Source organism: Curtobacterium aurantiacum, assembly GCF_018598555.1.
Lineage (GTDB): Bacteria > Actinomycetota > Actinomycetes > Actinomycetales > Microbacteriaceae > Curtobacterium > Curtobacterium aurantiacum.
The window spans coordinates 114,784-172,454 of record NZ_JAHEWN010000005.1 but is presented as its reverse complement, the minus strand read 5'-3'; the positions used below and the strand labels follow the sequence as shown (position 1 = coordinate 172,454).

The window sequence follows — 57,671 nt, the reverse complement described above, 5'->3', positions numbered from 1 at the left end:
AACGCGGCCCGACACGATGGCGCTCGACGGCACCGACGACGGGGTGACCACCTGGGTGGGCCTCATCGCGTTCCGGTTCGAGGACACCCGGTTCCCGCCGTTCTCGACCGGGAGCATCGGTGACTTCGTCGAGCTGAACGTCCGCGTCTACACGGTCGACGAACAGGGGCAGCGCGGGGTCGTGTTCCTGTCGCTCGACGCCGGCAAGCTCCTGCCGACCATCGGCGCACGCGTCGCGACCGGCCTGCCGTACCGGTGGGCGGTCGCGGAGTCGCGCAGCGCTGACGGTCGCGTCGGGTACGCGATGCGTCGGCACGGCACCCACCTGCGGTCGATGCTCGACGTGCGTGTGGGCGAGGTGCTCGACGAGCCGGGGCCGCTCGAGACGTTCCTGACGGCGCGGTGGGGCATGCACGTGCACCGGGCCGGGCGGACGCGGTTCTGGCCGAACGAGCACGAGTCGTGGCCGTTGCACCGGGCCTCGGTGGTGTCGCTGCGGGACGACCTGCTCGGGGCTGCCGGGCTGCCCTTCGGGCTGACCGAGCTCGAGCCGGACTCGGTGCTCTACTCGCCGGGGGTCACGACGCGGTTCGGTCGGGGGCGCTGAGGCCCGGCTGCTGCCGCATCGGGGGACAGCGGCTGAGTGGTGCACGGCCGACCGCAGGTACAAGGGAGCCATGACTCGAGTGGCAGTGGTGACCGGTGGATCCGCAGGACTGGGACGGGCGACCGTCCGGGAGCTCGCCGCACGGGGGTGGGACGTGGCCGTCCTGGCCCGCGGGCAGGAGGGCGTCGACGCCGCCGTCGCCGAGGTCGAGGCCGCCGGGCGTCGCGGGCTGGCCCTGGTCGCCGACGTCTCCGACCGCGACGCCGTCGAGGCCGCAGCCGACCGGGTCGAGCAGGAGCTCGGACCGATCGACCTGTGGGTGAACGGCGTGATGGTCGGGGTGTTCGGGAAGTTCCTCGACACCGCCCCGGAGGACTTCGAGCGGGCGCTGCACGTGACCTACCTCGGCTTCGTGAACGGCACCCGGTCGGCGCTGTCGCGGATGGTCCCCCGCGGCCGCGGCCACGTGATCCAGGTCGGCTCCGCGCTCGGGTTCCGCGGGATCCCCCTGCAGGCCGCGTACTGCGGCGCGAAGCACGCGATCGTCGGGTTCACCGAGTCCGTCGTCTCCGAGCTGCGCGAACAGGGCAGCAAGGTGAAGGTGTCCCGCGTGGACATGCCGGCGCTCAACACGATCCAGTTCCAGTGGGTGAAGTCGAAGCTGCCGCACCACCCGCAGCCGGTCGCCCCGATCTACCAGCCCGAGGTCGGTGCCCGCGCCATCGCCGCCGTGGCGGAACGACCGCGCAGCCGCACCTGGGTGGGCGAGTCGACGGTCTACACGATCCTCGGCAACCGGATCAGCGGACGCTTCGCCGACTGGTACGCCGCCAAGACCCTGGTCGACGGGCAGCAGGCACCCGACAAGGACGGCCTCGAGATGCGCGACAACCTGTACGAGCCGGTGCCGGGCGACCACGGTGCGCACGGTGTCTTCGACGAGTCCGCACACGCCTGGTCGCCGCAGACGTGGTGGGTGGAGCACCGCCGTGTCGGCAACGGCATCATCGGGGCCGTGCTCGGTGTCGCCGGGGCCGTCGCACTCGTCGCGGGACGCCGACGATGAGCCGCCGGTCGTCGACCGTGAGCGGGACAGCCGTCGTCGAGCTGGCCCGGGCCGGGCTCGGCCTGTGGCACCTGAGCCGTGCGGCCCGAGGGTCTGACCAGGCCATCCTGCACGGCGTGCTCGGGGTCCGGCAGGTCGCACAGGCGGTGCTCGTCGCGCGGGCTGGCTCCGGCAACGCGCACACCCTGAGCGCCGTCGTGGACACCCTGCACGGTGCGACGATGGTGCCGCTGGCCGTCGCCGATCCCCGTCGCCGTCGGTTCGCGTTCGACCAGCTCTGGATCGCCGCGGTGCTCGCGATCGCCGAGGCAGCGGTCGTCGGTCGCGGAGGACGCCGCTGAGTCCTGTCGGGGGTGCTCGGTAGCGTCCCCGGCATGAGCACGATCTACTCCGTCGCGTCCTCGCTGGACGGCTTCGTCGCAGCGCCCGACGACGACCTCGACTGGCTGCTGCAGTTCGGGTTCGAGCCGTTCCAGGAGCACCACGACCGGTTCTTCGCCGGCGTCGGCGCGATCGCGATGGGGTCGACGACGTACGAGTGGTTGCTCGAACACGACGACACGTGGGCGTACCCGGACCGGGCGACCTGGGTGTTCACGACCCGCGACCTGCCGGTGCCCGACGGAGCCGACGTGCGGTTCGTGTCCGGCGCGGTCGGCGACCACCAGGCCGACCTCGAGCGTGTCGCCGACGGCCGTGACGTCTGGGTCGTCGGCGGCGGACTGCTCGCGGCGCAGTACCAGCAGGCGGGCATCCTCGACGAGCTGCGCGTCACCGTGATGCCGGTCGCGCTCGGTGCCGGAGCACCCCTGCTGCCGGTCGCCGCACCGACCCCGGTGTTCGAGCTCGTGGGCACCACGCCGTTCGACGGCGGAGCGGTCGAGCTCCACTACCGTTCCGCAGCAACCGCGGCGTAGCGTCCGGAGCATGAGCGACAACGAGCAGACCGAGCCCGTCATGGACGGTGCCACCGATGCCACGAACCACGAGAAGCTGCAGGGCCTGATCGAGCAGGTCGACCACGACCACGCGGGTGAAGGTGCCGGCGCGATGGCGGACCACCTCCGGGACCGCATGGACGAGACCGGCGTCGAGGACGAAGAGGGCGGGGACGGCGAGGACTGATCCTCGGGTCACTTCGTGTGCAGAAGAGGTCGGGTCCCCACACGGGACCCGACCTCTTCTGCTCACGACCCGGAACGCACGCAGCGCAACGCGCGAAGCGGAAGTGCCTAGACCCGCAGCTCGGAGAAGTCGCTGTCGACGTCGCCGAACCGGTGCGCGGTGATCGACACCGACTGCTCGCGCAGGTACGGCAGCATCTCGATCACTCCGGCCTCGACCACGGGGGCGTCGTGGATCGCGACGTCGATGCTCGCACCCAGGGCTTCTTCGAGGGCGAGGGGGTCGCCGCCGAGCAACCGGATGCGTGCACCGGGACCACCGAACGCCGTGTGCGCCGGGCGGTCCTGCCCCTGTGACAACACGGCCTCGAGCGCGTCGACGGGCTGTTCGTCCTGGCCACTGGACCAGTCCGCCTGGAACACGGCCCCCGACGATGCGCGGGCGTGGAAGTCCTGGTCGGACTCCACCAGGTGGTCGACGACGTCGAGCGGGGACCGGTTCGACGCCAGCAGCTGCGTGAGCGGACCAGGCAGCGGTCGAGCCGTGCTGAGCAGGATGTGCGCACGTGCCGAGGTCGCTGCGACGAGCGTCCGGACGAGGTCCACGGTCGAGGCGTCCTCGGCCTGGCGGACGATGACGGACTGGGGGCGGTGCCGCAGCACGTTCCGCTGCACCACGAGCCCGGACAGGTCCTGCGACCGGAACAGGGTCTCTCGTGCGCGGACGTCGCTCAGGGCCCCCGCGCGGACGCGGTCGAACTCCTCGAACGACAGCCCGCTGCGTGCCGCCTCGATGACGGCGGTCACGCGCGGAGGCAGGCCGTGCAGCTGGATGCTCCGGTGCACCGTGCGGGGCGTGGGCAGCCAGCGGCCGAGCGCGGCGACGTACATCGGGCCGCCGGCCTTGGTGCCGGTGCCGACCGAGGAGCCCTTCCAGCCGCCGAACGGCTGGCGTCCCACGACGGCACCGGTGATGCCGCGGTTGACGGACAGGTTGCCGGCACGGACCCGGGCGAGCCACTCGGACACCTCGTCCACGTCGAGCGAGTGGATGCCCGCCGTCAGCCCGAAGTCGGTGCCGTTCTGGATCGCGATCGCCTGCTCGAGGGTCTCGGCGCGCATGATGCCGAGCACCGGGCCGAAGAACTCGGTCTGGTGGAAGTCGCTGCCGGGGCGGACGCCGTCGCGGATGCCCGGCGACCAGAGCCGGCCGGAGTCGTCGACCGCCTCGGGCTGCACGAGCCAGGACTCCCCCGGCCCGAGCTCGGTCAGGCCCCGGCGCAGCTTGCCCTGCGGTTCGGCGATGAGCGGGCCGACCTGCGCCGTGGGGTCGTCGGGCCACGCGACCCGGAGTGTGCGGGTGGCGTCGACGAGCTGCCGCTGGAACCGCTCGCTCTCGCCGACCGACCCGACCAGGATCACGAGGGACGCCGCCGAGCACTGCTGTCCCGCGTGCCCGAACGCGGACTGCACGATGTCCTGCACCGCCAGGTCGAGGTCGGCGCTCGGCGTGACGACGATCGCGTTCTTGCCGCTCGTCTCGGCGGTGAGCGGCAGGCCGGCGCGCCACCAGCGGAACGAGCGGGCGGTGTCGGACGAGCCGGTGAGGATGATGCGGTCGACGGTGGGGTGGCCGATGAGGTCGCGGCCGAGTTCGTCCTCGGCCAGGTCGACGAGCTGCAGCAGCGAGTGCGGCACCCCGGCGTCCCAGAGCACGTCGGCGAGCACCGCACCGGAGCGCTTGGCCTCGGGCGCGGGCTTCAGCACGACACCGCTGCCCGCAGCCAGTGCCGCCAGCACACCCCCGGCGGGGATCGCGACGGGGAAGTTCCACGGCGGCACGACGACGGTCAGCCGCGGCGGCACGTACTGCGCGCCCTCGATGTCGCCCAGGCGACGGGCGCTCTCGGCGTAGTAGTGGGCGGCGTCGACGGCCCCGGTGACCTCGGTGTCGGCCTCGGCGAAGGTCTTGCCGGTCTCGGCAGCCATCACCTCGATCAGGTCGGCCCGGCGGGTCTCGAGTTCGTGTCCGATGAGGTCGAGGAGTTCGGCGCGGTCGGACGGGTCCTGCCGCCCCCAGTTCACACCGGCCTGGGCCGTGCGGGCCATGATCCGTTCGAGCTTCGAGCGGTCGGCGACCTTCGCGCCGCGGATCGTCTGCGCACCCAGCTGCGAGCGCGGCACCCGGCGAAGGACGTCGAGCGCCCACGCACGGTTGGCGGCGACGGACGGGTCGGTGTCCGGGGCGTTGCGGAACGCGTCCCGCAGGACGGGTTCGCCGAGCGCACGGTGGCGGTCCTGCGTGCGGTGGCTCGCGGGGACGGGCTCGTCGAGCGCCGCGACGGACGCCAGGTACCGGGCGTGCTCCCGCTCGAACACGCTGGCGTCGTGGTCGATGTCGGACGCGGCGGCGATGAAGTTCTCGGGGCTCGCGCTCTCCTGCAGGCGACGGGCGAGGTACGCGATGGCGGAGTCGAACTCGTCCGGCTGCACGACGGGCGTGTAGAGCAGGATCTGCCCGACGTCGGCACGGACGGCCTGCGCGTGCGTCGACGCCATGCCGAGCAGCATCTCGACGTCGACGGCGTCGGTGACCCCGCGGCGCTGCGCGAGCACCCACGCGGTGGCGAGGTCGAACAGGTTGTGCCCGGCGACCCCGATGCGCACGGCGTCGGTGCGCTCCGGCGTCAGCGCGGCGTCGAGCATCCGCAGGTAGGCCGTGTCGGTCTCGCGCTTGCTGCCCCAGGTGGCGAGGGGCCACCCGTGCAGGATCGCGTCGACGTGCTCCATGGCGAGGTTCGCGCCCTTGACGAGCCGCACCGTGATCGGGGCTCCGCCGCGCGCCCGGCGTTCCTGCGCCCACTCGGTCAGCGCGTCGAGTGCTCCCGCGGCGTCGGGCAGGTAGGCCTGCAGCACGATGCCGGCCGGCAGGTCGGCGAACTCGTCACGGTCGAGCAGCGCCCGGAACACGGCGAGGGTGACGTCGAGGTCGCGGTACTCCTCGATGTCGAGGTTGATGAACTTGGCGGGTCGGCCGGAGGCCATCGGCGCCGCGGCGGAGCGGTACAGCGGGACGAGTCGGTCGACGACGCGCTCGACCGTCTGGTCGAAGGCCCACGCCGACGTCTGTGGCACGACCGAGCTGACCTTGATCGACACGTGGTCGACGTCGTCGCGGGCGAGCAGGTCCATGGTGCCCTGCAGGCGGCGGTCGCTCTCGGCAGTGCCGAGGACGGCTTCGCCGAGCAGGTTGACGTTGAGCCGGGTGCCCGGCCCGCGCACCTTGGCGAGGGCCGGCCCGAGCTTGCTGGTGCTCGCGTCGATCACCAGGTGCCCCGTCATCCGGCGCAGGATCCGGCGCGCGGTGGGGATCACGGCCCACGGCGCCATGGTGGCGAAGCCGCCACCGAGGGTCACCGCCCCGCGGAGGTACCAGGCGAGGAAGTCGGGGACGTCGCGGCTCAGCTGTTCGAGGTTGCGCGCGGCGACGCGCGGGTCTTCGGGGCGGATGACCTTGTCCACGAAACCACGGGTGAAGCCGAGGCCCTGCTCGTCGCGCAGGACCTCGGCCAGACGAGCCGCACCCGGGTCGGGCTTCACCCCGGCGGAGGCCGCCAGCCACCGGCGCACGAGCGCGACGGCGTCGTCGGTGGTGTCCTGGAGGCGAGCACTCGGCATCCTCCGATCGTATGCCGGACGTCCGACGCGACCTCGGAGCGCGCCGTACGTCGGCCAGGAGTCATCCGAGCGGATGAAAGCGCTGCCGCCGCGGACCGACCGTCCGCCCGGTGGATACGCTGGTCGGCATGTCGACGGAGGGCAACGGTGGCCACGACTGGGCCACCTGGGACGCGTACCACGACGTCTGGCGACGCCTGGACCGGGCGCTCGACCAGGCCGTGCAGGCCGGAGCCGGGATCTCCATCCCCGAGTTCGAGATCCTGATCGGCCTGCACCGTGACCCGGACCACCGTCTGCGCGTCCGGGACATCGCCGCCGGCATCGGCTGGGAGAAGTCGCGCGTCAGCCACCAGGTCACGCGCATGGTCTCCCGTGGCCTGGTCGAGCGGGCGGACTGCCCGAGCGACGGCCGCGGCAGCTGGGTGGTGATGACCACGGACGGTCGTCGCGCGGTGCTCGCCGGCATCCGAGCGCACACCGGTGCGCTGGAGGACCTGTTCTGGAGGCCCGTGGGGACCGACGCCGAGACGCTGCGGTCCGTCAGCGCGCGCGTCCAGGACGCGATCGGCCCGGACGACGCGGACGAGGCCGACGCCGGCTAGTGCACGGTGCCGGCGAGCGTTCGACGAGCGTCAGAGCTCGACGACGGCGAGCGCGCCGCGCTCACCGCGCAGCCGGACCTGCACGCTCTTGATCTCGTCACGCGGGATGTCGGTCGAGGCCGACAGTCCGCGCGCGTCGGCACCGGCAGCCGTCCACGACCCCACGGTCTGGGCCGAACCGTCGGTCCGGACGACCACGAGGTCGTAGAGGATCGAGCCGTCGGCGGACCACTCCTTGCCGCCGTACGAGCACCCCCAGTCGAAACGGGTGCCCCACTGCTCGCCACTGATGGCGAGCTCGACGTCGAGTCCCTGCACGCCGGTCATGTCGAACCGGTCAGCGGTGGCCGCTGCTGTCGGAGCGGCACCGGCCTGCACCGTGGTGCGCTCCCCCGCTGCCCCGACCGCGAGCCCGCCGAGGACGGCGGCGACCACCGCGAGCCCCGCGGTGGCAGCGACCCACACCCGGCGACGGCGGCGGCGGTGTCGGACGCGGTGGGCGACGGAGGCGAGGTCGCTCTCGGAACCGGTGTCGGGCCTCCCGTCCGGTTCTGCGATCTCGATCGCCTGGTCGGCCGGCAGCTTGCCGAGCAGACCCGGCAGACCGACCAGCTCGGCGACTGCGGCCGCACAGCGGTCGCACGTCTCGAGGTGCCGCTCGTACTCGAGTCGTTCGTCGGCCGGGAGCGACCCCAGGACGTACGCCGCATCCCACTCCGCGTACTTGTCGTCGCTCATCGGGTCACTCCTCGTTCCTGCAGGGCGAGCCGGAGGGCTCGCAGCCCGTAGTGCAGCCGCGACTTGGCGGTGCCCTCCGGGATGTCGTGTCGTCGTGCGATCTCCGGCACCGTGTGCCCGAGCCAGTACGCGTCCACCACCACGCGGCGGTGGTCCGGGGTCAGCGACGCGAGTGCGTCAGCGACCACGATCCGGTCCAGCACGGCGTCCGTGCTGTCCGACTCGATCCGCTCCACCTGGTGTTCGGTGCTGCGCTCGCGGCGGTTGCGTGCCGACCGTGCCTCGTCGACGACCAGGTTGCGCGCCACCGTGAACAGCCACGCCCGCGCGCTGTCGGGTGCCCGTTCGAGCACGGCCGGACGCTGCCAGGCGCGGACCATCGCCTCCTGCACGACGTCCTCGACCGTCGAGCCGTCCCGCGTGAGGTGCCGGACGTACCGCGTGAGCGCGTCGCCGTGCTCGCGGTACAACGTCGCGAGCAACTCGTCCGCGGAACGACTCGTCACGGTCACTTCCCGAGGTCGAGGGAGAACTCGACGGAGCCCTTCCCGTCCACGGTGACGAAGCCGAGCGAGGGGGCCTTCACGCCGTAGTCGGCGAAGGTGATCGGCACGGTGCCGGCGACCTGGACGGTCCCGCCCTTGCCGACCGCGACCTGGGCGTCGGCCGTGACCGGCTTCTCGACGCCGTGCAGGTCCATCGTGCCGGTGAGGGTGACGTCCTGCGTGGAACCGTCGAGCGCCTTCGTGACGTCGATGGGCTTCGTGAGCTCGAACGTCGCCGTCGGGTACTTGTCGGTCTGCAGCGCGGTGGAGCGGAAGTACTCGTCGCGGGCGGCTTCGGGCGTGGTGATCTTGCCGACCTGGACGGTGACGGTCGCCTTGGTGAGGGAGCCGCCGTCGACGACGGCGGTGCCCTTGACGTCCTTCGTGCGACCGACCACGTTCACATCATTCCCCTGCAGGACCTCGTGCACCCGGTACCCGGCGTACGAGGTGCCCTTGCTGGTCCAGGTGCCGTCGGCGTCCTTCGCGTCGAGGGTGCCGGACGAGGACGCCGACAGCGAGGGTGCTGCGGCGGCCTGGCCGTTGACGGTGTTCGCGTAGATGACCGGGCCGGCGATGACGGCTGCTGCCGCCACGACGACGACGCCGGCGGAGATCCCGATGATGACCTTGGTTCGTTTGCGGAGTGCCATACCCTCAACGACGAGACGGCAGGGCGGATCGTTCAAACCGGTTTTCTGCGAGGTCCGACTACGGGTTGTGCATCTGGCATTTCACCGGCATATTTGAGCACCATGAACGCTCGATTCGCCACTGTCCTGGCAGCCGTCCTCACGGCTGGCTCATTCGCTTCCCCCTCCGTCGCCCACGCGGGAACGCCTGTCGTCAGGGCGGCCGACGTGGCGGTCGAGGAGCACGGTGCACCCATTCCCGGAGGCGGCGCGATCACCCCGTCGTACACGATCACGCCGGAGGGTGGTGGGAGCTGGAGCTACGGGACCAACGGGGCGAACAACACGGCCTACTCGAACTTCTACCACAAGACCCGCAAGCACGGATCGTCGGTCGAGAACGGTGCCGGGAACCTCTCTCGGAGCAGGGACACCGCCGGTGGAGCGACCGCCAAGTCGTCGATCCGGAAGACCTACGCCGGCAACCACGCCTACTACCGGTTCGTCCGGTAACACATCGCTGTCGGGCTCATGTTCCGTCTCTTCGTCGGGGGCACCGTCGCCCTGGTCCTCGGCATCACGTTCCTCCTCGTGCAGGTGCTCGATGAGCTCGCACCAGCTGGTTCGACCGACGTGATCACGGTGTGGGACCACCCGTCGTCGCACTCCGCTTCGTTCCGAGCGCTCGTCGAACGCGCAGCCGCCGCGCACGACATGTCCGTCCTCAAGGAGTCGAGGACCGAGGGGTCGTCGGGCGTGGTGCGGCACGAGTACGTGGTCAACCCCGACGCGGCGAGGACGTTCCAGCTCTCGCAGGACGACGTCCCCGGGTTCGATCCGACCCTCGTGACCCGGTTCCGTCCGTTCTCGGACCTCCCGTCCAACCGCATCAACGGGACCTACCTGACCGACGCGGGGACCGGAGCAGCCAGGGATTTCGCATCGGCGCTCACCGCCGAGGGCGTCACGGTGACCGTGCACCCACTCTCGCCGATGTCGCTCCTGCTCTGGGCGACGTCGGAAGCCCCGCTCGTCCCGATCAGCGGCACGATGCTCCTCGTCATCGTCGTCGGAGCTGTCGCGTGGCAAGGATCTCGGCGGAACATCCGCTCCGTCACCACGGTGTTCGGTCGACCGACCAGCGCGTCCGTCGGCAGGGACCTCGGCGTGCTGTCCTCCGCGATCGCAGCGACCGGAGCGGGAGGCCTCGCCCTGTCCGTCGCGCTCCTCGCGCTCGGCGGACGACCTGATCGGCTCGACCTGTTCCTCGGGGCCGGCGCAGTCGTCCTGACGGGCACGATCGCCTTCGCCGCTGCCGCTGCCCTCGTGGCCGCAGTCTGCACGTCCGGGTCGGTGACGCGCGGGATCGACGGTGCACGGCCCTGGAAACGTGTGCTCACCGTGTCGTTGGTCAGCAACGTCCTCGTCCTCGCGCTCTCGACGGCAGCAGCCGCATCCGCCAGCGCGAGCATCACCCTGGCTCGTGACGACGCTGCCGAACGGAGCATGTGGGCCCCGTCGCTCGAGGACGTCCGGCTCACCTTCGAGTCGTCGAACAGCGAACTCGATGCAGCACAACCTGAACTGGCAGCGATGTACGACCGCCTCGACCGAGCCGGCAGCGCCGTCCTCGCCGACCACGCGATCGCGGCAGATCGCTCGAGTCACGACCCCGACGCGGGCAACGTCGTGATCGTCAACGCGCAGTACCTCGTGGAGCAGACGCTGCGGTCACATGCTGGGACCCGCCTCCTGCCTGCGGACCTCGACCCGCGCGCGCTCACGTTGCTCGTGCCCGAGGGCGCGGCGGTCACGGCGTCCGACCAAGAGGCATGGCGTGCGTTCCTGCGCTTCCAGCGCAGCAACTCGGCCGATCCGAGCAGGATCCCCACCGCCATCGAGCTCGACCTCCGGCCGATGGAGGCGCAACGCGTGTTCACCTACGCGACCGACGACCTCGGTGCGACCAGCACACAGAGCGACGCAGTCGTCGCGGTCCTGCCGTCGGCCACACCGTCCGTCTCCGAGAACTTCATCATCTCGAACATGACGACCGGGGAAGTCGTCTTCACCGACCCCGTCGGACTCCGGTCCGACCTCGAGCAGCACCGCCTGACGGAGAGCGTGGCGACCATCGAGCCGCTCCGTGACCCGGTCTCCTACCGGTCCACGGTGATCGATCGCGACCTGCACCAGGACCTCGCCGCGATGGGGGTCCTCGTCCTCGGGCTCGCCGCTTCCGCTGCGGTGACCGCCCGAGCAGTGACGATGATCGGCCACCGCCGCGCGACGATCTCCTGGACGCACGGGATGTCCGCCGTCCGTGTGACGGCAGGCCTGCTCGCGCTCCCGGTCGCCGCGCTCGTCACGGCCGGAGCCCTGCTGGTCGGTCGGGAGCCGGACCGGGTCACAGCCATCGGCTGCGTCGCGCTCGACGTGGTCATCGTCATCGCGGCGACCGCGATCTTCCGCACCGCTCGCCGCACCCGCGCCACGAGTCGTCCCTGAACGAGAAAGCAACCCCATGCACAGTCCGGTCCTCTCCGCGAGCGGTATCCGACGATCACACGGCTCCCATGCGCTCCTCGAAGGAGTGAGCCTCACCGTTCCTGCCGGATCCGCGCTGGCCGTCACCGGGCGCAGCGGGAGCGGCAAGTCCACGTTGTTGCGGTGCCTCGGCCTGCTGGAGCGGGTCGACGGCGGCGAGATCCGACTGCACGGCGAAGACGTGACCCGGGTCACCGCGCGGCGGCGGACACAGCTCTACCGATCGACCGTCGGGCACCTGTTCCAGAACGGCGCGCTCGAGGACAACTGGACCGTGCGTCAGAACCTCGACGTCGCGTTCATCGGGTCGCCCATCCGGCACGCTGATCGCCGACAGGTCCGACGATCAGCACTCGAGCGGGTCGAGATCGCCAGATCAGAACGGACACGGACGCACACGCTGAGCGGGGGTGAGCGCCAGCGTCTGGCCATCGCGCGGCTCCTCATACGACAGCCCGAGGTGGTGTTCGCGGACGAACCGACGGCAGCACTCGACGAAGCGACGGGAGCAGCGATCATCCATCAGCTGTCGACGCTCCGCGAGGCTGGGGCTGCAGTCGTCGTCGCGACCCACGATCCGGCCGTGGCGCGCTGGGCCGATGAGTGCCTCGAACTCACGACGACCGGGCGGTGATCAGTCGACGGTGCGAGCACGTTCCTCGTCGGAGCGGTGCTGGTCGACCGCCGCTGCGTCGTCGGCCGCTGCGTCGTCTGCGGTCACGGCGTCGTCGTCGTTCGCCGGGGTCTCCCCGCGCATCCGGACGAGGCTCGCCAGCGTCGACACGGCCATCGCCGCGACGATCACCAGCAGGGACACCCACGTGTTGATCTCCGGCGCCCACGCGATGTGGTCGCCACCGTTCAGGAACGGCAGCTCGTTGTCGTGCAGCGCGTGCAGGACGAGCTTCACGCCGATGAAGGCCAGGATCACGGCGATGCCGTACTTCAGGTAGACCAGACGCTCGAGCAGTCCGCCGAGCAGGAAGTAGAGCTGGCGCAGGCCCATCAGCGCGAAGACGTTCGCGGTGAACACGATGAAGGGGCTCTCGGTGATGCCGAAGATCGCCGGGATCGAGTCGAGCGCGAACAACAGGTCGGTGGTGCCGATCGCGATGAGCACGATGAGCAGCGGCGTGAAGTGCCGGACACCGTCGTGGTGGGTGCGGAACTTCATGCCGTCGTACGTGTCGGTGAGACGGACTCGACGGCGCAGCAGCCGGACGACGAAGGTGTCCTTCTGCTCGTCCTCGTCCTCGCCGCGGAGCTGCTGGATCGCCGTCCAGATCAGCCAGGCGCCGAAGATGTAGAAGATCCACGAGAAGTTCTCGATGAGCTGCGCGCCGACCAGGATGAAGATCCCGCGGAGCACGAGCGCGATGATGATGCCGAGCAACAGCACCTCTTGCTGGATCTTCTTCGGCACCGAGAAGCGCGCCATGATGATCACGAACACGAACAGGTTGTCGATGCTCAGGCTGTACTCCGTCAGCCAGCCCGCCAGGAACTGCCCGGCCGAGTCACCGTCGGCGAAGACCAGCATCAGGACCGCGAAGATCAGGGCGAGCCCGACGTAGATGCCCACCCAGATGCCGGATTCACGCAGCGTCGGCACGTGCGGGCGGCGCGCGACGATGAGCAGGTCGGCGAGGAGGATCGCGACCAGCGCGATCATCGAGCCGACTTCGAACACGACGGGGAGCTCGGGCATGCGGAGCCTTCCTTGCTGGTGGTGGGGCGGGCCGCTTCGTGAGCGACCCGCACCAGTCTCCGGCATGATCCAGGCGGTGGCGAACCCGGGGGCTGCGTGCTGCGGACAGAGCCGGCTGTCAGCGCTCTGACGCCACCGCGTCCGCGACGGCCCGGGCGACCTCGATGGCGGGGACGCCGGTGGCGTCGATGACCTCGGCCTCGGCGTGCAGCCAGCCGCGCGCCGCCTCGGCGTAGGCGTCGACGTACGCGAACCGGAAGGTCGACGGACCCACGACCGGGTCGTTCTGGATCCGGTCGCGGAGCGTCTGGCCGTCGACGTGCAGCACGAAGTGCCGGACCGGGATCGCGTGGACTGCGAGCCCCGCGGCGATCTCGCGCCAGTAGGCCTCGACCAGGACCGTCATCGGCATGATGAGCGGCCCGCCCACGTACTCGTGCACCCGGCGAGCGGTCTCGACCACGAGCGGCCGCCACGGGTCCCAGTGCTGGAAGTTGTCGCTCTCCGGCAGCCCCGGTGTGACGTCCATCAACACCTCGCCGACCTTCTCGGCATCGAGGATCCGCGACCCGGGCAGCAGCGGCTGGAGGAGTCGGCTCGTCGTCGTCTTGCCCGCCCCGTGGGTTCCGTTCAACCAGACGATCACACGAGGACCCTAGCCGCCAGCCACCCCGAGGGGCGGTCGGCGGCTGGGGTCGGCCGGGCAGTCAGCGGTTCGGCCGGCCGGTCGGCCTGTCAGCGACCGCTGAGGTCGTACGGGGCCACCGCCGAGTCGACCGTCGTCAGGTACCCACCCCCGGCGAGCGCCGTGGGCAGCGTGATGGTGCGGACCACGGACGGCGTCGCACCGGTGGTGTCGATCTGGGTGATCTTCCCCTCGTCGCCCCGCGTCACGAACACACTGCGGCCGTCGTCGGTCGCCGCGGTGAACCGCACCGATGCCCCGGTGGCCGGCTGTCCGGCGACGGGGCCCTTCCGCAGCGACGTGAGCGCGACCGAGGTCGTCGGGCCGGAGTAGACGCCGTCGGCCTGCTTCCGCACCAGGACGAGCGAGTCCCCGGCGCCCGACGTCAGCGCGACGGCGGCGAACCGGGCGGTGACGGCGACCCGGGTGAAGGATCCGGTGCCGAGGTCGACGCTGCTGATCCCGCTGGACGACGTCGACGAGGTGGTCAGGTACGCGGGGACGGCGTTCCACGGGGTGCCGGCTGCTGTGCTGCCGGCCTGGGTGCCGACCACGGTCGTGCCGTCCGGCGCCATGCGGGGTCGGTAGCTCTGCACGCTCGGCTTCGGGTAGGCGACGGACCGGGAGCCCGTGAAGCCGGTCCGCGTGACCCGGACGGTCTGCACGCCGGCGGCCAGGTCGGAGCCGATCACGGTGCCGGTGGCGTTGACGATCGGCCCGTGCGGATAGGCGCCGAGGGGCGTGGTCGCCACGGGGCGCGGGTGCGTCGCGCCCTGCATGATCGCGGAGACGGAGTAGGCGTCGAGGCGTCCGCCCGCGGTGACGACCAGGCGCAGGGGGCTGCCGACCAGGAACGTCTCGAGCTCCTCGGTGCCGCGCTTGCCCGTCGTGGCGAGCTGAACCGCCGAGGTGTCGATCCGGGCGGTCCGCTCCGTCTTCCGTCGAAGGTCGATGACGGTGACCCGCTGCCGCTCGGAGCCGTCGAAGTCGGAGCCGACCGCCAGGTGTCGGCGCGCGGTGTCGGTCGACAGCCAACCGGCACGCTCCCAGCGGCCGTCAGCGTTCGGGATCGCGTAGTGCTGAGCGATGCGAGCGGTGCCGCGGGGGCCGATGGCCAGGACGTCGAGCTGCGGCTTCGACTCGTCCATGAACGCGATCCGCCCGTGGCCGAGCTGCACGGAGCCCGCGTGGGTGCCGAACTCGATCCCGCTCAGGGTGGCGGTCCGCCGACCGGTCACGGCGTCGTTGACGTACACGCGCTTCGCCGTCGGGTCAGCCGTGACGAGCCAGCTGTGGTGGGCGGTCCGGGTCACGGCGGATGCAGCCGACGCGGGGACGGCGATCGCGGTGGCGACGAGGGGGACGAGCCCCGCGAGGACGAGGGCGGGGAGGAGACGTGGAGGTCGAGCGGACATGGGGCTCCTGGGTGCGTGTCGGATGACGGTCGCCTAGACGATAACCGTTCTCATCTAAACGAGGCGCTCCAGAACGGTACGAAGACGCTCAGCATCCCGACGAAGGGGATGGCACCCACGGCCACCGACAGGGCAGCGAAGCAGATCGCCGGTGTCCTGGCCTCGAGTCCGCGGAGCCGCACCGCCGCGACGAGCGCGCCGACCGCGAACGGGAACGTCACGAGGACGGCGTACATCGGCCACGACAGCGGCGCCCACGACTCCGCGCTCTCCCCCACGGCTCCGACGGAGACGATCGAGCCGGCGACGACGAGCACGATCTCGACGACCGGGGGCAGGGCGATCGCCACGTCACGCACCACCCGTCGCCGCTGCCGCCCCATGCGCCGACCCTAGTGATCCGCGATGTGCGTGCCTCCCCGCCTTCCACCAACCGGCCGTGCCAGGGTCGAGCCGTGCAGAACTCCACGACAGTCGTCATCGCCGGATGCGGCGACCTCGGGACCGAAGCCGGCCTGCGCTTCGCCGACCAGGGCCACCACGTGCTCGGCCTCCGCCGCCGTGCCGAGCTGGTCCCCGCACCGATCACTGGCCGGAGCGTCGACCTGCGCCACGAGGTCCCCGAGATCCCCGCCGACACGAGCGTCGTCGTCGTGGCCTTCGCCGCCGGCAGCCGCGACGTCGACGAGTACCGCGCCACCTACGTCGACGGCCTGCGCAACGTGCTCCACGGCATCGACGCCTCGGAGGCCGACCCCCGGGTGCTCGTCGTGTCCTCGACCGCCGTCTACGACGTCTCGGACGGCAGCGAGGTCACCGAGGAGACCCCGGCGCGCGGGGCGACGCCGACCGCCGAGGTCCTGGTCGAGGCCGAGGTCCTGCTGCGCGAGCGCGCTCCCGGCGCCGTGCTGGCCCGGCTGTCGGGCGTCTACGGCCCCGGCCGCGAGCGACTGATCGACCAGGTCCGGTCCGGGTCCGCACGGCTGGCCCCGGGCACCTCACCGCACACGAACCGCATCCACCGCGACGACGCCGCCGCCGCACTCGTGCACCTGGCGGCCCTGCCCGACCCGGCGCCGCTCTACCTGGGGACGGACGACGAGCCGAGCCGGCTGGACGACGTGCTGCGGTTCCTGGCCGACGAACTCCACGTCGCCGAGCCGTCGACGGGCGACGGTGACGCGCGGCAGGCCGGCGGCGACAAGCGCCTGTCGAACGGATTGCTGCGATCCACCGGGTGGACGCCGCAGTACCCCACGTTCCGTGAGGGCTACCGCGCCGTGCTGGCCGGCGAGGGCACCCGCCACCCCTGACGCGCACCGACGCGACCACAGGCGGACTGGAGGCCCGTGGCGACACCGCCACGGGCCTCCAGTCCGTCAGGCGGTCCGGTCCACTGCGCGACGCTCGCGTCCGCCCCGGTGCGGCAGGAACGTCTCGTCCCGCAGGGACTGCTCGATCTGTTCCAGGGACTTGCCCTTCGTCTCCGGCACCCGCAGGAACACCAGCACCCAGCCGAGCACGTTCAGCGCGGCGTAGACGAGCATCGTGCCGCCGAGGCTGATCCAGCCGGTCAGGGTCAGCGCGGTCGAGGTCACCAGCAGGTTGGCACCCCAGAGCACCATGGCGTGCAGGCTCGTCGCGGCGGCTCGGATCCGCAGCGGGTACATCTCGGAACCGACGAGCCACCCGACGACCTGGATGCCGCCGGCCTGGAAGAACATGAACGCCAGGATCAGCACGAGCGTGAGCACCGGTGAGGGCTTGCCGTCCTGCACGTAGAAGAGCACACCGAACAGGCCGATGCTCACCGCGGCACCCGGCAGCATCACGAGGGTCAGCCGTCGACGCCCGATCCGGTCCACCAGTCGCGACCCGACGAACGTCATCACGAGGTAGACGACCCCCACACCGACGTTCGCCCACAGGGAGTAGACGTGCGGGAAGCCGGCGTCGGTGAGGATCGTCGGCGTGTAGTAGATCATCATCTCGAGGCCGGTCAGCTGCGTGAACGCGGCGACGATGAGCCCCGCGATCAGGGCCGGCCGGACCCACGGCTTGCGCAGCTGGGCCCACTGCCCGGCACCGGCGCTCGGTTCGGCCTCGTCGAGCTTGCGGATGTCGTCGAGCTCGTCCTCGGCGGCACGGTGGTCGGGCCGCAGCCAGCGCAGCACCCGACGGGCCGGACCGATGCGGTCCTGCGACACGAACCAGCGCGGGCTCTCGGGCAGGCGGAGCATCCCGAGCAGCAACACGATGGCGGGGGCGGCGGCGACCCCGATCATGAAGCGCCAGGACACGACGCCGTTCAGGGTCACCCCGACGACGGCGGCGGACAGGATGCCGACGCCGATCGCGCAGTTGAACACCGTGACCAGGCTGCCGCGGCGGGGACCCGGGGCGATCTCGGCGATGTAGGTGGGGATCGTCTGGGTCGAACCACCCACCGCCAGGCCGAGGAACAGCCGGCTGAGGATCAGGAACACCGGGCTCGGCGACACCGCGGCGAAGAGCACGCCCAGGCCGAAGACGCCCGCGATGAGCAGGATGGTCCGCCGCCGGCCGATCTTCGCCGAGATCGGACCCGTGACGAGGGCACCGAGGATCGCGCCGACCAGGATCGACGCGGTGATGAACTCCTTGACGCCGGAGCCGATCGAGAACTCCTTGCCGATCTCGATGAGCGTGCCCGAGATGACACCGGTGTCGTAGCCGTAGAGCAGCCCGCCGAGTGCGGCGACGAACGCGACCCGGGTGACGTGCCGCTTCGTCGCGCGGGCGGTCTCGGCCGAACCGGTGTCGTCGGGGATCGCGGGAGGGACTCCGGGGACGTTCCCGTGGTCGTCCTCGTCGGTCGTCGTCGTCATCGCGTCCTCTCCGTGCCGGGCGCGCCCCGGACCGGCGGTCACGGTAGGCGGACCAGCACGAACGGACGTTGAGGAAGCGTCGCTCGCGCTCAGTGCCCGCGGTGGTCCTGGATCGTGATCCGGGGCCCGAACGCCGGCTTCCGGAAGCCCGAGCCGCCGATCAACCGCACGACCCGCTCACGGTGCCCACGCCAGGGTTCGAGCAGCTCGAGCATCCCGTCGTCGTCCACGGGAGCACCGGTCAGCGCCCACCCGACGAGCGCCGGCACGTGGAAGTCCCCGACGCTCGGCGAGTCCGGGTCGCCGTGGGAGCGCTGCGCGGTCTCGGCTGCGGTCCACCGGCCGACCCCGGGGATCGACTGCAGCTTCGCGGACACCTCGGCTCCCCCACGCCCGTGCGCCAGGGTCCGCTCGAGTGCGGGCGCCAGCTTCACCGCACGCATCACGGTGGCCGAGCGCCCCGGTTCGATGCCGGCGCGGTGCCACTCCCAGCTCGGGATCCGCGCCCACGTCGGGGCGTCCGGCGGCACCATCATGCCCGCGGGTGCCGGACCGGGCGCCGGGGTACCGTGCCGACGGAGCAGGTACCGCCACGCGCCCCAGGCCTGTCGCGAGGTCACCTTCTGCTCCATGATCGCCGGCACGAGCATCGCGACGACGGTGTTCGTGCGGAGCAGCCGGAGCCCGGGCTGCCGGTGCCGTGCCTCGGCGAGGAACTCGTGGCCCGAGACGTCGAACGACGACCAGTCGTCACCGCGCCCGAGCAGGTCGGGGGCGTGCTCGACCGCCCACGCCGCCCCGCTCCCCCACGCCGACACCGCGATGGTGTCGCCGGCCCTCCGGATCGCGACGGAGGCGGGACCGGAGGGCGTGCACAGCGCGAGCCACACGACGCCGCCGGCCACCTGGAAGGCCGGGTCGCCGGAGCCGCGCTGCAGGGGCCGCAGGGTCGACGCGACGTCCACCGCGCCTCCAGGCCGGTACACCGTGTCGACGCGAGTCGCGTCGCCGGACGCACAAGCTGCTGCCGTCGCGTCGCCGGACGCGCCTGCGGCAGCAGGCGACGAGGCGGAAGCGAGCAGGGACACACGGGGATGGTAATGCGGAACCACCGTCAGTCATGATGGGCACTGATCCCCACCACCCGACGACGGAGTTCCCATGCGCATCGGCATCCTCACCTCCGGAGGCGACTGCCCCGGCCTGAACGCGGTCATCCGCGCGATCGTCCTCAAGGGCATCGCCATCTACGGACACGACTTCGTCGGCTTCCGCGACGGGTGGCGCGGCGTCGTCGACGGCGACATCGTCCCGCTCGGCCGCAAGGACATCCAGGGCATCGCGAAGCAGGGCGGCACGATCCTCGGCACCAGCCGCACGAACCCGTTCGAAGGCGCCAACGGCGGCGTCGAGAACATCTCCGCGACCCTGCAGCGCCACGGCATCGACGCCGTCGTCGCGATCGGTGGCGAGGGCACGCTCGCCGCCGCGAAGCGCCTGACCGACGCCGGCCTGAAGATCGTGGGCGTGCCGAAGACGGTCGACAACGACCTGGGCGCGACCGACTACACGTTCGGGTTCGACACCGCCGTCGCCATCGCGACCGAGGCGATGGACCGCCTGCGCACCACCGGTGAGTCGCACTCCCGCTGCATGGTCGCCGAGGTGATGGGCCGGCACGTGGGCTGGATCGCCCTGCACTCGGGCATGGCCGCGGGCGCGCACGCGATCCTCATCCCCGAGCAGAAGACGAGCATGGAGCAGATCGCGAAGTGGGTGCGCGCAGCCTACGACCGCGGTCGCGCACCGCTCGTGGTGGTCGCCGAGGGCTTCGTGCCCGACCACGAGGACACCGCGCACACGGAGCGCGGGCTCGACGCATTCGGGCGCCCGCGACTCGGTGGCATCGGCGAGCGCCTCGCGCCGCTCATCGAGGAGATGACGGGCATCGAGACGCGGGCCACGACCCTCGGGCACATCCAGCGCGGTGGGACCCCGACGGCGTACGACCGGGTGCTGTCGACGCGGCTCGGGCTGGCGGCGATCGACTCGGTCGTCGAGGAGCGCTGGGGCCGCATGGTGGCGCTCCGGGGCACCGAGATCGAGCACGTCTCGTTCGAGGAGGCGCTCGGCGAGCTCAAGACGGTGCCGCAGGCGCGGTTCGACGAGGCCGCGATCATGTTCGGCTGAGTGGGGCGGGGCGGGCTGGGCTGGGCTGTTTCGGGCGTACTTGGTCGAATCGGGCGTACCTGGTCTGTTGTTCCGACCCGGTACGCCCGAATCCACCAGGCATCGCGCGCGTTCTGGGAAAGAACGGACAGGCCGCCGGACCCGTCGACTCTGCGCCGGGTCAGATCGGGCGTACTTGGTCGAATCGGGCGTACCTGGTCTGTTGTTCCGACCCGGTACGCCCGGATCCACCAGGCATCGCGCGCGTTCTGGGAAAGAACGGACCGCTGGCCGGGAGGCCCGGGGTAGCGTCCGGCGCATGACCCGCGCCGTCCTCGTGTCCCGTGCAGCCCCGCCCACCGTCACCGACGTCGACCTGCCGGATCCGGCCGAGGGCGAGGCCCTCGTCGACGTCACGTACTCGAGCGTCAACTTCAAGGACGGACTCGCGCTCGCCAGGAACCCCGGCGTCGCCCGGCTCGACCCCCTCGTGCCGGGGATCGACGTCGTCGGCACCGTCTCCGGGCTCGGGCCGGGAGTGCACGAGGTCGCGATCGGCGACCGGGTGGTGCTGAACGGTGCCGGACTCGGTGAGACCCGGCACGGAGGGTGGGCGGCGCAGGCGGTGGTGCCGTCCGGCTCGCTCGTGGTCCTGCCCGAGACGATCGACGACTCGTTCGCAGCGGCCATCGGTACCGCGGGGTTCACGGCGATGCTCAGTGTCCTGGCGCTCGAGCGCTTCGTCGCGCCGGACGACGGACCGGTGCTCGTGACCGGAGCGTCGGGCGGTGTCGGCACCGTGGCCATCGCCCTGCTCGCGGCCCGCGGGTACCGCGTCACGGCGTCGACCGGCCGGACGGCCAACGCGGCGTCGCTCCGCCGGCTCGGTGCGACCGACGTGATCGACCGCAGCACCCTGGCCGATCCGGGCAGGCCGATGCAGCGGGCGACCTGGGCCGGTGCGGTGGACAGCGTCGGCGGGGCCACCCTGGCGAACGTGCTGGCCTCGACCCGGTGGGGCGGGGCGGTGACCGCGTGCGGGTTGGCGCAGGACTCCGCGCTGCCGACGACGGTGCTGCCGTTCATCCTGCGGTCGGTGTCCCTGCTCGGCATCAACTCCGTCGACGCCCCGCTGGAGCTCCGTCGTCGGGCATGGGACCGGCTCGCGACCGACCTCGATGCGGCACTGCTGGCCGACGTCACGCGGACGGTCACTCCGGAGCAGGCGATCGTGGTCGGGGCCGAGGTGGTCGCGGGGCGCGTGCACGGGCGAACGGTCGTCGCCGTGGCCGGATGAACTCCTGCGCTGGGACGGCGTGTTTTTTAGCAAACGTTTGCATATTGGCACGCTAGGATTTCGAGTGTCGATTTCGTCCTCGAGGAGATGACATGCCGGTCCCCAAGTCCACCGTGGAGAGCTCTCCCCGGAAGCTCCTGCGCGACGTCGTGTACGACAAGATGCTCGCGGCCCTTCGCGACGGCACACTGCAGCACGGCGAACGCCTGAACGACGACGAGCTGGTCCAGTGGCTGGGTGTGAGTCGCACCCCGATCCGCGAGGCGATCGCGAAGCTCGTCGACATCGGCCTGGTCGAGATGGAGGCGAACCGGTACACCCGCGTCGCCACCCCGACCTTCGAGGACTGGGTCACCGCGACCCGCGCGACCGCGGGGTTCTTCGAGCTCAGCCTCCGCTGGGGCGTCCCCGAGTACAGCGACGAGGACGTCGAAGCCCTCAGTGCGCTGCTCGACAAGGCCGACCGCATGCGCAAGGTGCGGGACTACGGCTTCAGCGGCGCCCTCACCGAGATCATCGAGTTCGCTGTCGAGCACTCCGGCAACCCGCTGGTGCAGAACGCCGCAGTCGGTGCCATGGAACGGGTGCGCTTCACACTCAACCCCACGCCGGCGTTCGAGCAGTACGGGTCCGAGGCGTTCTTCTCGATCCTGCGCGAGGCCCTCACGGAGCGCGACGGCGAAGGTGCGGCCGAGGCCGGACGCGCCCTCACCCGCAACTTCGAGCAGCACATCGAGGCGGTCCGCGCCGACCGCGGCTGACCCGTGGTCGCCGGCGAGTGGGGTGCCGCCGATCCCTGGGCGGCTGTGCACGACGATGCCTACGCCTCCCTGCTCGCCCACGTCCGCGCCGGCCCCCGCGGTCCGGTGCCGGTCGACCTCGACGCACTGGCGTGGGAGTGGGACACCTCCCGCGGCCACGTCCGTGCAGCGGCAGCCCGGCTCGAGGACCTCGGCATCCTGTCACGCGGGCAGGACGGCACGTGGCAGTACGAGGAGCTGTCCGACGCCGACCTGTCGGACACCCTGGACTTCTGGGTCACACTGATCGGGCCGGCACTCCGCGCCACTGTCCCGGCACTCACCCCCGAGCTGCGCGGCGAGCTCGACCGCCGGGTCGCCCGAGCCCGCACGAGCGCGGCGTTGCGCCTGCCGGAGTACCCGACGGCGTTCTCGGCCGCCTGTCAGTTCTGGTTCGAACACTGCCCGAACGCCCTCGTGCGCGACCTCGGCCTGCGCGCCTTCGAACGGATGCGGTGGGCCCGGGTCCCGACGCAGCTCTGGTCGGTCCACGAGGTCCGCGCGTGGTTCGCCACCACGGCCCGGGCCGTCGACACCGGGGACCCGGCCGTGGCCACCGCCGCGGCGGAGGTCCTCGACGGTCTGTTCGAGGCCCACCGTCGGAACGTCGGCATCCCGCGGACGAGCCGACCAGTCGCCGACGCCACCGACCGCCGTGCGGGTGCGGTGCACCGTGCGCTGCTCCGCGACCTCCGCTCGAGGGCATTGCCCATCGGGTCGACGCACTCGCTCGAGGGCCTGGTGGTCCGGACGGGTGCCCCGTTCCCGGCGGTCCTCGAGGCAGTCCGATGGCTGCACGACCTGGGCCTGGTCGAGAGCGACGGGGATCGGTTCCGCGTCGTCGAACCATCGCTCGCGACCTGGCGGGACACGATGGAACTGCTCACCGGGGTCTTCACCCACGCGACCGTCCACGTGCTTCCCGGGCTCCACGGACCCGAGCTCGACGAGTTCCGACGACTGGTGGAACGAGCCCGCGCCGACGGCCAGGTCCGCGACCACCGGTACACGGAGAGCGCCTTCGCCGTCACCCGGTTCCTGTCCGAGCAGTCCGGCAACCGCTGGACGCGTGAGGCCCTGCGCCTCGTGATGGCGCGGCTTGCCTACGCGCTCCCCGAGGCTCCGGCGTTCCGGCAGTGGGACGCGGAGGCGCTCTGGCTCTCGTTGGACAGCGCCGCCGGCAGCGGGGACGTCGGGACCGCCCGGTTCGCTGCTCGTCTGTTCGTCGGCGTCGCACGGGCACACGTGGACGACGTCACGGCGCGGTGGGGCACGATGGGGGCATGACCGACGCGAGCGACGACGTCCTGATCCACGCCACCGGGGTCCGCGTCACGCGCTCCGGCCGCGACCTGCTGCACGACGTCGACCTGACCGTCCGACGCGGTGAGCACTGGGCACTGCTCGGGCCGAACGGCGCCGGCAAGTCCACGCTGCTCGCCGTCCTCGGCGCGATGGGACACCCCACCGCCGGCACCGTCGAGGTCCTCGGTCGCCGACTGGGTCGCGTCGATGTGCGCGAACTCCGCGAGCACATCGGACACGTCGATCCCCGCCACCGGATGCTCTCCCCGCTCACCGTGCTCGAGACGGTGCTCACCGGGCTGACCGGCACGACCGACCTCATGATGCGGTGGGAGCCCTCCGCCGAGCAGGTCGCCCTGGCCGAGCAGCACATCGCCGACGTCGGGCTGACCCCGCGACGGGACGCCCGGTGGCCGGTGCTGTCGCAGGGCGAGCGGGGTCGGGCCCTCATCGCCCGGGCCCTGATGTCCGAACCGCAACTGCTGCTGCTCGACGAGCCGGCGACGGGGCTCGACGTCGCCGCGCGGGAACACCTGCTCGAGACCGTCGACGCGCTCCGGCACCGGCACCCCGAACTCGGCAGCGTCATGGTGACGCACCACCTGGAGGACCTGCCGGCCTCGACGTCGCACGCGATGCTGCTCCGCGACGGCACCGCGGTGGCCCAGGGCACCTCGGACGAGGTCATCACGTCGTCGGCGGTCTCGCACGCCTTCGACTTCCCGCTCGCGATCCTGCGGGCTGAGGGCCGGTGGGCCGCGCGCCGATCCGCCTGACGCGTGCTTGAATGGCCGTTCAGTGTCCGCGGCCCGTGTCGGGGAGGGACCCGGCACCGCGCACCACGGTGTCACGCCGCGGACCGTCACCAGGGGGAACCATGACGAACACGCCGCCGCCCTACCCGGGGTCCGAGCCGCAGCCGAACGACGGGCAGCCCGACGCAGGCCAGCCGAACGGCCAGCAGTACCCGCAGCAGCCCGCCGGGCAGCCGTACGCGCAGCAGCCCGCCGGGCAGGCGTACGCGCAGCAGCCGTACTCCGGCCAGCAGCAGGCCCAGCAGCCCTCCGCCCAGGCAGCCCCCGCCGGCGCGCCCTACGCACCCCCGCCCAAGGCATCCCGCGGCAAGCGCGTCCTGATCTCCGTGCTCGGCGTCGTCGTGGCCGTGGTGGTGGCGTTCCTCGTCCGCCAGGGCCTGAACGCAGCCTTCAGCGACTCCACCGAGGAGAAGGTGTCCAAGGCCGTCGAGCAGATCCGCGAGCAGAGCAACCTGCCCAAGCAGGTCGACTCCGTCACGACGTGGACCGCGATCGAGGCCGAGGGCTCCGCGATCCACTACGACTACACGGTCTCGACCGACGTCGACCCGGCCTCGATCACCGAGACGGTCATCCGCGACGCCGTCGGGCCGAACCTCTGCTCGAACAGCGAGACCAAGAAGCTCCTCGACGAGGACGTCGACATGCGGTACACCTACGCGTTCGAGGGCTCGTCGAAGACCGTCGACACGACGTTCACGAAGGCCGACTGCTCCTGAGCCCCGACGCCCGTCAGGCGGTCGCGGCCCCGACGCCCGTCAGGCGGTCGCGGCGGCAGCAGCCTTCGCGGCCGCGGGCAGGGCGTCGAGGATCCGGCCGACCGCGCGGTCGTCGTGGGCGGCCGTGACGAACCAGGCCTCGAACACGCTCGGCGGCAGCGTCACCCCGGCGTCGAGCATCGCGTGGAAGAACGGCGCGTAGCGGAACACGTCCTGTGCCCGCACGTCGTCGTAGTTCCGAGGTGCCTGCTCGGTGAACGCGAACGAGAACAGGTTGCCGGCGTGCTGCACGGTGTGCGCGACGCCCTCGGCCGACAGCGCCTCGCTCGTGGCGGTCGCGATCGTCGAGGCCGTCCGGTCGAGGTGCTCGTACACTTCGGCCGTCGCCGCACGGAGCGTGGCGGTCCCGGCGGCGACGGCCAGCGGGTTACCGGACAGGGTTCCCGCCTGGTACACCGGCCCGAGCGGGGCGAGGAAGTCCATGACCTCGCGCCGACCACCGAGGGCGGCGAGGGGCATGCCGCCGCCGATGACCTTGCCGAACGTGATGAGGTCGGGCTTCCAGCCGGCACCGTCGGGGACGACCTTGGACGCCTCGAGGCCCCACCAGCCGGCGGCGCCGACGCGGAACCCGGTCAGGACCTCGTCGACGATGAGCAGCGCACCGTGCGACTGCACGATCTGCGCGAGTGCCCGGTTGAAGCCGCGATCGGGTGCCAGGACGCCCATGTTCGCGGCGGCCGACTCGACGATGACGGCCGCGATGCGCTCGGAGTGCTCGTCGAACGCCCGGCGGACGGCGTCGAGGTCGTTGTACGGCAGCACGAGGGTCTGCGCGGCGGTCTCGGCGGTGATGCCCGCGCTGCCCGGCATCGCCAGGGTCGCGACGCCCGAGCCTGCCTCGGCCAGCAGGGAGTCCGAGTGCCCGTGGTAGTGCCCGGCGAACTTCACGAGCAGGTCGCGGCCGGTGTACCCGCGGGCCAGCCGGATCGCGGTCATCGTCGCCTCGGTGCCGGTCGACACCATGCGGAGCTTCTCGATGGGGCCGTCGCCGTCCACCGACACCCGCTGCTTGACGAGTTCGGCCAGTTCGGTCTCGCCCGGGGTCGACGCCCCGAACGACAGCCCGCGAGCGGCGGCCTGCTGCACGGCCTCGACCGTGCCGGGGTGCGCGTGCCCGAGGATCGCGGGGCCCCACGACGCGACGAGGTCGACGTACTCGCGACCCTCGGCGTCGGTGACGTAGGCGCCCTTCGCGGACACCAGGAAGCGCGGGGTGCCGCCGACCGATCCGTAGGCGCGGACCGGGGAGTTCACGCCGCCGGGGATCGCGTTCTTGGCGCGGCCGAAGAGCTGGTCGTTCGTGGTCATTCGGGGGCCTTCCCGGTCGAGGCGATGCCGGCGACGTCCGCGGTGCTGCCGGAGGTGCGGAGGCCCGCTTCCTCGTTGAGCTTCCGCGCGATGTCCACGGCGAAGTAGGTGAGGATCGCGTCGGCACCGGCCCGCTTGATGCCGACGAGCGACTCCATGGCGGCGGCGTCGCGGTCGATCCACCCGTTCTGCGCTGCTGCGGTGATCATCGCGTACTCGCCGGAGATCTGGTACGCCCAGACCGGGACCGGCGAGGTGGCCGCGGTCTCGGCGAGCACGTCGAGGTAGCTCATCGCGGGCTTCACCATCACGATGTCGGCGCCCTCGTCGACGTCCAGCTCGACCTCGCGGAGGCCCTGGCGACCGTTCGCCGCGTCGATCTGGTAGGTGCGGCGGTCACCGACCAGCGACGACGACACGGCCTCGCGGAAGGGCCCGTAGAACGCCGAGGCGTACTTCGCCGCGTACGCGAGCAGCGCGGTGCCGCTGTGCCCGGCGCCGTCGAGCGCGTCACGTGCCGCGGCGATCTGGCCGTCCATCATCCCGCTCATGCAGACGAGCTCTGCGCCGGCCTCGGCCTGCGCGACCGCCATGTCGCGGTAGCGCAGCAGGGTGGCGTCGTTGTCGACGGAGCCGTCGGCGGCCAGCACACCGCAGTGTCCGTGGTCGGTGAACTCGTCGAGGCACAGGTCGGACTGCACCACGAGGGCATCCCCCACCTCCTGGCGAGCGACGCGGATCGCCACGTTGAGGATGCCGTCGGGGTCGGTGGCACCCGAGCCCTCGGCGTCCTTCGTGGTCGGGACGCCGAACAGGTTCACACCGCCGACCCCGACCTCCGCAGCCTCGACCAGCGCGCGGCGGAACGAGTCCAGGGAGTGCTGCTGCACGCCCGGCATGCTCGAGATGTCGACGGCGTCGGTCGCGCCCTCGCGGATGAACATCGGCAGCACGAGCTCGGCGGGGTGGAGCCGGGTCTCGGCCACGAGTCGTCGCATCGCGGGGGTGGCGCGGAGCCGACGGGGGCGGACCTGGGGGAAGCGTCCAGTCACGGGTGACCTTCCTGGTGGGGGGTGGTGGGGTTGAGTGCCTCGACGACGGCGTCGAGCAGGGCTTCTGCGGACCGGGTGCGCCCGACGGCGTGCACGGGCAGTCCGGCGGCACGGGCGTCGTCGGCGGTTCCGGGCCCGATGCAGGCCACGACGGTGCGGGGGTCGAGCGGGGTCATCCGGCGGGCGATCTCGCGGGCGACGCTGCCGCTCGTCACGAGCACCGCTGCGGGCGCCGTGTCGAGGGTGATCGGCTCGTCGCCGGTCCCCACGGTACGGTACGCCACCACGTCGTCGACGTCGATGCCGCGGGCGCGGAGCCCGTCGACGAGTGTCGGTGCCGCGATCTCCGAGCGGGGGAACAGGACGGTGCCGTCGGTGTCCGGCAACTCCTGCACCAGGCCGGCGGCGGACGTCTCGTCCGGCACCAGGTCGACGACCCAGCCCGCGGCACGGGCGACACGGGCGGTCGGCTCGCCGACCGCGGCGACACGCACCCCGGCCGGGAGGCCCGCCACGCGTTCCGACAGGACCGTCACGGCCGTCGCACTGGTCACCACCACCCACGCGTAACCAGCCACAGGGGTTCGGTCACCGATGGAACGCGGTGATCCGTTCCTCCCGGCCGCACCGGAGGCGACCAGGCGGCGGACCGCAGCGTCGAGCGCGGAGGGGTCGGACGGCGGAGCGTCCGTGATGAGGGGGACGACGACGGGGGCGAGCCCGCGGGCCCGCGCCGCTTCGGCGACCCGGTCCCCCCACGCACCGCCGCGTGGGACGAGGACGACCGGGGGTCGCGCCTCGTCCGTCGCGGGGGTGGAGGGTTCCGTGGTGACCGCCTACTCCGCCGGCGTCGCGAGGCCGGGACCCGCGGTGTGCGGCCCGTCCGTGGTGTCCTCGGCGACGGTGGTCGCCAGGTCGGCGAGGTCCGCAGCGCCGTTCTCGAGGAGCTCGGTCGCCACACGGCCACCGACCGCGAGCGCTTCGTCGAGGCGGTCCTGCGCCGAGCCGTCGAGCACGGCAGCGTGCGATGCCGTCCGGTACTCGGTGCCGTCGGGGCGGTAGACGGTCGCGGACACCAGCAGGAGCTCGGCGTCCACCACGGCCGTCGCACCGATCGGGGCGGAGCAGCCGGCCTCGAGCTTGGCGAGGACCTCGCGCTCGGCCGTCACCGTCAGGCGGGTGGGGGCGTGCTCGATCTTGCGGAGCGCGGCGAGCAACCCGCGGTCGGTCTCGTCCGTGCGGATCTCCACCGCGAGCGCACCCTGTCCGGGAGCACTCGGCCAGAAGCCGAGGTCGAGCAGTTCCGTCGCGGCCGACAGGCGGTCGATGCGTCCGAGGCCGGCGGCGGCGAGCACCACGGCGTCGAGGTCGTCGTCCACCCGGCCGAGGCGGGTGTCGATGTTGCCGCGGATGTCGACGACGTCGAGGTCCGGACGCGTCGCACGGAGCTGCGCCGCACGGCGGGGCGAACCGGTGCCGACCTTCGCGCCCTCGGGCAGGGTCTCGACGGTGGCGCCGTTCCGCGCGACGAGGACGTCACGGGCGTCCGCGCGCTTCGGCACGGCACCGATGGTCAGGCCCGGGTACGGCGCGGTCGGCAGGTCCTTGAGCGAGTGCACGAGCACGTCGACCTCACCGGCGACCAGGGCTTCACGCAGGGCGCTGGCGAAGACGCCGGTGCCGCCGAGCGAGGCCAGGGACGCACGGTTCGTGTCGCCCTCACTGGTGACGGTGACGAGCTCGACGGGACGACCGGCCGCCTTCGCGAGGCGGTCGGCGACGTCCTGCGACTGCGCGACCGCGAGCCGGCTGGCACGGGTGCCGAGTCGGATCGGGGTCGGACCGCCGGGCGCCGTGGCGCTGGGGTCGTTCGCGGTCGTGTCGGTCACGGAGCGACGCCCGCGGCGGCGGGCTTGAACCCCGCTCGCACGTTCTCGCAGCACCCCGGACGGCACACGTCGTACCAGGGGCCGATGTCGGTCATGTGCGGACGCTCGGCCTTCGGCGTGCCGTTGACCCGCTCGAGCACCAGGTCGACGAGACCGGACACGTAGGCCGGGTCGATGCCGGGGGTCTGCGTGCGGAGCGACCAGAAGCCGAGCTCACCGGCGGTCTCGGTGGCTTCCTCGTCGAGGTCCCACATGACCTCCATGTGGTCGCTGACGAAGCCGAGCGGGACGATCAGCACGGCACGGGTCGGGCCGCCCTTGAGGTCCTCGTTCATGTAGTCGTTGATGTCGGGCTCGAGCCACGGCTGCGTCGGGGGGCCGGAGCGCGACTGGTAGACGAGCTTCCAGGCGGGCTTCGACGTGCCCTGCAGGTGGGCGTGCTCGGGCTGCTCGAGGAGCTCGGCCCAGGCCTGGTCGAGGACGACCTCGCCGACGGCCAGGTGCTGCGCCTCGTACGCGCCGTGCTCGTCGAACCCGCGGTAGTCGGGGCCCGAGCGGGCGGCGTCGGTCGAGGGGATCGAGTGCGTCGAGAAGAGCACCTGCAGCTCGGTCGCGACGTCGAGGCCCTCGTTCTCGGCGATCGCGCGGGCCATGCCGTCGCGGACGCCGTCGATGAACGGACGGACGAAGCCGGGGTGGTCGAAGAACTGGCGGATCTTGTCGATCTGGATCGTGTCGATCAGGCCGGTCTCGTTCAGCACGCGGGCGTAGTCCTCGCGGTACTGCCGGCAGCTCGAGAACGACGAGTACGCGCTCGTGGCGATCGCGACGAGCTTGGTGTACCCCTTGTCGGCCGCCTCGGTGAAGGCCTCTTCGAGGTAGGGCGCCCAGTTGCGGTTGCCCCAGAGCACGGGCATGTCGATGCCGCGCGACGCCAGCTCGGCCTCGAGCGCGGCCTTGAGCGCACGGTTCTGCGCGTTGATCGGGCTCACGCCGCCGAAGTGGCGGTAGTGGTGCGCCACTTCTTCGAGACGCTCGTCCGGGATCCCGCGGCCACGGGTGACGTTCCGCAGGAAGGGGATGACGTCGTCCTGGCCCTCGGGGCCACCGAAGCCGGCGAGCAGGATCGCGTCGTACGCGGTCGGGGTCTCGACGTGCTCGGGACCGGACGCCGCCGCGGGGGTGGCGGCGAGGACCTGGCCGTTCGTGATCATGCTGGTGTCGGTCATGACAGCACCTCCGGGAGTTCGGCGGTCGTCACGCGACGACCCGTGAAGAAGGGGACCTCTTCGCGCACGTGCATGCGCGCCTCGGTGTAGCGCAGGTCGCGCATCAGGTCGACGAGGTCGACGAGGTCCGGGCTCTCGAGCGGCAGGATCCACTCGTAGTCGCTCAGGGCGAAGGTCGCGATGGTGTTCGTGAGCACGCGGCGGTACTTCGCGCCGGCGATGCCGTGGTCGCGGAGCATCTTCGAGCGCTCCTCTTCCGGCAGCAGGTACCACTCGTAGGAGCGGACGAACGGGTACACCGTGATCCACGCCTCGGGGTCCTTGCCGCGCAGGAACGCGGGGGTGTGCCGCTTGTTGAACTCGGCCTCGCGGTGCATGGCCATGACGTGCCAGACCGGCTCGGCGTCCTGGAACAGCCCGGTGCGACGGATCTCGCGCAGCACGGCCTGGATGGCCTGCGCGTCGTCGCCGTGCAGCCAGACCATGACGTCGGCGTCGGCACGGAAGGCCGAGACGTCGTAGAAGCCACGGATCGTGACACCGCGCTCGGCGGCGCTGGCGATCACGGTGTCGAGTTCGGCCACGGCGTCGTCGCCGACGCGGTGGACCGGACCGAGGGGCCGGCGGAACACCGCCCAGAGGGCGTACGCCGTCAGGAGGTTCGGGTCGATCCCGGAGTCCGGGTGACCGGTCTCGGCGGGTTCGGTGCGGGGGTGGTCGTTCGCGTGCGAGGGCGCGTCGGAGCTCATGGATCCATTGTCCTATCGGTTGCCAGGGTGTTGGCCGCCCCGCATCCGGTGGACCGCGCTCGGGCGGTCTACCGCCGTCGGAGCACCATCACGACGATACCCCCGACCACCGCCACGCCGGCTGCGAGACCGGCCAGGTAGGGCACCGGCTTCTCGTCGAGGCCGCGCTTGACCTTCGAGGCCGCGATCCCGATCTGCTTCGGGACGTTGAGCTTGTCCTCGATCGCGTCGAGGGTGTCGAACAACTGGGCTCGGGTCGCGGCGACGCGGGCAGCGAGATCGTCGTGCGGATCGGTCACGGTTCCTCCGTCGGTGGTGCGGCTGTCGAGGCTGTCGGCGCTCAGGAGCGGCCGTCGACGTCCGGCTTGCGGCTGCCGTACTGCGTCGGCGGGGTCGGCTTCTTGCCGAGGCCCTTGACCGCGTTGATGTCGTTCTTCACGCTGTCGATCGTGCGCTTCGGCGTGATCGGCAGGCCCTTCTTCAGCCGCTTCCAGCCGATCAGCCCGAGGATCGCGGCGATGATGAGCATGACGACGGCGACCACCAGGGCGGCCAGCCACGCGGGCATCACGGTCGCGAGACCCATCACGGCTGCGGTCAGCAGGACGCCGATCGCGTAGAGCACGACGACGAGCGCCCCGACCAGCAGGCCGGCTGCCAGGCCGAAGATCTTCGCCTTCGCGAGCATCTCGGCCTTGAGCAGGTCGATCTCGCCCTTGACCAGGCCCTTGACGAGCTTCGGGACGTCACCGACCAGGCCGAACAGCGAACGCGACTTGCGATCGCGGGTGTCCGTCATGAGGTGGTGGTGTCCTTCTTCTGGCCGACCTTGCGGACGGCCTTCTTGGTCGTCTCACCGATGAACTCGGCGACGTCCGGCGTCTTGTCGGCGATGAAGTCCTCGGCGACGTGCACGCCCTTCTGGACGCCGTTGCTGTTCCAGACCTTGCCGCTGACGGTCTTGATCTGCTCGTACCGCGCCCGTCCGGCTCGCGATCCCAGGACGTACCCGAGTGCGGCGCCGGCGACGAACAGGAGCTTTCCGCGCATGTGCGATTCCTCCGTGCATTGGTTGTGCGGTGGTCATGCACCGAACGGAATACGTCCGGCGGTCTCACCAACAGTAGCCCTCGGACGCTGCGCGGTCCGCTCAGGATCCGAGGATCTGCCCGGCTGCCGTCCGAGCGGCCGCGATGATGCCCGCCAGGCCCCGTCCCGTGGAGGCTTCTCCGATCCCGACGACACCCTCGGCCAGCCCCGCGGCGGCGAGGTCCGGTCCGTACCACCCGACGCGCGCGGCGCCGCTGACGCGGTCGGCCGTGATCGGCACACCGAGCAGGATCGAAGCATCCTGCAGGGCGCGGGACCCGACGGGGTCGGTCGGGTCGACCGGGAGGCTCGTGGCGACGCCCGCCGGATCGGTCGCGGTGGTCGCGTAGCTGAGTCGCAGGACGTGGCGTCCGTCCGTCACCTCGGCCAGCCACGGCCACTTCACCGTCGCGTGCGTGAGGGCCTTCGCCGACACCGCCTGCGCGTCCGGGTGCACGAGCATCCCGGTGCCACGTGGGGCGGCGTCGAGCTCGGGCTGGTCGACGACGAGGGTGACGAGCTGGATGCCGGTCCGGTCGGGGGCGGCGGTGCGCTCCGGGTCGGCGACGGAGGACAGGGTGTGCTGGGCCGGTAGCCGTTCGGTCGTGCCGTCGGCGCTGACGATCTCGACCGCGTGCGCCTCGATGCGGGTCGCCCGGCTGTGCAGCCGGACGTCCACCCCGTAGGTCTCCAGGTCGGCGACGAGCTCGTCCACCAGGCGCACCGTCCCACCCCGGATCCCCTGCACCGGGGTGCCGGCGGCCGCACGAGCCCGCAGCGACAGGACGGCCCGGGCGAGTGAGCCCTCGCGCAGCAGTGCGGCGCGCAGGCCCGGAGCCACCCGGTCGGGGTCGAGCTGGTCGGGGTGGGTGGAGTGCACGCCCCCGGCGATCGGCACCACGAGGTCGTCGAGCACCCGCTCCCCCATGCGCCGCCGGACGAGTTCGCCGAGCGACGTGGCCTTGGCGCCGACCGGCCCCGGCAGCAGCGAGTCCATCTGGGCGCGGAGTCCGCCCTTCTGGCCCACGACGGCGAGGACGTCCGCCGCCATCGGGGTGCTCGGGATGCCGAGGAGCCCGGTCGCGGGGATCGGGGAGGTCCGGCCGTCACGGGTCATAAGCCAGGCGCCGCGGGGGTCGGGGGCGACGACGTCGTTGCCGAGGCCGAGCTCGATCGCCAGACGGCCGACGGCGTCCGTGCGGGTGGCGAAGGAGTCCGCCGCCATGTCGAGGTCGATCCCGCCGACGGTGTGCCGACGGACCATGCCCCCGAGCTCGCCCGAGGACTCGACGAGCACCACGTGGGCGCCGCCCTTCGCGAGGTCACGGGCGGTGACGAGCCCGGCGACACCACCGCCGACCACGACGACGTCGGTCACGCGCCGGCTCCGTCCTGCGCTGCAGCGTCGTCCGCTCGGCCGTCGCCGAGCGAGTGGACCAGCTCGACCACGCGGGTCAGGACGTCCGGGTCGGTCTCGGGCGGGACGCCGTGGCCGAGGTTCACGACGTGGGCCCGTGCAGCACCGCCCCGACGGACGACGTCGCGGACGTGCGCTTCGAGGACATCCCACGGCGCCGAGAGCATCGCCGGGTCGATGTTGCCCTGCACGCTGACGCCGGTGCCGACGCGCTGGACCGCCTGGTCGAGGGGCAGGCGCCAGTCGACCCCGACCGCGTCGACGCCGACGGTGCCCGTGCCGAAGGTCGTCATGTCGGCGAGGACCTCGCCGCTGCCGACGCCGAAGTGGATTCGCGGGACCCCGAGCTCGGCGACGTGCGACATCGCCCGGGCGGAGTGCGGTGCGACGTAGCGGACGTAGTCGGCGCGGGAGAGCGACCCGACCCACGAGTCGAAGAGCTGCGCGGCCGAGGCCCCGGCGAGCACCTGGGCCCGGAGGAACATCCCGGACACCTCGGCGGCCCAGGCGAGCAGCCGCGACCAGCTCTCCGGGTCGGCGTGCATGAGCGTGCGGGCCCGGATGTGGTCCTTCGACGGGCCGCCCTCGACCAGGTAGGCGGCGAGGGTGAACGGTGCCCCCGCGAAGCCGATCAGCGGGGTGTCACCGAGCTGCTCGACCGTGCGCCGGACGGCCTGCTCGATGGGGGCGAGGGCCGCGGGGTCGAGCTGCTCGAGGGCGTCGACGTCGGCGGGGGTGCGGATCGGCGACGAGAGCACCGGGCCACGGCCGGGGACGATCTCGACGTCCACGCCCGCGAGCTTGATCGGCACGACGATGTCGCTGAAGAAGATGCCCGCGTCGACGGCGTGCCGGCGCACCGGCTGCAGCGTGATCTCCGACGCCATCTCCGGGTCGAGGCACGCGTCGAGCATGGCTGTGCCGATCCGAAGCTCCCGGTACTCGGGCAGGGAGCGACCGGCCTGCCGCATGAACCACACCGGGAGCGTCTCCGGACGGTCACCCCGCAGGGCCCGTACCAGGCGGGAACCACTCGTCCGCCCTGATGCCAGGGGGTGGGAGTCGGGGAGGGATGTGGTCGTCGCTTCGGTCACCGGATGATTCTCCCATCGAGCGCGTTACCATTGACTACGTGCTCATCTGTCTCACGGCGTCGCATCGCAACGCCAGCTTCGATCTCCTGGAGCGACTGAGCATCGGTGCACCCGCGGCAGCCAGCCGACTCGTCACGGATGCCGGCGTCCTGGACGGTGCAGTGGTCCTCGCGACCTGCAACCGGTTCGAGGCGTACCTCGACATCGCGGGCGACGAGAGCGACTCCGCCGTCTCCGCCACCGTGCAGGCCGTGGCCGCCGCGAGCGACCTGGACGCCACCGAGGTCCTCGAATCCGTCAACGTGCTCGGCGGCAAGGACGTCGTGCAGCACCTGTTCGCCGTGTCGAGCGGTCTCGAGTCCGTCGTCGTCGGCGAGACGGAGATCTCCGGCCAGGTCCGTCGCTCGCTCGAGGACGCCCGGTCGAACGGCACCACCACCTCGGACCTCGAGCGCCTGTTCCAGGAGGCCGCGCACACCTCCCGCGGCGTCAAGACCCGCACCCGCATCGGCGCCGCCGGTCGGTCACTCGTGCGCCTCGGCCTCGAACTCGCGTCGTCCCGCGTCACCGACTGGGCCCGCACCCGCGTGCTGCTCGTCGGCACCGGCAGCTACGCCGCCACCACCATCGCCGCCCTGCGCGACCGCGGCGCCACGAACATCCAGGTGTTCTCGCCCTCGGGCCGGGCGCCCTGGTTCGCCGCCAAGCACGACCTCGTCGCCGCCCGTGACCTGCGCCAGGCCATCGGCGAGAGCGACGTCCTGATCACCTGCACCTCGAGCGAGGTCCCGGTCGTCGCACCGGACGACCTCGACGACGGGGTCCGCCGCATCGTCATCGACCTCGGGCTCCCCCGCAACGTCGACCCCGCAGCGGCCGGTGTCGACGGCGTCGAGCTGCTCGACCTCGAGACCATCAGCATCCACGCCCCGATCTCCGAGCTCAATGCCGAGTCCGAGGCCCGCGCGATGGTCGACGACGCCGTGTCCCGGTTCCGCGCGCAGGCGATGGAGCAGTCGACGACGCCGGCGCTCGTGGCGTTCCGCAAGCACGTGTTCGACATCCTCGACGACGAGATCGAGCGGGCCAAGCGCCGCGCGGATGCCGACGGCGAGTCCGTCGAGCACACCGAGCGGGCCCTCCGGCACCTGGTCGGCGTCCTGCTGCACCGCCCCTCGGTGCGCGCCCGTGAGCTCGGTCGCGCCGGTCGCGGCGAGGAGTTCGTCGGGGCCATCGACTCCCTGTACGGCGTCCGCCCCGAGGCCGAGGCGGAGCTGCCGGCGCCCGTCGTCCCGCTGGCCGACCGCACGGCACTGGACCCGACCGCCTCGGATCGCGACGACCAGGCGGACGCGAGCTGAGCCTCCAGGCCGCTCCGCAACCACCCACGCTGCGCGTGAGTGCGCTGCTGCTGGTGCGTGACCGACGTGTCCTGATGGTGCGCGCGCGGGCGCGCGACGTGCTCTACCTGCCCGGGGGCAAGGCGGAGCCGCACGAGACCGACGTCGAAGCGGCCGTCCGCGAGGCGTACGAGGAGACCGGCCTGCAGCTCACCGCAGCCGACGTCGACCCGTTCGGCGTCGTGCTCGAGCCCGCCCACGGGCAGGCTCCGGGGACCATGGTCGCGATGACGCTGTTCCTGGTCCGGCCTGGAGGCCCGCTGGACTCCGCCACGCCCGTCGCCTCGGCGGAGGTGGACGAAGTGGAGTGGGTCACCTCGGCCGACGCGGACCGCTGCCCACCTGCGGGCGTGGAGACGCTCCGCCGCCTGGTGGCGGCGGCGCTGATCGACTGACCGTCAGGCGCAGAGCGACGACACAGAGGAGCCCGTACTCAAGGATGAGTACTCATCCTTGAGTACGGGCTCGCTTCCGCTCGGGTTCGTCAGACCTTGTCGGTGTCGGTGTACTCCCCGACCTCGCCGTTCTGGGCCGGCTCGGCCTCGCCGGGGATGTCCGAGTCGACGTACTCACCGTCGGGTCCGGCTCCGTCGGGACGGGTCTCGCCGGGGATGTCGCTCGAGACGAACTCGCCGACCGGCTCCGTCGACTCGACGTGCTCCTCGCCCGGGATCTCGCTGTCCGTGAAGGCTCCGGCGCGGGGCTCGACCCCGTCCGCACGTCCCTCGTCGCCTCGTGCCTGTTCGTGCTTGCCCGTCATGTCCGACCTCCGCTGCTCGGGTTGCTTGCCTCGGAGTGTGCCCGCGGTCCCTGGACGCCGACCGAACCGGATGCGGCGTTCGGTGGTTGCCTGTGCACCATGCAACGCAGCAGCCGATCGAAGTTCCTGCTCGTCGTGACCGGGCTCGTCGCCGTCGGGACGCTGGCGGGGTGCGCCTCGGACGGGCAGCCCGCCGCCACCGAGACCGTCACGGCGCCCGCGCCGTCGCCGTCCGCGTCGGCGTCCACACCGCAGTCGTCGGAGGAGTCCGCCTCGGCCGCACCATCGGACGGGTCCGGTTCTGGGTCGTCCGCCGGATCCGGTGCCACTGGCCAGGCTTCCGGCGACCGGTGCGCGGTGTCGTCGCTCGCCGGACGCATCGAGGCGGGCAGCGGTGGCGCCGCCGGCAGCGTCATCGTGCACCTGGTGCTCGAGAACACTGGTTCGACGACCTGCACCGTGCAGGGGTGGCCCGGCGTCTCGTTCGTCGGGGGTGGCACCGGCAAGCAGATCGGTGCGGCCGCCGTCGCGGAGAAGAGCTCGCCGCACCCCACCGTCACCCTGGCGCCCGGCAAGACCGCCGTCGCTCCGCTCAAGATCGTCCGGGCCGAGAACTACTCGGCGGGCGACTGCTCGCCGCAGACCCCGGACGGCTTCCGCGTGTACCCGCCCGGGTCGAAGCAGTCCCTGTTCGTGAAGGACACCGACTACCAGGCGTGTGCGTCCGCCGACGCCTCGCTGCTGTCCGTGCAGGGGTTCGTGCCGGAGGGGCAGGCGACCTCGTAGCGGTCGGACGTTCGACGACGGTTGTCGGGCGCGGGGCACGCTCGTCGTTCGGGGGTGGACAGGTCTGTTGCTCGCGACGGATCTGACCTATGGTCATCGTGGGATGGGGGTCTTCTCCGGTCGCCGCACGTCGGCAGGACCGGGGAGCACGCTCGTGCCGTGACCACGCATCGATGCTCCTGGGGGAAACATGACGGATCACAGTTCGAAGAGCGGCCGAGGGATCTCGAGGCGGGGTCTGCTGCAGGGCGCCGCCGTCACGATCGGTGGCTCGGCCCTGGCCGGCGCAGCGGCGTCACCGGCGTCCGCGGCAGCCACCAAGCCGTTCATCCCGTCCGGGCTGACGTACCCGGCCAACGACCCGCTCGCCGGGTTCTTCCGCAAGGTCGCCGCCGGCACCGCGACCATCGTCACGGCGGGCGACTCCATCACCGAGGCGTTCGGCGCTGCCTCGCCGCAGAAGGGGTACCCGGCACGGGTGCGGGCACGACTCCGCAACGGTGCCGGGCAGGCGCCCGGCGGACTCGACTACGTCCCCGCTCGCTCGCAGTACGCCACGGTCGACAAGCCTCCGACCACGGTGACCTACGTCTCGTACACGGGCGCGAACGGCGCCGCGATCGACCTCCGCTCCGCCACCTACGCCGGTGCCCGGAGCACGAAGTCCGGGCTCGGCCGACGCGCCGTCGCACTGACCGGCACCAGCGTCCGGTCCGCCTCGTTCACGCAGGCCTTCACGTCGTTCGTGCTGTCGTGGCGGGCGACGAGCAACCGTGACGCGATCTCGGTCACCATCGACGGCACCAGGGTCACCCTGCCCGCGGTGTCCAGCGGTGAGCAGACCTGGACCAGCCCGCGGTCGGCCTCCGCGACCCGCACCGTGACGGTGACGTGGCAGAGCGGCGAGCCCTTCGTCGAGGGCTGGCAGCTCTTCGACGGCGACGAGGGCGGCGGGTTCCACGTCCTCGAGGCGTCGCAGTCGACCTCGCGGACCGAGGGCTTCTCCCTCGCGTCCTCGGCCGCCAACGGCAACGACACCTGGGCGGACGCGCTCCGTCGCTTCTCCCCCGACCTGATCACGTCGATGTGGGGGACGAACGACTACGGCGTGGTCACCCCCGCGGTCCTGACGCAGCAGACGGTCAACTACCTGGACCTCGTGCACGACCGGAGCCCGGGTTCGGCGCTGCTCGTGATCATGCCGTTCCAGCTGGGAAAGGCGTCGACCACCGAGTGGGCGAAGTACCGCACCGCTCAGCAGCAGGCGGTGACCACGTTCCGGTCCGCGAACCCGGGCGTCGCGATCGGCTTCTTCGATCTCGGTGCCTACGTACCGCCGTACTTCGGGCAGACCGGCACGGCGGGCAACACGTACATGTACGACGGGATCCACCCGAACGACACGGGCTACGACGTCATCGCGGCGATCCTCTACGCCTACCTGACGTCGACGCCGGCCTGAGCTGCGGTCCCGTCCGCGTGGTGATCGCGGGCGGGGCTCGACAGCCGCGGAGTGGGGGCCCCGTTTTGGGGGCGCCGCGAACCGTCTGCACGGACGAGACCCCCAGGCACGCGAGCGATACTCCCCGGATCACCATGCAGCAGAGGCATCACCCGCTGCATGTCCTGGAGTGACCGAGGGTACGGGCACGCCAGGGAGCGCCGTCGTGGGGATTCGGGTCAACACGACGGCGCTCACTTCACACGTCATCGTGTGCGAGGCGACGCTGGGCCCCCACGCGTCGCCAGCAGCGATGCTCGTCCGGATCGGTCCGGGCGTCAAGGGACCCATCGGCGCGACTCGCCGGTCGCCGGCCCCCGGTCGCGCAGGGTAGCGGATCGAAGTCGTGGGACTGCCGCTCGGGGACGGCAGCCCCACGCCTTCTTGTCGGCCGGGAGGTGTCGTCCCGGCCCCTCCCCGCCGCCCCCCGGTCGGCGAGCAGGGTCTTGGGGTCCTTCAGGCCCTGACGGCCTGGATGACCAGGTTGTCGACCGACGGCCCACCCTGCGGTCGTTGGAGGCAGGTGATGATGACGAGTCGGTTCGGGGTGTCGGCCCAGATCGTGGACGACTTCGACAGGGCGGCCTTCTCGATGGCCTGCGACCCGGTGACGGCGTACGTGACCCCGTCGACCTGGATCTTCGTCCCCCTGCCGACCTTCGCCGTCTGGTGCTCGACGTCGATCAGGGCGTTACCGGGCGCGACACCGCCGTTGCGGAGTGAGTGCATGACCACGAACACGGTCCCCTTCGCCGCGGCCTTCGTCGGGACGCCTTCGTTGCGGATCCTGTACGCGGAGGTGAACCCGGGAGGCTCAACCGTCCCGTCGACGGCGTTCAGAGCACCGAGGGGCACGTCGAGACCGACGGACTTCACGACGAACTGTCCTCCGGCGTCCGGCACCGCGGACGCCGGGGCAGCCGCGGCTGGGACGTCTTCCGCCTGCACCCGGTTGCCCTGCAGGTCGACGGGCCCGGACCGGGTGGCGACGTAGCCGACGATGCTGCCCGTGAGGGCGAGCGCGGTGGCGGCGCCGACGACGAGGAACACCCACCGTCGACGCCGCCCACCCTGGACGGTGTCAGTCACCGGCGGTCGTGTCCTGACGACGACGGAGCACCATCACGCCGAGCGTGACCATGCCGGCCAGTGCCACGATGCCGGAGCCGATCCACGGCCACACCGGAGCCGGGGAGACGACGGTCCCACCGGTGGCCACCGAAGGACCGGCCGGGGCAGCCGGGTCGCCGATCGGAGTGACGAGCGTCGGCGGGACGTCCACCGTGGTGTTCGTGGTGCAGCCGCCCGCGGTCGCGCAGGATCCGCCTTCGCCGGCGTCGACGACGTTGGTGAGCTCGCGGTCACCGGTGTCGGGGCTGTTCACCGTGAACGAGTACGCCACCGTGACGCTCTTGCCCTGCGCGAGCGCACCTGCCCACGAGAGGGTGTCGCCCCGCACCGTGGCGCCGGAGGACGCGTCGCGGTTGTAGGTGGCGTCGTCGGTGACCTTCGACAGGTCGTCCGTGAACGAGGCCGGGTCCGTCGTCGTGTAGTCGACCTTGCCGGTGTTCGTCACCGTCACCTCGTAGTGCACCACGCCGCCGGGGCCCACCTCGGCCTTGTCGGACGTCTTCTGGACGGTGAACGCACCGACGAGATCCGTCGTCCGGCACCCGCCCTCGGTGGCGCAGCCGCCACCGTTGCCCGTGGGGACGGTCACCGCGTTCTCGATCGAGCCGTCACCGGCATCCGGAGTGCCGACGGTCACCGAGTAGGTGATGTCGACCGATTCGCCGACCTGCAGCGGGCCGGACCAGGACAGGGTGTCGCCGTCCACGGTGGCACCCTCGGACGCGTCGCCGTTGTAGGCGGCGTCGTCGAGGACCTCGGAGAGGTCGTCGGTGAATGATGCAGGTGCCGCGTCCGTGTAGTCCACGACGCCCGTGTTGGTCACGGTGACGGTGTAGGACACGGTGCTGCCGGCGTGGACGATGCCCGCTGCTGCCGAGGTCTTCGCCACGCTGTACGACTGCACGGGTGTGTTCGTACCGCACGATCCGTCGGCTGCGCAGGTGCCGCCGGTGTTCGGCGGGGTGGTGACCGTGTTCTCGAGCACCTCGTCGCCCGTGTCGGGGTTGTTCACCGTGACCGCGTACGTGATGGTCTTCGACTCACCGACGCCCAGGTCACCGGCCCAGGACAAGGTGTCCCCGTCGACGACGGCGCCCTGCGTTGCGGAGTCGTCGACGTAGGTGGCGTCGTCGAGGACCTCGGACAGGTCATCGGTGAACGATGCCTGCGTGAAGGGAGCCGGCGCGTCGGCGGTGTACGCCCACTCGCCGGTGTTGGTCACCACGACCGAGTAGGTGACGGTGTCACCGGGGTGCGCCGAGGCGACGTCAGCGGTCTTCGCGACCGTGTAGGACGGGTCCGTGAAGGTGACGGTGGTGTCGGCCGGCGGGACGAGTCCGTTCGGAGTGATGTTGTCCGGGCCGTTGGTGTAGCTGCCGGCTGCAGCTGCAGTGACCTGCACCGTGATCGTGCAGGAGGTCTCCCCCGCAGCGAGGTTGCCGTCGGTGATCGCGACCGACGTCGCACCAGCCGTTGCCGCGGTGTCCGCGTCACACGTGCCGCCCACCGTCGAGTTCGCCAGCGTGAGGCCGTCCGGCAGGTCGTCCGTGAACGTCCAACCGGCCTTCGAGCCGAGCTCGCTCGTGTTCGTGACGGTGAACGTCAGCGTCGAGGTACCGCCGGTCTCGACGCGGGCGGGGCTGAACTGCTTGTCCAGCTGCGGGGTGACGTCGAGGATCCGGATGTTGTCGATCGCGTGATCGTTCCCGGCACCGGAGCCGTTGTTGTTCAGCATCCGGACACCGATCGAGGTCCCCGAGAACAGGAGCGCGCTGTTCGCACTCGTCGTGCCCACGTTGGCCGTCAGCGCCTGCACCGCTCCGACCGCGGGGACGTTCACGACGTCGGTCGAGGTGCACGCGTTGACCTGCGTGCCGACGTTCGTCGCCACGCCTGCGTCGTTGAGGAGCTGGAACTGCAGCTGGGGCGCGGACACGGCACAGTTGATCGCGGCGACGTCGGCGCTGAAGGTGATGAAGCGGTTGCTCGCCGCGAACGGGATGTTGGTGGCCGTCTCGAACTCGACCAGGCCGGCGCCCGGGTTGTTGGCCGTGTAGGCCGAGTCGGCGTAGTTGCTGTTGCCGGCTGCGGGGGTCCCGCCCCGGTAGAGGCCGAGCGCGTAGGAGAGCTGCTGGGTGCGGTTCCAGTTCACCTGGCCGTTCGCCCCGTTGCTCTCGTTCCCGCATGCCGCGACCGCGCCCGCGTCGGTCGGGGACTGCGACGTCGACGCGACGAGACCGTTGCAGTAGGTCAGCCACGCGTCGTTCGCCGTGTACTTCTGTCCGCTCGTGCCCGTGTAGTCCGTGAGCGTCTGCACCGGGCTCGTGCCGGGGACGTTCTGGAAGTCCTCCGTGTACACCGTCGTCGGATCCGACGGGGTGCCCGGGTTCCCCGGTGCCGCCTGGGCCGGAGCAGCAGGGCCGGCGAGCAACGACGTTGCGGCGAGCGTCGACACCGTCAACGCGAGGACGCCAGCAGAGGCTGCGACACGCAGGCCACGGGAGCGCAAGGCCGGCAGCGAGCCAGCGCCGGTCCTGCTCGGAGGCGCACCGTTGCGCCGGCGTCGAAGGGTGTCAGTTACGGACACAGAGTCTTCCCCTAGGAGATGCAGCCCCGCTGCGGGACCGAGACGAGCGATGGTTGCGCTCAGTCAACAGACGGGCTGAGCGTTCTCCGAGAGCAGGACTCGACTGTCATCCCCCGAAGTCATCCCTCGCGCCCGACACCACCCCCGTTCGGGGGGTGCTCTTCTGGCAACGCGTTGCCGCTGTTTGAGAGATGGCTCATCTGTGCGGTAGAACCGATCGAACGCACCTGCGCCCTCATGCGGACCCGACGCATCCACCCCACTGCAGAGGAGGCAGCATGCACCCCGCGGGGGCTGCGCCGGATGATCAGGACCCACTTGCTGCTGCTGATGATGCCGTTCCGTCACGTGAGCTCGCTCGTGTCGTCACGTACGTCGGACGGCGCGAGGGATGGGATGCCGCAGCAGCGGTGATCGGTGATCATTGGGACCGCTACGCCACGACACACCCGCAGCATCTGCTCGCCGCGATCGCGGCGTTGCCCGGGGACGTGTTGCTGTCGAACTCGGGGCTGGTGGTCGGCGCCAACTACCTCCGTCAGGTCGCCGCCGACACGGCCCCGCACCGCTTCGACCACGACCGGAGGTTCTCGGCGTTCCACACGTCCGGATCGGAGTCGCTGGCCGAGCAGCTCATCCTGCTCACCGGAGCCGCTGCCCGTGCACGCACGGAGGGCGACGTCGGCGTCAGCCGCGAGGCTGCGAAGCAGGGGCGACGCCTGATCGATCAGGCGCTCCACGACGGAGCACGATCGGCCGACGTCGAGGCAGCGAAACGGAACCTGCCGCACCTCTTCGTGCAGTGGGGACGTTCACTCGAGGTGTCGGACACCGACGGCGCCGCCTACGAGTACGAAGAAGCACACCATCTAGCACTCGTCACGGAGCAGCCGCAGATCGCACGCCGCGCAGCAGGCCACCTCGCCTGGCACCACGGCGAACGCGGGCGCGTCAACCTCGCGGCGGACTGGGTGGAACGGGCCCGCGCCGCCGGTGAGCCGAACCCTCGCTACGAAGCCACCACGCACCTCGCCGCGGCCCTGGTCCTCCTGGAGCAGGGGGACCGCGCCGGCGCCGGGGTCGAGCTCGCGCGCGCTCGGGCCTACCCCGCCGGGGAGTACTGGGCCGGTGCCCTCTGGCTCCGCGCGTTGCACGCACTGTCCGCGGCGGAGATCACCCAGGTGGAGACGGAACTCGCGGGCGAGGTGGAGCGCCACGGCAGCACGCGTCTGAGTCCGGTCGACGCCCGCTACCTCCGCGCCACCCGCCTCACGATCGGCGTCGCTCCGCGCGGCAGCACGCCGAGGACGACGACGGTGTTCGACCGACTCCTGGACGCTGTCGAGGCGCTTGCGAGTGGCGCGTTCCGGGAGGCCCTCGAGATCAGCCGCGAACCGGCCGGCGACGCGACCGTGCCGCGCGTCCGTGGCAACGGACTCCTGCTGTCCGCGATGGCGGCACTGGCCCTCGATCAACGTGGTGCAGCCGAGGGCTACTTCCGCCGTGCCCACGCGATCCTCGAGCACGAGGGGATGAGCACCCCGTACCGGATCTTGCCGCCGCAGGCGCTCCACGACCTCGCCACCGCGATCGGTCGGGACATCCCCGCCGAGCACCGAGCAGAACCGGCCGTGCTCGGCATCGCGCTCAGTTCCCTCACCAGACGAGAACGGGAGGTCCTCGGGCTCCTCGCAACGCCGGCGTCGTTCGACAGCATCGCCGAGCAGCTGTTCATCAGCGTGAACACGGTCAAGACCATCGCACACCGGATGTACCGGAAGCTCAACATCAACTCCCGCCGCGAAGCCGCCGAGATCGCGCACCGCGCGGGCATCAGCCGCCCGTAGCGTCCAAGCTCCCGAGCGGCGAGCGGCGAACGGCGAGCAACGAGCGACGAGCAACGAGCGACGACCGGCCAGCGGCGACCGGCCAGCGCCGTCAGCGCCGTCAGCGCCGCGCAGGCGCGTGCACGGCCTCGAGCACCTCGGTCCCCATGGTCCGCAGCGCCTCGACCACGGCCAACCGCCGCTGCAACGAGGCGTCGTCGAACGTCACCGTGACCGCGTAGCTGACCGACGACCCGGGCCCCCGCAGGATCCCCGCTTCGGCCCGCACGCCCGTGCTCGACCCGGTGACCGCGACGACCTGCAACCCGTGGTCGAGCGAACGGTGCGCCAGGGGGTCGAGCCCGAACGACCCGGCGACCAGGGTGAGGTCACTCGCCAGGGACAGCCAGCCGAGCACCCGGTTCGACACCGCCTCGTCGACGACCTCGCCGAGCGCCAGCCCGCGCATCACCCACGACAGCTCCCCCGTCGGTGCGACGGAGGCGTCGGGGGCGTCGTCCGGCCCGCGTCGGTCCCGCACCCGGTCGATCAACGCCGTGCGCTCGATGCCCAGGGACTCCGCACGCTCCCTGACGGCGTCGATGCCCACCGTGGTCAGCAGCGCGTTCATGGCCCAGGCGTCGGCGGTGGCCCCGACCAGGGTCGCCAGGTCGGGCACCTGCATGGTCGGCTCCTGCAGGAACTGCCACAGGCCGGCGCCGGTCGCGGTGTCCCGGGCCATCCGCTGCAGCCGGTCACCGTGCAGGCGGCCGTCCTCGAGCTGGGCGGCGACCTCGATGAGCAGCAGGACGCGGCCCAGGCTCGCGACCGGCTGCACCAGGGTGTCGTCGATCCCGAGCAGGGCCTTGCCGCTGGAGGTGTCGATCACCGAGGCACTGACCCCGGCGCCCTCGATCGCGAGCGCACCGAGGGCCTCCGTGGTGGCGGTGAAGCGGTCGTCGGACCGGCCGCTGTGCCGCCCACGACCACGGCCGCCTCCTGCTGGGCGGTCGTCCGGTCGCCGGCGGCGCGACGACCGGGCCGCGTCCGGCTCCGTCATCACCAGATGGCGACGCGCTCGGCGGGGTCGAGGTACATCGCGTCCTGCTCGGTCACGCCGAAGGTGTCGTACCAGACGTCGATGTTGCGGACCACCTGGTTGCAGCGGAACTCGTTGGGCGAGTGCGGGTCGATGCTCAGCAGACGAGCCGCCTCTTCCGGGCGGATCGCCATGCGCCAGGCCTGTGCCCAGCTCAGGAAGAAGCGCTCGGCACCGGTCAGTCCGTCGACGACCGGGGGCTCCTGGCCGTCGAGCGACAGCAGGTAGGCCTTCCACGCGATCGACAGGCCACCGAGGTCACCGATGTTCTCGCCGATCGTCAGGGCACCGTTCACGTGGCTGTCGGGCACCTCGGTCGGCACCAGGGCGTCGTACTGGGCGATGAGGGCCTTCGTGCGCTCCTCGAACGCGGCGCGGTCGGCCTCGGTCCACCAGTTCTCGAGCTTGCCGTCACCGTCGTACTGCGAGCCCTGGTCGTCGAAGCCGTGGCCGATCTCGTGCCCGATGACGGCACCGATCGCGCCGTAGTTCGCGGCGGCGTCGCGGTTCGCGTCGAAGAACGGGAACTGCAGGATGGCTGCCGGGAACACGATCTCGTTGAAGCCGGGGTTGTAGTACGCGTTGATCGTCTGCGGGGTCATGAACCACTCGTCGCGGTCGATCGGCTTGCCGATCTTGCCGAGCTCGCGGTCGACCTGGAACGAGGCGACGGCGCGGACGTTGGCGACCAGGTCGTCGGCTCGGACGGGCAGTGCCGAGTAGTCGCGCCACTTCACCGGGTAGCCGATCTTCGGCGTGAACTTGTCGAGCTTGTCGAGCGCACGGGCACGGGTCTCGTCGGTCATCCAGTCGAGCGCGGTGATGCTCTGCCGGTACGCCTCGACCAGGTTGGCGACGAGGTCGTCCATCTTGGCCTTCGAGGTCTCGTCGAAGTGCTCCTGCACGTAGATGCGCCCGACGGCCTCGCCCATCGCACCCTCGACCAGCGAGACGCCGCGCTTCCAGCGCTCACGCTGCTTGGGCGCACCGGTCAGCGCGGTGCCGTAGAACGAGAAGTTCGTGGCCGAGAACGCGCTCGTCAGGTAGGCGGCGGAGCCACGGATGACCTGCCAGCGCAGCCAGTCCTTCCAGACCTCGAGCGGCTGGTCGTTCAGCAGGTCGGCCAGGCCGGTGATGAACGAGGGCTCGCGCACCACGACGGTCTCGAAGGCGCCGGCCGGGGCGTCGATGGCCTGCCACCAGAGCTGCAGGTCGACACCCTTCGCGAGCGCGGCGACCTCGGCCCACGGCAGCTTGTTGTAGGTCTTCTGGCTGTCACGGGTGGTGACGTTGTCCCAGTGCTTCGCGGCGAGCGCCGTCTCGAGCGCGATGACGTGCTCGGTGCGGGCACCGCCGTCGTCGAGGCCGGCGAGCGGGAACATCGCCGCGACGAACTCGCGGTACTTCTCGCGGATGTCGGCGAAGCGCTCTTCGCGGTAGTACGACTCGTCGGGCAGCCCGAGGCCGGACTGCTCGAGGAACACGACGTAGGACTCGGGGTCGCCCGGGTCGTTGTCGACGAAGAGCTGCAGGAAGCTCGGCAGGCCGAGGCGCTCGAAGCGGCCGACGGCAGCGATGACCTCTCGCGTGGACTGGATCTCGGTGATCTCGGCGAGCAGGTGCTCGATCGGTGCGGTGCCGAGCTCCTCGAGCCGCGCTTCGTCGGTGAACGAGGTGAAGAGGTCACCGACCTTGCGCTCCTCGGTGCCGGGGGCGGCCTGCTGCGAGCGCTCGATGATGTCGCGCACGGCGATCTCGGCGGCTTCGGCCAGCACCGTGAAGGAGCCGTACCGGGCCTTGTCGTCGGGGATCGGCGTCGCCTCGATCCAGGTCCCGTTCACGTGGCGGTACAGGTCGTCCTGGGGGCGCACCGCGGGGTCGAGTTCGTCAGTGTGGATGCCGGAGGCACGTGCGACGTCGGTCATGCGGTCCACGATAGCCACCGACCCCATGGGGCAGGTCGATCCGGGTCGCCTGCTGTGGACGGCTGCCGGTACGGTCATCGCATGGGACTTCCGTGGAAGCTGCACGGAGACGGCAAGACCGTCTCCGCGACGACGATCGTGGCACCGGACGAACGGCTCACCTGGCCCCGGACGATCGGCCTCGGCGTGCAGCACGTCGTCGCGATGTTCGGCGCCACGTTCCTGGTGCCGCTGCTGACCGGGTTCCCGCCGTCGACGACCCTGCTGTTCAGCGGCATCGGCACGATCCTGTTCCTGCTCATCACGGGCAACCGCCTGCCGAGCTACCTCGGTTCGTCGTTCGCGTTCATCGCCCCGATCGGTGCGGCGACCAAGATCGGCGGCATCCCGCTCGCCCTGTCCGGCATCATCGTCGTCGGTGCCCTGCTCGCGATCGTCGGGCTCGTCGTGCACCTGGCCGGCGCCGGGTGGATCGACCGGCTGATGCCCCCGGTGGTCTCCGGCGCGATCGTCGCCCTGATCGGCTTCAACCTGGCTCCGGCAGCCCGCGACAACTTCACGGCGGCCCCGGTCATCGCGCTCATCACCCTGGCGGCGATCATCCTGGTCACGGTCCTGTTCAAGGGCCTGATCGGCCGTCTGTCGATCGTCATCGGTGTGCTCGTCGGCTACGTCGCCGCGCTCATCGGCGGTCAGGTCGACTTCTCCAAGGTCGGCGACAAGCCGTGGATCGGCCTGCCGGAGTTCACCGCTCCCGCGTTCGACCCCTCGCAGCTCGCGATCTACCTGGCGTTCGTGCCGGTCGTGCTGGCACTGGTCGCTGAGAACGTCGGCCACGTCAAGGGCGTCGGGCAGCTGACCGGCCGTGACCTCACGCCGCTCACCGGTCGCGCGCTCTTCGCCGACGGCATCTCGACCGTCCTTGCCGGTGTCGGCGGCGGCTCCGCCACGACCACCTACGGAGAGAACATCGGCGTCATGGCCGCCACGCGTGTCTTCTCGACCGCCGCCTACTGGGTCGCCGCGATCGCGGCCGTCCTGCTCGGCCTGTCGCCGAAGATCGGCGCCGTCATCTCCTCCGTCCCCGCCGGCGTGCTCGGCGGCGCAACCACCGCTCTCTACGGCCTGATCGGCGTCATCGGCATCCGGATCTGGGTCGAGAACCGCGTCGACTTCTCGAAGCCGAAGAACCAGCTGACCGCCGGCATCGCCCTGATCATCGGCATCGCGGACTTCACCTTCCGCTTCGGCCAGGCGAGCTTCGGCGGCATCATCGTGGGCACGATCGCCGCGATCGTCGTCTACCACGTGATGGACGTCATCGGCCGGGCCCGCGGCACCGACGAGCCCTCGACCGAGGTCGCCGACTCCGCACACGCCGCCACCGGCGCCGTCCCTGCAGAACCGCGCGCCGACTGACGCGAGTGGTCGGCCGGAACGCGCGTCCGGCCTGACGACGTTGGACCACCGGACTGGAGGCCCGTGGCGGCGCCGCCACGGGCCTCCAGTCCGTCACGGGGTCACGCCCACCCCGCCCGGCGACGACGACGGGTCGGCATCGCCGACAGAATGGGTCGGTGCACCGACCGACGCGACCCGCTGTGACCGCTGAGCGGCGCGCGGTCGACCGCGACATCGTGCGGCTGGCGGTGCCGGCGCTCGGAGCGCTCGTGGTCGAGCCGCTGTTCCTGCTGACCGACACCGCGCTCGTCGGGCACCTCGGGGCGACGCCGCTGGCGGCTGTCGGGCTCGCGAGTGCCGTGCTGTCGACGGTGACCGGGCTGCTGGTGTTCCTGGCGTACTCGACGACCCCGGCCGTGGCACGGGCGCTCGGCGGTGGCGACCGTCGCGGAGCCGTGCACGCCGGCATCGACGGGATGTGGCTCGCGCTCGTGCTGGGGGTGGTGCTGGCGCTGGTCGGGTGGCCGCTCGCCGGACCGCTCGTCAACCTGTTCGGCGCCTCGGCCGAGGTGTCGGCCGCCGCGACCGCGTACCTGACCATCTCGCTGATCGGGCTGCCCGGCATCCTGGTCGTGACCGCCTCGACCGGGCTGCTGCGTGGGCTGCAGGACACGAAGACCCCGCTCGTCGTCGCGACCGTCGGGTTCGTCGCGAACGGGCTGCTGAACGCGCTCCTGATCTACGGCGCCGGCTGGGGCGTCGAGGGATCCGCCGCCGGCACCGTCATCGTGCAGTGGGCGATGGCCGTCGTCTACGTGCGCATCGCGGTGCGGGCCGCTCGGTCGTCGGGGGCGCCGCTGCGACCCGGCGCCTCGGGCGTCGCCCGGGCCCTGCGGTCGGGGGCCTGGCTGTTCCTGCGGACCGCGTCGCTGCGGATCGCGATGCTCGCGACCGTCGGGGCCGCCGCCGGGCTGGGGACCACCGGGCTGGCGACGACGCAGGTCGGGCTGACCGTCTTCTCGACGCTGGCGTTCGCACTCGACGCCCTGGCGATCGCCGGGCAGGCGCTCGTCGGGCACGGACTCGGCGGGCGTGACCCGGAGCGGGTGCGACTGGTGACGCGACGGCTCGTGCTGCTCGGGATCGCCGGTGGTGTGGTGCTCGGGGTGCTGACCCTGGCGGTGAGCGGAGTGCTCGGGCCGGTGTTCTCGGACTCGCAGGCGGTGCGGGACGCCCTGCCCGTCGTGCTGGTGCTCATCGCCGTCGGGATGCCCGTCGCCGGGTACGTCTTCGTGCTCGACGGGGTGCTGATCGGCGCCGGGGACGCGCGGTACCTGGCCATCGCCGGCGGCCTGAACCTCGTCGTGTACCTGCCGCTGCTCTGGTGGGCCGGTGGGACGCTCGCGGGGTTGTGGGCGGCCTTCGCCCTCGGCTACATCGGGGTCCGGGCGGTGACGCTCGGGGTGCGAGCGCACCGGCGCGGCTGGGTGGAACAGGCGCTGGCGCGGTGAGCGGGGCGTCTCCTGCTGGGCCTGCTTCGTCGGCCTCTTCTGCTGAGCTTGCGGGCCCGTCGTCCTCGGTGGCTTCGTCGGCCGTGCTCGCCACGGTCGGCATCGGCGTGCAGGGCGTCGCGAAGCTGCTCGTGACCGTCGTCGTCGGGCGGGTGTTCGGCACCGAGACCCTCGGACAGACCACGGCGCTGCTGTCACTCTCGGTCTTCGTCGCCCTGCTCTGGCCGAACGCCGCAGGCAACACCGCGTCGCGGTTCCTGGTGATAGCACTGCGGGGTCGGCGGTCGGACGCCGCGGTGAACCGGCTGCTCGGGGTGTCCATGCTGGTGTCGAGCGTGGTGCTCGCGGCGGTCACCGTGCCGATCGCGCTGGCCTGGGGCAACGGCCCCGGCATGGTGCTCGGTGGTGTCGCGGTCGTCGTCGGCTACGGCCTCTACTGCTACGCCCGCGGCGCCCAACTCGGCTACGACAGGGCACCACGGGTCGCCCTGTGGGACTCCGTGACGAGCGGGCTGGCGCTCGGACTGCTCGTGGTGGCGTCCGTCGCACGGCTCGAGCCGTTCGTGCTGCTGCCCCTGGCCATCGGGTACACGGTGTTCGCGATCGCGTGCTGGCCGCGGGGAAACGGCTTCGCGCCGGCTTCGCGTGAACCCGCTACCGGGGTGCTCGGGTTCGCAGCGTGGAACGTGCTGGCGGTGGTGACCTCGAACGGGTTGCTGCAGTTGACGATGATCTCGGCGCAGGTGACGTCCTCGGCACACGACGCCGGTGTCTACGCCGCCGCGTTCACCCTGGCGACGCCGGCGTCGATGCTCGGGCAGGCGTTGGGGCAGGTGCTCGTGCCGGCGTTCGCGCACCGGACCGATGGTGGATCGTTGCGCTCCCGCGGAGCGCTGCTGCTCGTCGTCGGCTTCGCTGCGGCGTCCGCGGTCGTCTTCGGCCTGGTCGCCCTGCTCGCCGGATGGTTCCTGCCGATCGTCTACCCCGCCGAGGGTGCCGCAGCCGTCGCCGACCTGCGGTACCTGATGGTCGCGGTGTGGGTGTTCACCGTCGGGCTCGTGCCCGCCGCGTTGCTGCTCGCCGCCGGACGCTCACGGCAGGTCGCCCTGGCTTCAGTCGCCGGGTTCGTCGTCGGGGCTGGGCTCATGGCGGTGCTCGGACCCGTCGCAGGTGTCGCGGGTGGCACCACGGGGTTCTTGGTGGGGAGTGCGGTGAACCTGGTTGCGGTGGTGGGGCTCGGGGTGCGGCGGCGCTGACGCGGCGCGCATGGGTAGCGTCCGCGCGTTGTGACGCTTGGCGTTCCCTCAATGAAAGCTATTGCGAACCAGCTATTCGAGAATCCCCTGGCAAGGAGACAGGAGACGGCCGGGGAACTGGACCACACGAAAAGATGTCGCAGCGGACGACCGGCTATCGGAAGCCGCGTGTCGCCAACCGAATTGTCGTCAGCGGCTGGAACAATCTGCGCAAGTCGCGGACGCGGCGTTGGGCTAGCGCAATGCGGCGCTGATGTCACTGGCGTCCAGTACCGTGTGAAGGTGCGCAAAGCCCCGTTCAACCCCGACGACGTCGTCCAATTAGATTCGCTAGCACCCGACTATCGAGAGCGCGACCACGGCACCTACCTCGCTGCGCTCGAGCACGCAATCGACCGTCAACCGGGCGCACGCAACATCGCACTCGCCGGGCCATATGGCGTCGGTAAGAGCAGTGTTCTCACCGAGCTCGCGAGACGACGCAAGCGCAAGGTCATCAACATCTCGTTGCTCACACTCGGAGTTCAGCCGGAACCGTTGGGGGACACCGCCCACATGAATCCGGCGGCGAACACCACCACCAACCGCATACAGAAGGAGATCGTCAAGCAGCTGCTCTACCAGCAGAGTCCCGGAAAGACGAAGCAGTCCCGGTTCCGCCGTATAGATCGCCCGCACTGGTGGATCGAGCTGCTGGCCGCCACTATCGGCGGCGCAGTTCTCGTCGGTGTCCTTCTTCTCGCCGGCGTGCTGGACCCACCACTGCGATCCGTGGGCATCGAACCGCCGTCGTTCGGAGAGTGGCTGCCGCTCGTGGCGCTCGCGGTACTTGCGGTTGGTGCAGCGGGGTGCATTGTCCTGGTCGCTCGGATGATCAGCCGCGGCCGCATTGGTATCGATAAGGTTGCGGCTGGCCCCGCCACGATCTCGCTCCCGGCTAGGTCAACCAGCTACTTCGATGAGTACCTTGACGAACTCATCTACTTCTTCGAAGTAAACCGACGGCGCGACATTGTGGTCATCGAAGACCTCGACAGGTTCGGCGACCCTCTTATTTACGAGTCGCTGCGTTCCTTGAACGCGCTTTTAAATGCGGCACACCAACTCCGACGGCGAAACATCCGCTTCGTGTATGCCGTTCGGGACAGCGTGTTCGAACGACTTGGCCGCGAACCCGACGGGCCGCCAGACGACACGCGCGCCGAGCTTGGTCGTGGAAATCGCACGAAGTTCTTCGAACTCATTATCCCCATGGTGCCGTTGATCACCCACAAGAACGCGCGTGACCTCCTACAACGCACCCTGCAATCCCGTGGCTACTCCATGTCCAGAGAGCTGATCGATCTCGCCGCGAGACATCTCCCGGATATGCGCCTGATACACAACATCATCAACGAATACGAAGTCTTCAAGCGGCAGCTCCTTGACGGTCCCACCCCAGTTCCCGAGCTTACCCACGAGCGGCTGTTCGCCCTCATGTTGGTCAAAAACACACAGGCGAAAGACTTCGAAGCGATTCGCCACGGCGAAAGCAGCTTGGACAAGCTCTACGACACCTGGCGCGCATTCGTAGTTGCCAACCAGGACCGACTTCGAGACGACACCGATCAACGCCACCGCCGCATCCAACGCCAGACAGCCAGCGAGGAGTACGCCAAGCAACTTGCCGAAACTCTACATTCGCGCATCAAAGGCCTTGTCCGGGCGACCGGAAGCGGCTTGGCAAGTGGGTCCATCAGCGTGAATGGGAGCGTGATCGACGAGGCGCGCCTGCGCACGGCTGCATTTTGGGAGGACCTTCGAGAGAGCGATCGAACGATTGACCTCGTCGCGCATAATACGGGTTCGTATAACCATCAGAAGATGCAGATAGGGATCGGCGAGCTTGAACTACTCCTCGGCCTGTCGATTGACAACGCCGCATTTTCAGCTAAAGCAGTCGCGAAAGACTATGCTGGGACAGTGCAGAATGGTGTGGCACTGCAGTTCCTGCGGCGCCATTCCTGGAAGGACCTATTCCTTCGTTCCGAGTTCACTCACTCGGTGGCCGGGGGCAAGGCGCTCACATTCCGAGAATGGGCTTCCGAGCTCCTCCCATCTTCCCTCGTGGTAGAGCTCGTCGAGCATGGGTACGTCACCGAGTACTTCCCGCTCCACGTTTCAGCGTTCTACGGCGAACTGATTCGCCCGGACGCAATGACATACATCATGCGCAACATCGACCACGGAACGGCGGATCCAGAGTATCCGCTCGAACCAGAGGACGTCGACGCCATCCTGGCCGACCAGGGCAGGTCGATCCTATCTGAACCGAGCGTGCGCAATGTGTCCATCATCGAGCGTCTATTGGTCTCTGACCAGCCCGGAGCAACAACCATCATAAGGTCTCTCCGTGGGGCGGATGGCGTTGCATTCATCAATCGGTACCTAAGTGCCGGGCGGGAAAAGGCCATATTTGTTGCTACGCTCGCGCCGCACGCGGAGTTCCTCCTGCGGTACCTCGTGGAGGACGCGCCTCTTGAACTCGAAGACCGCATCCACCTGGTTAGCGTCGCAATCGATCACCGAGACCTTAGCGTCGACTACGAATTAGACGACTCAATCGCCGCATTCCTCGAGCACCATGCCACCCGGATGCCGGTGTTCACGATCGAAACAGGCGATCACGCTCAACGTGCCGTCGACTTCTTGCAGTACGCAGCTGCAACACTCCCCGATGTCTCCGCACTGTCGCCTGCCGCGAGCGCATGGATAGGCGGGACACGCGCATACCGATTTACCGCCGAAAACCTGACGCACTTGACGGGGTCGCCGTCGTTGGCGCTAGACCGCCTGCATGAGCACAACGATGAGATGTACAGGTACGCGCTCGACGAGCCCGAGATGTACTTCGCGGCTCGCGCGGCAGCATCGGAAATATCTCCTACCGTCGATGACGCGTCGAACTTCGCGGCCATACTCCGAGACACAGAGCGCTGGAATTCAGAGCACCTCGCCGCGTTGGTGGAAGGGGCAAGCGAGGACTGCAGGATTGAAGTGCTCGGTGAAGTCCCGGCGGTCAGCTGGCCAATCCTCGCTCAGGAAAGCCGCGCGCCTGCAACTTTCGAGAACGTCGCGGCTTACCTGAACCGCTTCGACGATTTTGACGTTCCTCTGGCGACGTTGCTCCGTAACGCTGACCGCATTGACGACGTGCCGGACGAAGATGAAGAGGTACGAACGCGCATCGCTAAGGCGATCATCAACGCTGGGTCAAAGCAGATCGACGTACCGCACAGGATCAAGCTTGCCGCATCATTGCAGCCCGAAATGCTGCCAATCACCGAACTCACTCCAGAGCGCGGCCTGCTCGTCGGGGAGCTCCTTCGAGCTGGACTCATCGACGATGAGGCATCGGCCTTCGATACCCGCTTGATGCTCGACTGGCCGACACAACAGCACGCCGTAGTAAACTCCGCAGCGTTCGAGGACTTTGTCGGGCCAGACGTACTAGCGCCGCAGTTCATCGCACCGTTAATGCGAAGCGTCGAAGTTTCTTCTCGCGTCCAGGCCGCCCTGGTCAGTGCCTTCGGGAGGTACAGTACCGTCCCCAATGATGCGTTCCGCGCCATCGCCGAATGCGCTCTCTCCGGGCGGATTCAACTCACGCCGTCGGAGATTGCAATGCTTCCACGGGGGGACGTACCTGCCTCCGATATCCTCGAACTTCTAAATCGAGGTGGCGAGGTTGTGCCACTCGACCTCGTCAGGCAAACGCTCCGGCAACTCGGAGAGCCGTACGCTGCGGTCGCTGATCCGGGCAGACGCCGCCCTCTGCTGCCTGCAACTCCCGCGCTTCGTGGCCTCCTGCAGCGGTTGCGCGCCGTCGGAATTGTCTCTGGATGGAAAAACGAGGCCGTCGGCAGAGTCCGCGTCACGATGCACCGCAGCTAATGGGATGTGTGGACGCAGGAGCGCCGGTGTCTCCGATACCGATGTTCAGTGTGAGCGACAAGCCTTGCGTTTGTAGCTCCACCCGTTACTCGCCTCACGTCGAGTTCCGCATCGCGGTCCTTGGGCGGGCATCGACAATCCAAAGCACACTCATGGTTCGATTGCAGCGAGCGAGCGAGCGGGCGCTGCAGACCGACCAATTCGAGTTCGGCAAGATGGGCGTCGGGCCCCAGTCAATCGAGCGCCACGAGCGGGCGAGGGACGAGGCGCTGTAAGCACACCTCAAAGCGAGCACCACCAACGGGCCACCGTGGATGTGTTTCAGTGGCCGACCGGCTAACTCGGACCACACTTCGATCAATTTGCGGTCCCCTTCACCCAGCAGAGCGTGAAGCTGTGAGCGAGACGGTGTCGCGGTCACGAGCAGAGCGCTCAGCTGTACGGAGGCATGCCGCACATGACTTCGATCTTCGAGGTGCCTGGCCGGCGTCTTCGTAGTGCGGTAGGCCAAGATGATCCGTATGGGGAAACTGCTGTATCCGGTGCCGGATGACGAGTCGGACCTGCACACATTGTGGGAACGCGACTGGCGTCGGCGACGTCACGAGTTCGACGCGGACGCGTTCCGTGAGGAGCTGCTGGCGGATGCTGAGGATGACGAGCGGCGGTACCTGAGCTGGGGTAGAGCACTCGAGGCTGTGCGATGCCGTGGCACGGCGGTTCTCGCAGCGAACGAGGTGCTCTCCGACGCCGCTGCCAAGGCACACGACAGGAATGAAGGTGCCGGCTGGTTCGCGTTCGCGGACGACGACCGTAACACCGCGGCGCTGGTCATGGAGCACACGTTGTTCTCGCACGCTCAACCGATCCCTGCACACTGGCCGCTCCCGGAGTTGCGCTACGACGAGCGAACGATCGACGCCGTGTTCGGAAACACTCCGCCAGAGGCGCAGCTCACACGGCTCGCCATCCTGTCGCTGCGGCCAACATCCCGGAACCTTGTCCTCAGCAGGATCCGGCACACCATGTCGAACCGTGGTGCATCGCTTCTCACGGACCCGTACCTTCGCGGCGTTTGTGCAACATGGCCACGGGTTCCCACCAACATTGCCGGGCTCGTCGCACTCGAAGCGGCACGCTACGACCTGATGCCGACAGACCCGCTGGTCGCAGCAATCCTCACGCTGCACCGTCTGATCGGTGACGCGAACTCGTCGAACGATCAGCTTCTCCGCCGTGCGCTCCGGCAACGGCTCCTCGACTTCGGACGACACGAACCGCAGGCGCTCATCGCTGCGGCCGAGTGGTTCCTGGCGTTGAAGTCCAACGAGCATGACGAAACG

Annotated in this window: 52 protein-coding genes (2 of these 52 only partly in view); 26 read left to right on the top strand and 26 right to left on the bottom strand. The window is 70.6% G+C overall.

Annotated elements, in window-relative coordinates; translation table 11 throughout:
- The 5 genes from KK087_RS06840 to KK087_RS06820 form a co-directional block, all read left to right on the top strand.
- Positions 1-607 carry the 3' portion of a YqjF family protein gene (locus KK087_RS06840; protein ID WP_214564627.1) on the top strand. The gene continues 155 nt to the left of window position 1, outside the view, so only the last 607 of its 762 coding nucleotides appear in the window; its start codon lies off the left edge, out of view; it ends in the stop codon at positions 605-607.
- A 70-nt stretch (positions 608-677) separates the two neighbouring features.
- On the top strand, positions 678-1,673 hold the full coding sequence (locus KK087_RS06835; protein ID WP_214543726.1) for an SDR family oxidoreductase: 996 nt from the start codon (positions 678-680) through the stop codon (positions 1,671-1,673).
- A 17-nt stretch (positions 1,674-1,690) separates the two neighbouring features.
- A complete protein-coding gene (locus KK087_RS06830; protein ID WP_214564626.1) occupies positions 1,691-2,014 on the top strand; it encodes a hypothetical protein in 324 nt (107 codons plus the stop codon).
- Positions 2,015-2,047: 33 nt separating this feature from the next.
- Positions 2,048-2,590, top strand: coding sequence for a dihydrofolate reductase family protein (locus KK087_RS06825; RefSeq protein WP_214531453.1), 543 nt, complete (start codon positions 2,048-2,050; stop codon positions 2,588-2,590).
- A 10-nt stretch (positions 2,591-2,600) separates the two neighbouring features.
- Positions 2,601-2,798: a hypothetical protein gene (locus KK087_RS06820; RefSeq protein ID WP_214531452.1), complete on the top strand. Its 198-nt coding sequence runs from the start codon at positions 2,601-2,603 to the stop codon at positions 2,796-2,798.
- A gap of 107 nt (positions 2,799-2,905) precedes the next feature.
- Here KK087_RS06820 and KK087_RS06815 read toward each other — a convergent pair whose 3' ends face one another.
- Positions 2,906-6,475 carry a bifunctional proline dehydrogenase/L-glutamate gamma-semialdehyde dehydrogenase gene (locus tag KK087_RS06815; protein WP_214564625.1) on the bottom strand — a complete coding sequence of 1,190 codons (3,570 nt, stop codon included), beginning with the start codon at positions 6,473-6,475 and terminating at the stop codon, positions 2,906-2,908.
- 128 nt (positions 6,476-6,603) lie between these two features.
- On the opposite strand from KK087_RS06815, the gene KK087_RS06810 reads away from it, so the two are divergent.
- A complete protein-coding gene (locus KK087_RS06810; RefSeq protein ID WP_214543729.1) occupies positions 6,604-7,080 on the top strand; it encodes a MarR family winged helix-turn-helix transcriptional regulator in 477 nt (158 codons plus the stop codon).
- 30 nt (positions 7,081-7,110) lie between these two features.
- On the opposite strand, the gene KK087_RS06805 is transcribed toward KK087_RS06810, so the two are convergent.
- The 3 genes from KK087_RS06805 to KK087_RS06795 are packed head-to-tail and all read right to left on the bottom strand — an operon-like array spanning position 7,111 to position 9,016.
- The gene (locus KK087_RS06805) at positions 7,111-7,818 is read right to left on the bottom strand and encodes an anti-sigma factor family protein (RefSeq protein ID WP_214543730.1); all 708 of its coding nucleotides are present in this window, start codon (positions 7,816-7,818) and stop codon (positions 7,111-7,113) included.
- Positions 7,815-8,330 carry a sigma-70 family RNA polymerase sigma factor gene (locus tag KK087_RS06800; protein ID WP_214531448.1) on the bottom strand — a complete coding sequence of 172 codons (516 nt, stop codon included), beginning with the start codon at positions 8,328-8,330 and terminating at the stop codon, positions 7,815-7,817. Before KK087_RS06800 ends, KK087_RS06805 begins: the two co-directional genes overlap by 4 nt.
- Positions 8,327-9,016, bottom strand: coding sequence for a YceI family protein (locus tag KK087_RS06795; protein WP_214564624.1), 690 nt, complete (start codon positions 9,014-9,016; stop codon positions 8,327-8,329). The genes KK087_RS06800 and KK087_RS06795 overlap by 4 nt, the downstream gene beginning before the upstream one ends.
- A 207-nt stretch (positions 9,017-9,223) precedes the next feature.
- Here KK087_RS06795 and KK087_RS06790 point away from each other — a divergent pair, with 207 nt between their 5' ends.
- Genes KK087_RS06790 through KK087_RS06780 form a run of 3 tightly spaced genes read left to right on the top strand, consistent with a single transcriptional unit; the run spans position 9,224 to position 12,176 of the window.
- Entirely contained in the window at positions 9,224-9,508 is a 285-nt protein-coding gene (locus KK087_RS06790; protein ID WP_214564623.1) for a lactococcin 972 family bacteriocin, read from the top strand.
- Positions 9,509-9,526: 18 nt separating this feature from the next.
- Positions 9,527-11,503: a bacteriocin-associated integral membrane family protein gene (locus tag KK087_RS06785; RefSeq protein ID WP_214564622.1), complete on the top strand. Its 1,977-nt coding sequence runs from the start codon at positions 9,527-9,529 to the stop codon at positions 11,501-11,503.
- Between the two features lie 16 nt (positions 11,504-11,519).
- Positions 11,520-12,176: an ATP-binding cassette domain-containing protein gene (locus KK087_RS06780; RefSeq protein ID WP_214531445.1), complete on the top strand. Its 657-nt coding sequence runs from the start codon at positions 11,520-11,522 to the stop codon at positions 12,174-12,176.
- Here the strand turns inward: KK087_RS06780 and KK087_RS06775 are convergent, their stop codons facing one another.
- The 4 genes from KK087_RS06775 to KK087_RS06760 form a co-directional block, all read right to left on the bottom strand.
- On the bottom strand, positions 12,177-13,250 hold the full coding sequence (locus KK087_RS06775) for a TerC family protein (RefSeq protein WP_214564621.1): 1,074 nt from the start codon (positions 13,248-13,250) through the stop codon (positions 12,177-12,179).
- Positions 13,251-13,368: 118 nt separating this feature from the next.
- Positions 13,369-13,896: a DEAD/DEAH box helicase family protein gene (locus KK087_RS06770; protein WP_214564620.1), complete on the bottom strand. Its 528-nt coding sequence runs from the start codon at positions 13,894-13,896 to the stop codon at positions 13,369-13,371.
- 89 nt (positions 13,897-13,985) lie between these two features.
- On the bottom strand, positions 13,986-15,350 hold the full coding sequence (locus KK087_RS06765; protein ID WP_214564619.1) for a hypothetical protein: 1,365 nt from the start codon (positions 15,348-15,350) through the stop codon (positions 13,986-13,988).
- A 50-nt stretch (positions 15,351-15,400) separates the two neighbouring features.
- Entirely contained in the window at positions 15,401-15,733 is a 333-nt protein-coding gene (locus tag KK087_RS06760) for a hypothetical protein (RefSeq protein WP_214531440.1), read from the bottom strand.
- A 72-nt stretch (positions 15,734-15,805) separates the two neighbouring features.
- Here KK087_RS06760 and KK087_RS06755 point away from each other — a divergent pair, with 72 nt between their 5' ends.
- Positions 15,806-16,663, top strand: a complete 858-nt coding sequence (locus tag KK087_RS06755; RefSeq protein ID WP_214564618.1) for a Rossmann-fold NAD(P)-binding domain-containing protein — start codon at positions 15,806-15,808, stop codon at positions 16,661-16,663.
- 66 nt (positions 16,664-16,729) lie between these two features.
- On the opposite strand, the gene KK087_RS06750 is transcribed toward KK087_RS06755, so the two are convergent.
- Complete coding sequence (locus KK087_RS06750) at positions 16,730-18,217, bottom strand: sugar porter family MFS transporter (protein WP_214564617.1); 1,488 nt, start codon at positions 18,215-18,217, stop codon at positions 16,730-16,732.
- Between the two features lie 89 nt (positions 18,218-18,306).
- Complete coding sequence (locus KK087_RS06745; protein WP_439647690.1) at positions 18,307-19,305, bottom strand: DNA-3-methyladenine glycosylase family protein; 999 nt, start codon at positions 19,303-19,305, stop codon at positions 18,307-18,309.
- Positions 19,306-19,378: 73 nt separating this feature from the next.
- Between KK087_RS06745 and KK087_RS06740 the strand changes: the two genes are divergently transcribed.
- The 6 genes from KK087_RS06740 (at position 19,379) to KK087_RS06715 (ending at position 25,322) form a co-directional block, all read left to right on the top strand.
- On the top strand, positions 19,379-20,407 hold the full coding sequence (locus tag KK087_RS06740; RefSeq protein WP_214531437.1) for a 6-phosphofructokinase: 1,029 nt from the start codon (positions 19,379-19,381) through the stop codon (positions 20,405-20,407).
- A gap of 298 nt (positions 20,408-20,705) precedes the next feature.
- Entirely contained in the window at positions 20,706-21,683 is a 978-nt protein-coding gene (locus KK087_RS06735) for an acrylyl-CoA reductase family protein (protein WP_214564616.1), read from the top strand.
- Between the two features lie 92 nt (positions 21,684-21,775).
- A complete protein-coding gene (locus KK087_RS06730) occupies positions 21,776-22,444 on the top strand; it encodes a GntR family transcriptional regulator (RefSeq protein WP_214564615.1) in 669 nt (222 codons plus the stop codon).
- A 3-nt stretch (positions 22,445-22,447) separates the two neighbouring features.
- Complete coding sequence (locus tag KK087_RS06725) at positions 22,448-23,770, top strand: hypothetical protein (protein ID WP_214564614.1); 1,323 nt, start codon at positions 22,448-22,450, stop codon at positions 23,768-23,770.
- Positions 23,767-24,564 (top strand): ABC transporter ATP-binding protein, encoded by a 798-nt coding sequence (locus tag KK087_RS06720; RefSeq protein ID WP_214531301.1) that lies wholly within the window; start codon positions 23,767-23,769, stop codon positions 24,562-24,564. Before KK087_RS06725 ends, KK087_RS06720 begins: the two co-directional genes overlap by 4 nt.
- Before the next feature lie 101 nt (positions 24,565-24,665).
- On the top strand, positions 24,666-25,322 hold the full coding sequence (locus KK087_RS06715; protein ID WP_214564613.1) for a hypothetical protein: 657 nt from the start codon (positions 24,666-24,668) through the stop codon (positions 25,320-25,322).
- A 39-nt stretch (positions 25,323-25,361) separates the two neighbouring features.
- Here KK087_RS06715 and hemL read toward each other — a convergent pair whose 3' ends face one another.
- The 11 genes from hemL to hemE form a co-directional block, all read right to left on the bottom strand.
- A complete protein-coding gene (hemL, locus tag KK087_RS06710; RefSeq protein ID WP_214564612.1) occupies positions 25,362-26,693 on the bottom strand; it encodes a glutamate-1-semialdehyde 2,1-aminomutase in 1,332 nt (443 codons plus the stop codon).
- Entirely contained in the window at positions 26,690-27,745 is a 1,056-nt protein-coding gene (hemB, locus tag KK087_RS06705; RefSeq protein ID WP_307858396.1) for a porphobilinogen synthase, read from the bottom strand. The genes hemL and hemB overlap by 4 nt, the downstream gene beginning before the upstream one ends.
- Positions 27,742-28,323, bottom strand: coding sequence for a uroporphyrinogen-III synthase (locus KK087_RS06700; protein WP_307858395.1), 582 nt, complete (start codon positions 28,321-28,323; stop codon positions 27,742-27,744). The genes hemB and KK087_RS06700 overlap by 4 nt, the downstream gene beginning before the upstream one ends.
- Positions 28,324-28,581: 258 nt before the next feature.
- Positions 28,582-29,634, bottom strand: coding sequence for a hydroxymethylbilane synthase (hemC, locus tag KK087_RS06695; RefSeq protein ID WP_214531304.1), 1,053 nt, complete (start codon positions 29,632-29,634; stop codon positions 28,582-28,584).
- Positions 29,631-30,863, bottom strand: a complete 1,233-nt coding sequence (locus KK087_RS06690; RefSeq protein WP_214531305.1) for a ferrochelatase — start codon at positions 30,861-30,863, stop codon at positions 29,631-29,633. Before KK087_RS06690 ends, hemC begins: the two co-directional genes overlap by 4 nt.
- Complete coding sequence (gene hemQ / locus KK087_RS06685; RefSeq protein WP_250900886.1) at positions 30,860-31,612, bottom strand: hydrogen peroxide-dependent heme synthase; 753 nt, start codon at positions 31,610-31,612, stop codon at positions 30,860-30,862. The genes KK087_RS06690 and hemQ overlap by 4 nt, the downstream gene beginning before the upstream one ends.
- Before the next feature lie 68 nt (positions 31,613-31,680).
- Entirely contained in the window at positions 31,681-31,911 is a 231-nt protein-coding gene (locus KK087_RS06680; RefSeq protein WP_214564611.1) for a DUF3618 domain-containing protein, read from the bottom strand.
- Between the two features lie 41 nt (positions 31,912-31,952).
- Positions 31,953-32,411 (bottom strand): phage holin family protein, encoded by a 459-nt coding sequence (locus KK087_RS06675; protein WP_214531306.1) that lies wholly within the window; start codon positions 32,409-32,411, stop codon positions 31,953-31,955.
- Positions 32,408-32,662, bottom strand: a complete 255-nt coding sequence (locus KK087_RS06670; protein WP_017887727.1) for a hypothetical protein — start codon at positions 32,660-32,662, stop codon at positions 32,408-32,410. Before KK087_RS06670 ends, KK087_RS06675 begins: the two co-directional genes overlap by 4 nt.
- A 100-nt stretch (positions 32,663-32,762) precedes the next feature.
- Positions 32,763-34,079 carry a protoporphyrinogen/coproporphyrinogen oxidase gene (locus KK087_RS06665; protein WP_214564610.1) on the bottom strand — a complete coding sequence of 439 codons (1,317 nt, stop codon included), beginning with the start codon at positions 34,077-34,079 and terminating at the stop codon, positions 32,763-32,765.
- A complete protein-coding gene (hemE, locus tag KK087_RS06660) occupies positions 34,076-35,212 on the bottom strand; it encodes a uroporphyrinogen decarboxylase (protein ID WP_214564609.1) in 1,137 nt (378 codons plus the stop codon). The genes KK087_RS06665 and hemE overlap by 4 nt, the downstream gene beginning before the upstream one ends.
- A 38-nt stretch (positions 35,213-35,250) precedes the next feature.
- Here hemE and KK087_RS06655 point away from each other — a divergent pair, with 38 nt between their 5' ends.
- Together KK087_RS06655 and KK087_RS06650 are read left to right on the top strand one after the other, a co-directional pair.
- Positions 35,251-36,573 (top strand): glutamyl-tRNA reductase, encoded by a 1,323-nt coding sequence (locus tag KK087_RS06655; protein WP_214564608.1) that lies wholly within the window; start codon positions 35,251-35,253, stop codon positions 36,571-36,573.
- A 35-nt stretch (positions 36,574-36,608) separates the two neighbouring features.
- Positions 36,609-37,007: an NUDIX hydrolase gene (locus KK087_RS06650; RefSeq protein ID WP_214564607.1), complete on the top strand. Its 399-nt coding sequence runs from the start codon at positions 36,609-36,611 to the stop codon at positions 37,005-37,007.
- An 89-nt stretch (positions 37,008-37,096) separates the two neighbouring features.
- On the opposite strand, the gene KK087_RS06645 is transcribed toward KK087_RS06650, so the two are convergent.
- Positions 37,097-37,372: a hypothetical protein gene (locus KK087_RS06645; RefSeq protein ID WP_214543747.1), complete on the bottom strand. Its 276-nt coding sequence runs from the start codon at positions 37,370-37,372 to the stop codon at positions 37,097-37,099.
- Positions 37,373-37,471: 99 nt separating this feature from the next.
- Between KK087_RS06645 and KK087_RS06640 the strand changes: the two genes are divergently transcribed.
- Together KK087_RS06640 and KK087_RS06635 are read left to right on the top strand one after the other, a co-directional pair.
- On the top strand, positions 37,472-38,158 hold the full coding sequence (locus KK087_RS06640) for a DUF4232 domain-containing protein (protein ID WP_214564606.1): 687 nt from the start codon (positions 37,472-37,474) through the stop codon (positions 38,156-38,158).
- A 190-nt stretch (positions 38,159-38,348) separates the two neighbouring features.
- Positions 38,349-39,620: an SGNH/GDSL hydrolase family protein gene (locus KK087_RS06635; RefSeq protein WP_214564605.1), complete on the top strand. Its 1,272-nt coding sequence runs from the start codon at positions 38,349-38,351 to the stop codon at positions 39,618-39,620.
- A gap of 495 nt (positions 39,621-40,115) precedes the next feature.
- Here the strand turns inward: KK087_RS06635 and KK087_RS06630 are convergent, their stop codons facing one another.
- Positions 40,116-40,748 (bottom strand): class F sortase, encoded by a 633-nt coding sequence (locus tag KK087_RS06630; protein WP_214564604.1) that lies wholly within the window; start codon positions 40,746-40,748, stop codon positions 40,116-40,118.
- A complete protein-coding gene (locus tag KK087_RS06625; protein ID WP_307860006.1) occupies positions 40,741-43,245 on the bottom strand; it encodes a DUF7927 domain-containing protein in 2,505 nt (834 codons plus the stop codon). The genes KK087_RS06630 and KK087_RS06625 overlap by 8 nt, the downstream gene beginning before the upstream one ends.
- 542 nt (positions 43,246-43,787) lie before the next feature.
- On the opposite strand from KK087_RS06625, the gene KK087_RS17865 reads away from it, so the two are divergent.
- A complete protein-coding gene (locus KK087_RS17865; RefSeq protein WP_214564602.1) occupies positions 43,788-45,224 on the top strand; it encodes a helix-turn-helix transcriptional regulator in 1,437 nt (478 codons plus the stop codon).
- A gap of 100 nt (positions 45,225-45,324) precedes the next feature.
- Here KK087_RS17865 and KK087_RS06615 read toward each other — a convergent pair whose 3' ends face one another.
- Positions 45,325-46,263 carry a serine hydrolase gene (locus KK087_RS06615; protein ID WP_214564601.1) on the bottom strand — a complete coding sequence of 313 codons (939 nt, stop codon included), beginning with the start codon at positions 46,261-46,263 and terminating at the stop codon, positions 45,325-45,327.
- The gene (locus KK087_RS06610) at positions 46,263-48,227 is read right to left on the bottom strand and encodes a M13 family metallopeptidase (RefSeq protein ID WP_214531313.1); all 1,965 of its coding nucleotides are present in this window, start codon (positions 48,225-48,227) and stop codon (positions 46,263-46,265) included. The genes KK087_RS06615 and KK087_RS06610 overlap by 1 nt, the downstream gene beginning before the upstream one ends.
- 81 nt (positions 48,228-48,308) lie before the next feature.
- On the opposite strand from KK087_RS06610, the gene KK087_RS06605 reads away from it, so the two are divergent.
- The 5 genes from KK087_RS06605 to KK087_RS06585 all read left to right on the top strand — a co-directional run.
- Entirely contained in the window at positions 48,309-49,646 is a 1,338-nt protein-coding gene (locus KK087_RS06605; RefSeq protein ID WP_214564600.1) for a uracil-xanthine permease family protein, read from the top strand.
- A gap of 182 nt (positions 49,647-49,828) precedes the next feature.
- On the top strand, positions 49,829-51,139 hold the full coding sequence (locus KK087_RS06600) for an MATE family efflux transporter (RefSeq protein ID WP_214564648.1): 1,311 nt from the start codon (positions 49,829-49,831) through the stop codon (positions 51,137-51,139).
- A gap of 83 nt (positions 51,140-51,222) precedes the next feature.
- Complete coding sequence (locus KK087_RS06595) at positions 51,223-52,395, top strand: lipopolysaccharide biosynthesis protein (RefSeq protein ID WP_214564599.1); 1,173 nt, start codon at positions 51,223-51,225, stop codon at positions 52,393-52,395.
- A gap of 282 nt (positions 52,396-52,677) precedes the next feature.
- On the top strand, positions 52,678-56,328 hold the full coding sequence (locus KK087_RS06590) for a YobI family P-loop NTPase (RefSeq protein ID WP_214564598.1): 3,651 nt from the start codon (positions 52,678-52,680) through the stop codon (positions 56,326-56,328).
- A gap of 521 nt (positions 56,329-56,849) precedes the next feature.
- Positions 56,850-57,671, top strand: the 5' portion of a protein-coding gene (locus KK087_RS06585) for a hypothetical protein (protein ID WP_214564597.1). It continues 888 nt past the right edge of the window; 822 of the gene's 1,710 nt are visible here — the first part of the coding sequence; the start codon lies at positions 56,850-56,852; the stop codon falls past the right edge of the window.

What these genes read in the sequence shown, in the direction of transcription:
- KK087_RS06730 (WP_214564615.1), top strand. Translation starts at nt 21,776, where the DNA reads ATGCCGGTCCCCAAGTCCACCGTGGAGAGCTCTCCCCGGAAGCTCCTG.
- KK087_RS06635 (WP_214564605.1), top strand. Translation starts at nt 38,349, where the DNA reads ATGACGGATCACAGTTCGAAGAGCGGCCGAGGGATCTCGAGGCGGGGT.
- KK087_RS06675 (WP_214531306.1), bottom strand. Translation starts at nt 32,411, where the DNA reads ATGACGGACACCCGCGATCGCAAGTCGCGTTCGCTGTTCGGCCTGGTC.
- KK087_RS06765 (WP_214564619.1), bottom strand. Translation starts at nt 15,350, where the DNA reads ATGTCCGCTCGACCTCCACGTCTCCTCCCCGCCCTCGTCCTCGCGGGG.
- KK087_RS06670 (WP_017887727.1), bottom strand. Translation starts at nt 32,662, where the DNA reads ATGCGCGGAAAGCTCCTGTTCGTCGCCGGCGCCGCACTCGGGTACGTC.
- KK087_RS06750 (WP_214564617.1), bottom strand. Translation starts at nt 18,217, where the DNA reads ATGACGACGACGACCGACGAGGACGACCACGGGAACGTCCCCGGAGTC.
- KK087_RS06720 (WP_214531301.1), top strand. Translation starts at nt 23,767, where the DNA reads ATGACCGACGCGAGCGACGACGTCCTGATCCACGCCACCGGGGTCCGC.
- KK087_RS06690 (WP_214531305.1), bottom strand. Translation starts at nt 30,863, where the DNA reads ATGACCGACACCAGCATGATCACGAACGGCCAGGTCCTCGCCGCCACC.
- KK087_RS06835 (WP_214543726.1), top strand. Translation starts at nt 678, where the DNA reads ATGACTCGAGTGGCAGTGGTGACCGGTGGATCCGCAGGACTGGGACGG.
- KK087_RS06645 (WP_214543747.1), bottom strand. Translation starts at nt 37,372, where the DNA reads ATGACGGGCAAGCACGAACAGGCACGAGGCGACGAGGGACGTGCGGAC.
- KK087_RS06795 (WP_214564624.1), bottom strand. Translation starts at nt 9,016, where the DNA reads ATGGCACTCCGCAAACGAACCAAGGTCATCATCGGGATCTCCGCCGGC.
- KK087_RS06775 (WP_214564621.1), bottom strand. Translation starts at nt 13,250, where the DNA reads ATGCCCGAGCTCCCCGTCGTGTTCGAAGTCGGCTCGATGATCGCGCTG.
- KK087_RS06785 (WP_214564622.1), top strand. Translation starts at nt 9,527, where the DNA reads ATGTTCCGTCTCTTCGTCGGGGGCACCGTCGCCCTGGTCCTCGGCATC.
- KK087_RS06740 (WP_214531437.1), top strand. Translation starts at nt 19,379, where the DNA reads ATGCGCATCGGCATCCTCACCTCCGGAGGCGACTGCCCCGGCCTGAAC.
- KK087_RS06605 (WP_214564600.1), top strand. Translation starts at nt 48,309, where the DNA reads ATGGGACTTCCGTGGAAGCTGCACGGAGACGGCAAGACCGTCTCCGCG.
- KK087_RS06640 (WP_214564606.1), top strand. Translation starts at nt 37,472, where the DNA reads ATGCAACGCAGCAGCCGATCGAAGTTCCTGCTCGTCGTGACCGGGCTC.
- KK087_RS06610 (WP_214531313.1), bottom strand. Translation starts at nt 48,227, where the DNA reads ATGACCGACGTCGCACGTGCCTCCGGCATCCACACTGACGAACTCGAC.
- KK087_RS06715 (WP_214564613.1), top strand. Translation starts at nt 24,666, where the DNA reads ATGACGAACACGCCGCCGCCCTACCCGGGGTCCGAGCCGCAGCCGAAC.
- KK087_RS06735 (WP_214564616.1), top strand. Translation starts at nt 20,706, where the DNA reads ATGACCCGCGCCGTCCTCGTGTCCCGTGCAGCCCCGCCCACCGTCACC.
- hemL (WP_214564612.1), bottom strand. Translation starts at nt 26,693, where the DNA reads ATGACCACGAACGACCAGCTCTTCGGCCGCGCCAAGAACGCGATCCCC.
- KK087_RS06780 (WP_214531445.1), top strand. Translation starts at nt 11,520, where the DNA reads ATGCACAGTCCGGTCCTCTCCGCGAGCGGTATCCGACGATCACACGGC.
- KK087_RS06825 (WP_214531453.1), top strand. Translation starts at nt 2,048, where the DNA reads ATGAGCACGATCTACTCCGTCGCGTCCTCGCTGGACGGCTTCGTCGCA.
- hemQ (WP_250900886.1), bottom strand. Translation starts at nt 31,612, where the DNA reads ATGAGCTCCGACGCGCCCTCGCACGCGAACGACCACCCCCGCACCGAA.
- KK087_RS06805 (WP_214543730.1), bottom strand. Translation starts at nt 7,818, where the DNA reads ATGAGCGACGACAAGTACGCGGAGTGGGATGCGGCGTACGTCCTGGGG.
- KK087_RS06815 (WP_214564625.1), bottom strand. Translation starts at nt 6,475, where the DNA reads ATGCCGAGTGCTCGCCTCCAGGACACCACCGACGACGCCGTCGCGCTC.
- KK087_RS06760 (WP_214531440.1), bottom strand. Translation starts at nt 15,733, where the DNA reads ATGGGGCGGCAGCGGCGACGGGTGGTGCGTGACGTGGCGATCGCCCTG.
- KK087_RS06615 (WP_214564601.1), bottom strand. Translation starts at nt 46,263, where the DNA reads ATGACGGAGCCGGACGCGGCCCGGTCGTCGCGCCGCCGGCGACCGGAC.
- KK087_RS06810 (WP_214543729.1), top strand. Translation starts at nt 6,604, where the DNA reads ATGTCGACGGAGGGCAACGGTGGCCACGACTGGGCCACCTGGGACGCG.
- KK087_RS06820 (WP_214531452.1), top strand. Translation starts at nt 2,601, where the DNA reads ATGAGCGACAACGAGCAGACCGAGCCCGTCATGGACGGTGCCACCGAT.